This is a genomic window from Acidovorax sp. (genome assembly GCF_046291265.1).
Lineage (GTDB): Bacteria > Pseudomonadota > Gammaproteobacteria > Burkholderiales > Burkholderiaceae_C > Acidovorax.
The window spans coordinates 1-56,828 of the sequence record NZ_JBKBTV010000025.1; the positions used below are offsets into that span (position 1 = coordinate 1).

Sequence of the window (56,828 nt, forward strand, 5' to 3'; positions counted from 1 at the left end):
CACCTGCCCGGCGTCCAGAAAGGTGCTTTCCCACCCGAACTGGTAGCGCACCACCAGCCCGCGCAGCAGCAGCGACAACGCAATGCCCGCCGCCCAGGCCGCGGCGCACAGGTGCAGCACGCGCGCCGCGTGGTGCTGGATGTGTGCTGCGGTGTGGGCCAGCCAGCGGGTGTGAAAGTCCGCTGCGATGCGCGCTGCCAGGCCGCGCCGCCCCGCACGCCCGCTGTGCGCAGGGCGCATCCATGCCTCCAGCGTCCGCAACATGGCGTTGGGTCCGCGCGGCGGCCGCACGGCGCGCCAGGCCAGCAGTGCGTACACCACCAGGTTCCAGCCCAACACGGCGAGCAGCGGCGGCGACAACAAGTCCACGCGGTGGGCGTTGGCAATGCGGTCCAGCGCCAGCCCCAGCAGCAGGGCCACCCAGGGCAAGCCCATGGCCAGCCAGCGCAGGCGCGCACTCGGCTGCCGCAGCGCAGCCACGGTGGGGTCGCGTCCGCTGGCGCGCTGGGCGATGGTTTCGGCCCGGGCCAGCACCACGTCGCCCGCGCCCACGCGGGGCACGCCGCGCTGCCGGGCAGCGTCCACGGCCGTGCGCGTGGCCTCGTCGATCTCGGTCTGGCTGACCAACGTGCGCTCAGTGTCCACGTGCTCGATGGCCTGTGCCAGCAGCACGGTGCGCAGTTGGGCCACGGTGACGCGCATGAATAGTCCTGTTTTGATAGCTGTTAGCGCTTATGCATCAAGCGCTAGAGGCCAATTTGATGCTTATTTTGGCCACAGCGCCCACAAACGCAGGCCTTGTTTCAGGCGGCCTGCAATGTCGCCCGCCTCTTGCCCCCAGCCGGTGAAAAAGTCCGCGCGCACGGCGCCCAAAATGGCGCTGCCTGTGTCTTGCGCCAGCACCATGCGGCTCAGTTGCACCTGCGGCCCCGTGGAGGCCAGCCACACCGGGGTGCCGTACGGAATGCTCTGCCGGTCAACCGCAATGGACCGGCCGGGCGTGAGCGGCACGCCCTGTGCGCCCTTGGGGCCGAACTCGGCGTCCAGCCCGCTCAACGGCTCTTCGCGGAAAAACACGTAGCGCGGGTTGCTCCACAGCAGTTCATTGGTGCGGTGCGGGTTGGCAGTCAGCCAAGCGCGGATGCCGGGCCAAGTGGCGTCGCGCGTCAGGTTCTGGTCCAGCAGCCAGCGGCCCACGCTTTGGTAAGGCTGGTCGTTGGTGCCTGCATACGCCACACGCACGCTTGATATGGAGCCATCGGCCTCGGTGATGCGCAACCGGCCCGAGCCCTGGATGTGCAGCACCATCGATTCCACCGGGTCGCGCAGCCATGCGATGGCGCGGCCCTGCAGGGCGGCCTGGGCTTCGGGCAGGGTGTCGATCTGCTGGCGCGTGTACCAGGGCTTGCGGCTGCCCAGCGTGGCGGGGGTGCGGTACACCGGCACGGTGAAGCCGTTGCCAGGCTGGCGGGCAGCGTCGATCATGGGTTCGTAGTACGCCGTGAGCAGGCCGTCGGCATTGCCGTCATGGGCCTCGATGCGGTAGGGCTGCAGCCGGGTCATGAGCCAGGCGCGTTGCTCATCGGCCGTGGCAATGCTCAGCTGGCGCACCTCGCTGCACAGCGCGGTGAAAGGCGGCTGGGTCCGCTCGCAGCTTTTGATCCAGGCGTTCCAGGCTTCGTGCAACGCGTCCTGGGTAAAACCGGGCAGCTCGGCCCAGCGCACCGGGATCCAGCGGCTCTTGGCTTGCGCCAGCGGTGGCGGCAGCGGACCGGTGTCGCCGGGCAGCATCACCGGGCCGGTGGGGGGAGGCACGGGGATGGCCGTGGGGCGGGAGGGGCTTGGCGCCGGGGGCGTAGAGCAGGCGGCCAGCGTTCCTACAATCAGCGCCGTCCATACAAAGCGCAGGAGTGTCAATTTCATGGGGCTGATTTTGCTTGAAGCGCTGCTGGCGCTGGTGCTGCTGGTGGCCATTGTGTGGTGGACCATGTTCTCCGGCCGCAAGGGGGGCGAGTTGAAGGCGCCGCCCCAGGACGACGAAACGCCGCCGCCACCGGCTCCCTGATCGTCTGGATTTCGCCGTTCTTTCGCCTTTCTGCGCTGTTAGGCGCCCCGGGCGGTCGGCGGCCCAGTCCTACAGGCGGTGGGTGGGCACGCCGATGGCGCACCAGTGACCATGCCCTCACGATGGCGATACAGCTGGGCTCCGCGCCTGAGCGGATGAGGCAGCCCTCCCCGGGCAAGCAAACGCCTTCAACGCCCGGCTCTTCACCTTCAAGGAGCACACACATGCGCAAACACATTCTTCTCGGCGCCACTGCCGTCATCGTCCTGGCCACGGGCTGCGCCAGCATGGACGATACCCAGCGCCGCACCGCCACCGGCGCGGGCGTAGGTGCCTTGGCCGGGGCTGTCATTGGCTCCGCTACGGGTGGCAGCGCCGGTACGGGCGCCGTGGTGGGTGCGGGCGTGGGCGCCCTCGGCACCTACATCTGGTCGCAGAACATGGAGCGCCAAAAGCGCGAGATGGAGCAGGCCACCCAGGGCACGGGCATTGCGGTGACGCAGACGGCCGACAACCAGCTCATGCTCAATATCCCCAGCGACGTCTCGTTTGCGGTGGGCCGATCAGACATTCAGCCCAACTTTGGACCGGTGCTGGACCAGTTTGCCGCTGGCCTGCGCAACAACCCGAACACCGATGTGCGCATCGTGGGCCACACCGACGCCACGGGCAGCGAGGCTGTCAACAACCCGTTGTCGATGGACCGCGCCGCAAGCACGCGCAGCTACCTGGCATCGCGGGGCGTGGATGGTCGCCGCATCGCCATCGACGGCATGGGCGAACGTTATCCCATTGCCACGAACGACACCGCAGATGGCCGCTCGCGCAATCGCCGTGTAGAGATTTTTGTGGGCGAACGCCCCCGCGGCTAATGCATCTGCAAGGGGTGTGATTGCTGCGGCAGTAAGGGGGAGTACGCTGCAGCAGCGCACTTGACCGGTCAATGTCCCGTGCGAAGCAGGTTGGCCAGCTCCACGGCCGACTTGACCTGCATCTTGTCGAACACGCGGGAGCGGTGCACTTCCACCGTGCGCACGCTGATGTCCAGCTGGTCGGCAATCAGCTTGTTGGGCAGGCCTGCCACCACAAGGTCCATCACATCGCGTTCGCGGTCGGTCAAATCGCGCAGGCGCACTTGCAAGTCGCTGCGCTCGCGCACTTCGGCCAAGCGTTCGGCAGACTGTGCCAGCGCCTGCTCGATGCGGTCCACCAGCGCGTTGTCAGAAAACGGCTTTTCGCAAAAGTCAAAGGCCCCGCGCTTGACGGTGTCGACCGCCGTCGGCACGTCGGCATGGCCGGTCAGAAAAATCACCGGCATCGTGGCCAGGTCGCCACGCACAGCCAACAAATCAAACAATGCCAGCCCGCTCATGCCGGGCATGCGCACGTCCAGCAGCAGGCAGCAGGGCTGGCGTTGCGCCGGGCGGCTGGTGAGCATGGCGTCAAACGCTTCGGCGCTGTCAAACGATTCGCTGGGCAGCCTGCGTGACCGCAGCAGCCACGCCAAAGCTTCGCGCACGCTGGCGTCGTCGTCCACGATGTACACGGTGGCGTTGGTGATGGGTTCCATCAGGGTTCGGACGAAGAAGGTTGAATGAGCGGCAACGTGAAGGTGAATACCGTACCACGCGGCTCGTGGGGCGCAAATCCGAGAAAACCGCCGTGCTGCTCGATCACGGTGCGGCACATGCTGAGGCCCAGGCCCATGCCTTCGGGGCGGGTGGTGAAAAAGGGCGTGAACAGTTTTTCAGCAACCTCAGGGGCAATGCCGGTGCCGATGTCGGTCACCGCAAACTCAACCCAGCCGCTGTGCTGGTTGGAGGCGGTGCGGCGCACGCGGATGTCCAGCACGCGGGTGGGGATGCTGGGGTCGTCCATGGCCTGCATGGCGTTGCGCGCCAGGTTCAGCAGCACCTGTTCGACCATGGTGCGGTCGCACAGCGTGGGTGGCAACCCCGGCTCCACGGTGGTGTGCACGCGCACACCCAGCTTGCGGGCCTGCAGAATCACCAGCGGCAGGATGGCGTCCAGCAACTGCTGCGCGTGCACGGCTTCGCGGGCCTGGTCGCGGCGGCGCACAAAGTCGTGCACGCTCTTGATCACCTTGCCCGCCCGCTCGGCCTGCCGGGCGATCTGCTGCATGGCCATGCGAACGTCCTGCAGCTGTTCGGCACCGGGTGCCGCATCCGGTGCCGATGGTTCCAGCAGGTTGATGGACCCCGTGGCGTAGCTGGAGATGGCGGCCAATGGCTGGTTGAGTTCGTGGCTGAGCAGGGACGCCATTTCGCCCACGGTGGCCAGACGGGCGGTGGCCTGCAGGCGCTCTTGCGACGCGCGGGACAGCTCCTCCACCCGCCGTTGCTCGCTGATGTCGAGGAACGCGCTCATCCATCCCGTGTGCTGGCCCTGGGCGTTGATCAGCGGCGCCTCGATGATCAGCACCGGGAACCGGGTGCCGTCCTTGCGCATGAAAACCGACTCGAAACCCTCACGCGGCGGAACATGCTGGCCCGCCAGGCGAATCTCTTGCCGCTGGCGGTATTCATCCACCAGTTCGGGGGGCCAGTACGGCGCCGAAACGCTCTGGCCCAGCAACTCTTGGGCGCCAAAGCCCACCATGGCGCAGAACGCAGGGTTCACGTAGGTGATGCGGCCTTCCAGGTCGCGGGCGCGCAGGCCGGTGACCAGCGAGTCTTCCATGGCTTTGCGAAACGCCAGCGCGTCGGCCAGGTCACGTTCAGCGCGCAAGCGGCGGCGGTTGTCGCGCACCAGCACCCCCATCACGGTGACCAGCGCAATCGACATCGTCGTGACCAGGGCCGTCAGCACGTTGGGGAACACGCTGGGCGCTGCATGCCAGGTGTCCATGCGCAGCACCAGGGTGCTGCCGGGCAGGTCGAGAAGATGTTGCGCCGTGAACATGCGCGAGCCGCGGCGCGCGGCGCCCAGCACGGCCAGGCGCGTTCCATCGGGTTCGGTGAACGAGGCTTCCTGGCTGCGCGTGAGGTTGTGCGCCACCAGATTGATGAGCACGTCCTGCAGTGAATAGGTCACCACCAGAAAACCCGTGTTGCGCCCGCCCGCGGTCAGTGGCAAGCACAGCTCCATCATTTCGGAGCCCAGGCCGTCGCCATGGGGCTGGAAATAGCTGCTGGAATAAGACGGGCTGCTCAACCGGCGGGCATTGGCGCAGGCGATGGCCGAGTCCGACTGGCTGCTTTCGCGCAGGCGCGCATCCCATGCCACGGGCCGGTAGGGTGACTGCGCGTGGGTGCGCAGGCGCATGTTGGGTTCACGCCATTCGATGCGGACCAGTTCGCGGTTTTTACGCAGCAGCTCGGACGCCTCGATGTCCCAGGCCAGCTGGCCCGGGTCGCCCGCGTGCAGGGCCTGCAGGCTTTGCAGGTTGCGGTTGAGCGCCACGCGAATGTCTGACACCGCATCGGCCGTGTCGCGCTCCAGCCGTGTCTGCACCTGGCTGGCCTCGTAGCGTCCGGCCAGCCACACCATGGTGGCCAGCATGGACACCACCAGCAGCACCAGCGCCGTCCACAGCGACCAGCGGCGCCAGGCGCGCCGCCAGCGCAGCAACACAGTGAACCGGGATGCGGTCACAACACGCGGTGGGTCAGGGCGGGCAGCTGCTGGCGCACAGCGTGCAGGCGCTCGGAGTCGAGCACGCCCACCACCACAGCCTCGCCCTGCGCTTGTTGGTCCAGCACAGTGCCCCAGGGGTCTACCAGCATGCTCTGGCCCCAGGTGTGGCGGCCGTTTTCGTGGACTCCGCCCTGCGCGGGCGCGAGCACATAGGCCAGGTTTTCGACAGCGCGGGCACGCAGCAGCACCTCCCAGTGGGCCTGGCCCGTGGTGTGGGTGAAGGCGCTGGGCACCAGCATCAGGTCTGCGCCTGCACGGGCATGTGCGCGATACAGCTCCGGAAACCGGAGGTCGTAGCACACCGAAAGCCCGACGCGCCAGCGGTGACCGTCGCGTGCGTGCAGATCAAACTGCACGGGCGTGGCGCCCGCTTCGATGACACGGCTTTCGTAATACTGCTCGCGGCCGTTGTCAAACTGAAAGAGGTGGATCTTGTCGTAGCGCGCCACACACTCGCCCGCCGGATTGAACACCAGGGTGGTGTTGTGCACACGGTTCTCCGATGTGGTCTGCAGCGGCAGGGTGCCGCCCACAACCCACATCTGCAGCGTGCGTGCCGCAGTGGCCAGAAACTGCTGAATCACGCCCTCACCGTGGGCCTCGCGGAGGGCCAGCTTGTCGGTGTCTTTGTGGCCCATGGCGCAGAAGTATTCGGGCAGCACCGCCAGCTCGGCGCCCTGGCTGGCCGCCTGATCCAGCAGCACGCGGGCGGCATGCAGGTTGGCCTCCCGTTGCGTGCCCGACACCATCTGGATCGCGGCGACTTTCATGAGGGTTCTCCAGTTTTGGGGGGGGTGCTGCGGGGTGCGGTTTCGGTGGTCGCGCCGGGAACCGGGACCTGGGGTGAGGCTGCGTCGCGGCCGCGGCGGGCGATGCGCACGATGCGCGGGTCTGTCCAGGTGCCGTCGATGCGAAACTCTTGGGTGGCGGCCTCGATCAGCGGACCGCGCAGAAACACCTGGGCCAGGAAACTGCCCAGCCCGATCACCGGATTGATGGCCGTCGCGACCAACGAGGCGGTCAGCGCATTGATCTCCGGCACCACCACCACGCGCAGGTTTTGCGTTTCGTTGTCGATGCTGGCACTGCCTTCCATCAACACCGCTGCGTTCACGCCCTTCATCTGCAGGTTGTTGGTGGTGGCCACACCCTGCTCGATGCGCACGTCGCCGCGCACAAAGTCAAACGCAAAACCCTCGCTGAACACGTCGCGGAAATCGAGCGCCAGGCGCCGTGGCAGCGACTGCAGGCTCAGCACCCCCAGCAGCTTGGCCAGCCCGGGGTCGGCCTTGAGGAACTGGCCGGATTCGATGTTCAGATTGATCTGCCCGGTCATGCTGCGGTAGTCGGGGCTGAAGGGCGCGCCGATCCATGCCACCTGGCCCTCCATGCGGCCCTTGCCCCGCTTGACCACATCGGCCATGCCCATGCGTGCGAGCAAATCGCCCGAATCGCGAATGTCGAGCTTGAAGTTGAGCACCGTGCGCCGCTCAGGGGCCTGTGGGCCCAGCCCGGCGGCGTTGAGCACCGCCCAGTTGCCATTGGCGGTAAAGCCGGCTTCGGGCGAGAGGATGTTGAATTTGCTCAGGCGCCACTCGCGCTGCGCGCCCTCGCTGCCGCGGTTCTGTGCCTCTATCTCCACCCTGCCCAGGCGCTTGCCGCGCAGCTCGAAATCCTCCACGACGATGTCCAGCGCGGGCAGCGTGCCGGGTTGTTCATCCAGCAGCGCCTCGACCTGTGTCACGTCACTTTGAGGCATGTTCACGCGCGACAGGCGCGCAAACACCCGGCCATTGGCGTGGTCGACCGAGCCGGGTTGGCGGTATTCGAGGTAGCCGTTCAGCTCGGTAGCGTCCAGGTTGGCCCGCCAGATGGTGCCTTCGCGCAGGGCGCCTGCGACCACGTTGTGCAGGGTGCGGCCTTGCAGCGTGAGTTCGCGCGCGCGCACGGCCAGGGTCGTGGGCATGTAGTTCTGCGCGATGCCTTGCCCGGGTGGAGTCGCCGGGTTCGCCGCAGTGCGCGGCCCCGCTGCTGGCCCAGCGGCCTGGGACAGTACGTCGTCCCAAGCGTCCACGTCGATCTTGGATTGGTTGATGTTGGCGGCCACACCCTGCGCGGGCATAGGCGCGGATTCACCCGGGGCCAGGCCCACGCCAATGGTGCCGCGGAGCACCCTTGCCTGGGCGCCACTGACGTCGCGCAGGTACGTGGCGGACCCGAGCGCGCCGAGGTCCAGCGTGATCTGGTCGATCAGCGGCGGGCCTCCAGCCCCCCCGTTGTTGCCCGCGCTGCTGGCCAGGCCCACCAGTGACTCACGCGCCACCTGGCTTTCAAAACGCAGGGGCAGGCTGCTGTCGGCGGTCTTGCCCAGGGGCGCAGGAAGCTCCAGCGCCATGCCTTGCAGGCTGGTCGATACCTGAAGTTCTGGCACACCACGGCGAAACGCCAGGGCCAGGGTGTAGGGCGTGCTGCCGGTGGCCCGGCGGGCCAGCTGCGCCAGCATGCCCAGTTGCGGGGTTTGTTGCAGCCCTTCGGCCGTAGCGGTGCCTTGAGCGCGCAGCTGCACCGCCGATTCAGTGGCCGGTGCGTTGGCGGCCAGCGCGCGCATGCCGCCTTCCAGGCGCACGTTGCTTCCCAGGGCCTGGGCCTGCACGTTGTTCAGTGAGAAGCCTGTTTCACTGAACTGCACGGCGCCGCGCACGCGGGTCAGCGCAGGGGTGTCTGGCGTGATGCGCAGTTCGTTGCCCGCCAGCGTGACGCTGCCCTGTACTTTGGATTTTTCGAGCTCGCTGATAGGCAAACTCAGGCGCAACTGAAAGTCGGCGTTGCCGGTGCCGCTGGCTTGAGCCAGCGCATTGCCCGTCATGCCACCCAGGGGAGATGTGCTCATCAGGGTCAACAGCTCACCCAGCGGCCCGCGCGCATCGGCGCTCACCCCCACCACCGTGTGCGACAGGTCGGGGATTTTGGCTTCCACCTTCGACAACCGCAGCCCCTGTTGTCCCGCAAAGCTGCCGCTGGCACCACGCACCTGCATCGAAGACCGCTCGAAGATCAACTCTCCCCCCAGCTCCGTCAGTGCCGGCCACGGCAGCACGTTGGCAGGCTGCAGCTGCGGCGGGACATAGGCGTAGGTCACGTCTTTGACCCGCGCCGCAATCCGGAACTCGCCCGTTTTGGGGTCATTGAACGGCAGATCGTGCAGGTCGCCTTTGACGCGGAACTGCACACTGCTGGCGCTGCCGGCCACTACGGCATCGCGCACATAGTGGCGCGCATCCGCGGGGATGGACAGCGGCAAATAGCGATGCACCCGGGTGCCATCCGCGCGGTTGAGTGCGCCACTGAGGTCCAGCACCCCCGGAAAGCGCGAACGGTGGGGTGCCTTGCTCGCATCGCTGGTGTGCCAGGTGGCCCGCGCCTCACCCTGCGCGTCAGCGTTGGCAAACTGCACGTCGTTGGCCTGGACTGCAATGCGGTTTCCGTCGAATTGCCAGCGCACATCGGCACTAAGGCGGTCCAGTGGCACGACGGGGTCTTCGAACACCCCTGGCAGTACCAGTGCGCCCGAAGCCATGGTCAATCCGGCCTTGCCGCCCGCCTGCGTCATGTCGATGTCCACCGTGGCGCCCCGCAGGCCCAGGTGGGTAGGGGCCACCCCGGCCCCCTGGGCCGTGTCGCCTGCCAGCGCGAGGCCTTGAATGCGGCCTCGCACCTGGTATTGCTGCAAGCGGTCGAGCGGGCCTTTCCAGGTGGCCTGTATTTCGTCCACCAACCCCTTGGGCGTGTAGGTCCGCACTGCGTCGTGTGCGGTCGCACCCAGCGGCAACCGGCTGGCGATTTGTGCCAATGCGGCCAGGTCCAGCCGGTCGGCGCGCAGCTCGCCCTGCTCGGGGGTCTTGCCAGACGCCGAGGTGTGCACCAACCGCAGATTGCCGCCGGGCCAGACCAGACCGTCGTCCGTCTTGAACTGCAGCGCCTGGGTGGAGAACTCGAACCCACCATTGAGGCGCCTCCCTCCTAGTCGTCCCTGGACGTTGGGCAGGACCAAGGCTTCCAACCCGGGCGAGAGCGTGGTGTTCACATCGGCCAGCGCCAGGTCGGCTGTGCCGCCCACAATCTGGCCGCGCTGCACATCGGCCCAGGCGCGCAGCGCACCGCGGCCCTGGGCCACTTCAATGCCCACGTCCGCATGGTGGCGCAGGCGTGACACATCGACCCGTGCAAAGTCGGCAAATACCTGCCCACTCCAGTGTTTCCAGTTGCCGTCCCGCGCGCGCAGCAGCGGTGCCCTGAAAAGCCCCACCACCGAGAAGCGGTCGCCCCATTCTGGCGGGGGCGTGGCGTCCAGGCGCATGTGGTGGTGCCAATTGCCGTTGCGCAAAAGCAGATCCACCTTCTCCAGGGCCAACTCGGGCGCGTTGCGCTGCTCGTCGGTCCATCGCACCGTGCCGCCCTTGATAAACACCTCGCCTTGCGAAAACAACCAGTCGGCCGCGGCATTGTTGTCGCCTTGGGTTTCGGCGAACGTGAGACCTGCTATATAGATACGGCCGTCCGGTGCGCGGCGCATGTCGAGTTCGGGGCCTTCGATGTACAACTGCTCGAAGCCCGCGTTCAGCAGCGAACGCGGCGACAGCGCCACCACCACCCGCGGCAGCCGCAGGGCAGACCGCCCTGAGGCATCCAGGAGCGCCACGTCTGACAACTCGATGGACGGGATCAGGCCTTCGGTATGGGCCGAGATCGCGCCGATCTTGACGGGAACCCCTAGGGCCCGTGCGGCATGCGCTTCGATCTGTGGGCGAAAATCACCGATTCGCGGCACAATCCAGCCATGAAGGGCCCCCCACGCGATGGTCAGCAGCAGCCAGAAAGCCAGCAGCAAACCCAACGACCACCGCGCAAGACCTGCCACTATTTTCAGCAGGCGTGTGGGGTGTGGGATGGGATCGATCATGGTGGGAATGAATGTGGCAGGAATTATGACCCGCAGGCTTAGCCCGGGTTCACTACAAACCGGTGTTCATATGTACGCATTGAGTTGCGGCCGCCATGCAGACCCCCGGTTCTGAACCCCATTGCAACCCCGAGGCTGCCTTTGTGCTGGGGGCCGGGCATTCGCGCTTCTACCAGCGCCTGCACCGGCGTTATGAGAACGATCTCCCCTTGCTGCCCGCTGGCACGCCCACGCGTGCCACGATGGAGCAGGCCTATGGCGTGCTGCGAGCGCGGGGCTGTGACACCGGCACGGCCTTGCGGGTGCTGCGCCAGCTGGTCATGGAGCGACTCATCCAGCTCGATTGCGAAGCCCAGGCGCCTTTGGCCGACATCACCACGGCGGTCACCGAGCTGGCTGAACTGGCGCTGGACCGCGCCTGCGTCCAGGCACGGCAAGAGCTGGACGAGCGCCATGGCGCGCCGTCCGGGCCGGAAGGCCAACCGGTCCAGTTGTGGATCATCGGCATGGGCAAGCTGGGTGCCCGCGAGCTCAATGTCTCCAGCGACATCGACCTGATCTACGTGTACGAACACGATGGCGAAACCGCCGGTGCGGTCGATGGCCGGGGGCGCATCTCCAACCACGAATACTTTGCGCGCGCTGTCAAATCCATCTACAGCTTGGTGGGCGACACCACTGAACATGGTTTTGTGTTCCGGGTGGATCTGGCCTTGCGGCCCAACGGCAATTCGGGGCCGTCGTCGGTGTCGCTGTCGGCACTGGAGGAATATCTGCAGGTGCAGGGCCGTGAATGGGAGCGTTTTGCCTGGCTCAAAAGCCGCGTGGTCGCCCCGCGCGACTGTATTGCCAGCCCCGAAGTACAGGCTTTGCGGGGCGTGGTGCTGCCCTTTGTGTTTAGGCGCTACCTGGACTACAGCGTGTTTGATGCGCTGCGGATATTGCACCGCCAGATTCGCGACCACGCGGCCAAGCGCAGCGCCGGTCACCCCGAGCGCGCGAACGACGTCAAGCTGTCGCGCGGCGGGATCCGTGAGATTGAGTTCACCGTGCAGTTGTTGCAGGTGGTGCGCGGCGGGCAGTTTCCGGAGTTGCGCCGTCGCCCCACGCTGGATGCCCTGCAGCGCCTGGCCCAGGCGGGCCTGATGCCGCAGGAAACCGCCGACGCCCTGGCACGCGCCTATGTCTTTTTGCGCCGGGTGGAGCACCGCATCCAGTACCTGGACGACCAGCAGACCCACGTGCTGCCCACGCGCGACGACGATCTGGCCTGGATTGCCCATACGCTGGGCTACAGCAACTGCTGCGCCTTTTTGCACGAGCTGGACGCCCACCGCGAGCTGGTGGCACAAGAATTTGACACGCTGCTCGGCGGCGCGGGCAAAAAGCAGTGCAATGGTGGCGGATGTGGTGGCCCCCGCGCAGCGGCGCCCCCGCCGCCCGAGCTGGAAGGGCTGCTGGAGCAATTGCCCCCCGGGTTCCGGGAGCGCGTGGCCGAATGGCGCAATCACCCGCGTGTAGAAGGACTGCGTGACGAAGCGCGCGCGCGCCTTTTTCGCCTGGTGCAACGCACCGCGCAGTGGCTCAATGAAGGGCGTGTCACCCCAGAGGCCGCACTGCGCCTGGTCAACTGGCTGGAGCCGCTGCTGCGGCGCGAGAGCTACCTGGCGCTGCTGCTGGAGCGCCCCTCGGTACACGAGCAACTGCTGCACCTGCTGGGCGCCGCCAAGTGGCCTGCCCGCTACCTGCTGCAACACCCGGGCGTGATTGACGAGCTGGTGGGCGACGCGCTGCTCGCCGAGCGGTTTGTGGTGGCAGACTTCGAACGCGAACTCGCTCTACGCCTGACATCGCTGCAGTCCACCGGCGAAGACGACGACGAAACGCTGCTCAACCTGCTGCGCCGTGCCCAGCACGCCGAAACCTTCCGCACCCTGGCGCGGGATGTGGAGCGCCGCCTCACGGTGGAACAGGTCGCCGACGATCTGTCGGCGCTGGCAGACAGTGTTTTGCGGGTCACCGCGCAGTGGTGCTGGAGCCGCCTCAAGACCCGTCACCGCGAAAGCCCGCAGTTCGGCATCATTGGCTACGGCAAGCTGGGCGGCAAAGAACTGGGTTACGGCAGCGACCTCGACATTGTTTTTGTGTTCGACGACGACGACGAGCGCGCCCCAGAGGTCTACGCCGCGTTTGTGCGCAAGCTCATCAACTGGCTCACCGTGAAGACCGGCGAAGGCGACCTGTACGAGATCGACACCGCGCTGCGGCCCAACGGCAATTCGGGCTTGCTGGTAACGCGCTTTGAGGCCTATGCCAATTACCAGGAGCGCCGGGGCAGCAACACGGCCTGGACCTGGGAGCACCAGGCCATGACGCGCGCCCGGTTTGTACTGGGCAGTGATGCCCTGCGCGCGCGTTTTGACGCCGTGCGCGAAGCCGTCATCACGTCCGAGCGCGACACCGCAGCACTGCGCGACGAGATCACCACGATGCGCGAGCGGGTGCGCAGCGCCCACCCGGTGCGTGATGGGCAGTTCGACGTCAAACACAGCCCGGGCGGGATGGTGGATGTCGAGTTTGCCTTGCAGTACCTGGTGTTGTCCCACTCGGCGACCCACCCAGAGTTGCGGGAAAACAGGGGAAACATCACGTTGCTGAAACTCGCTGAGCAGGTGGGCTTGCTGCCGCCGGGCGTAGGCCACGCCGCTGCCGATGCGTACCGCGAATTGCGGCGCGTGCAGCACCAGGCGCGGCTGGACGAAGCACCTACGCAGGTCACGCCCCCCGCGTTGCAGGCCGAGCGTGACGCCGTGCTTGCGTTGTGGACCGCGGTATTTCTGCCCGCAAAATCTTTGTGAAATTTTTGTTACTTCAAACAATCGTTTGAATTTGGGTGGTTTAATCCGGGGCCATGAGTTCCGGCCCCTCCCCCATTCCCGCAGCCCAACGCACTGCCCGCAGCGACGGCGAAGACACGCGTGCCCGCTTGCTGGCGGCGGCGCTGCAGTTGTTCTCAGAACGCGGGTTTGCGCAGACGTCCGTGCGTGCCATCGCCGAAGCCGCGGGCACCAACGTAGCGGCCATCGCCTACCACTTTGGCGACAAGGCGCGGCTTTACACCGCCACGTTCTATGAGCCCTTTGGCAGTGGCAGCGACCTCATCCCGGTTTTTGCTGACCCCTCGCTGAGCCTGGCCCAGGCGCTGGGCTGCTACTTTGCGGGTTTTCTGGAGCCGCTTAAACACGAAGGGCTGGTGACCCAGTCACTGCGCCTTCATGTGCGGGAGCTGCTCGACCCCACCCACGTGTGGCCTGAACTGATCGAGCGCGAATGCCGCGCGCCGCACCAGGCGCTGGTGCAGCTGCTGTGCCGCCACATGGGCGTGCCGCAGGCGGACGACGACATGCACCGGCTGGCGTTCTCTCTGGCGGGGCTGGTCATGCAAATGTGGACGCAGCGCGACCCCTTGATCGCCGTGGCGCCGCAGCTGGCGGGCTCGGGGGCGGTCGATGCGTGGGCCGAACGGCTCACCGGCTACGCGCTCAGCATGGTGCAGGGTGAGATGGCGCGCCGCCAGACGTCCCCGGCACCCGCCAAGCGCCACATACCTCGAACATCGAACAAGGAAACCAATCCATGAAGCTGTCGCACCGACTCCTTTTAGCGGCCTGTGTGCCCCTGGCGCTCGGGGCCTGCGCTACAGCATCGCCTCCCGCCACCGTGTCGGCGCCCGCTCCCGCGGGGTGGCAGGCACCGCTGCCGCACCAGGGCTCGGTGGCTGGCCTGTCGCAGTGGTGGGCGCAGCTGGACGATCCGCTCCTTGTCGAGCTGATCGATACCGCGCAGACCATCAGCCCCGGGGTAGCTCAGGCGCGGTCGCGCATTGCGCAGGCCCGCGCCACCCAGGTGGCCAGCCGCGCTGCGCTGGGCCCCGCGCTGGACGGGCAAGCCAGTGCCAGCCGGGGGTTCAACGAGCAACTGGCAGGCATTGCCACCACCGCCCAGGCCGGGCTGCAGGCCAGCTGGGAGATCGATCTGTTTGGCGCCAACGCGGCCACCAAAACCGCGGCCGATCAGCGTCTGGCGGGCGCACAGGCGCTGTGGCACGAAGCCCGCGTCAGTGTGGCCGCCGAAGTGGCGTTGCAGACCAGCAGCCTGCGCACCTGCCTGGAACAGTTGAATGTGGCACAGCGCGATGCCCAGTCGCGTGGCGAAACCTCGCGCCTCTCGGCCTTGAGCGAGCAGGCAGGTTTTACCGCGCTGGCCACCGCCGCTCTGGCGCGTGCCAGTGCCGCTGAGGCGGCTGCGCGGGCATCGCAGCAGCGCATGCAGTGTGATGTGGAGCTGAAAACACTGGTGGCGTTGACGGGCTGGGAGGAACCCGCCCTGCGTGCGCGCTTGGCCGCGGCACCGGGCCGCCCTGCGCCGGACGCGCTGTTTGCCATTGCCGCCTTGCCCGCGCAGGTGTTGGCCCAGCGGCCTGATGTGTACAACGCCGAGCGCGAGGTCGCCGCGGCAAGTGCCGAGGTCGGCAACGCACAGGCCCAGAGGTATCCCCGCCTGTCGCTCAGCGGATCGGTGGGTGCCGGATGGGTGCGCACCGGGGGGGTCACGACCGACCTGAGCACCTGGACGATCGGGCCGCTGGCGCTCAGTGTTCCGCTGTTTGATGGCGGCCGCCGCGCTGCGCAGGTGGATGCCGCACAGGCGCGCTATGACGAAGCCGCCGCGTTGTACCGCGCGCGGGTGCGGCAAGCAGTGAGCGAGGTGGAGCAGGCGCTGGTGCGGCTGCAGAGCACGGCGGAGCGCAATGCCAGCGCACGCACTGCGGCCGAGGGCTACCGGGTGTCGTTCGACGCCACCGAGGCCCGGTGGCGTGGCGGCCTGGCCAGCCTGGTGGAGCTGGAAGACGCGCGGCGCACCTCGCTGGCTGCCGAGAACGCCCTCATTGCGCTGCAGCACGAACGTCAGGCGGCCTGGGTGGCGCTGTACCGCGCAGCCGGTGGTGGCTGGGACGGCACCCGCAGCGATGCAATAGCCCAGACCGCAGGCGCAGCCACGGCGCGCTGACGCGGGTGACCGCGCACCACTCCTTTCCCTATTTCTTGCTGAAACCGTTTTGTTTCTTGTTTGTTGAGATGAATGGACCTGAAAAATGCCCCATCTGCACCCTGTGACTCCCCCTCTGCTCTCCCGTTTCAAGCTCTCGCCCGCCGCGCTCGCGCTGGCCGCCGTCTGCATCTTTGCCGCTGCGGGGGCGCTGGTGTACTCCGGCGCATCACGCGCGGCAGATGAGCCCAAGGCCAACCAGCCCCGCCCCGCGTTGACGGTCACCACCGCCCAACCCCAGCGAACCGCCGTGCCGCTGCGCCTCTCGGCCAATGGCAACGTCGCTGCGTGGCAGGAGGCCATCATCGGCGCCGAAAGCAATGGCCTGCGCCTGACCGACGTGCGTGCGAACGTGGGCGACGTGGTGAAGGCGGGCCAGGTGTTGGCGACCTTCTCGGCCGACACGGTGCAGGCCGATGTAGCCCAGGTGCGTGCCAGCCTGCTCGAAGCGCAGGCCAACGCGGCCGAAGCAGCGGCCAATGCGGACCGGGCCCGGTCTTTGCAGGCCACGGGTGCGCTCAGCCAGCAGCAGATCCAGCAGTTCACCACGGCCGAAAAAACCGCCCAGGCCCGTGTGCAAGCAGCCCAGGCCACGCTCAATGCCCAGCAACTTCGCCTCAAGTACACCCAGGTGGTGGCGCCTGACAGCGGCGTGATCTCGGCCCGCACGGCGACGGTGGGCGCGGTGGTGGGCGCGGGTGCCGAGCTGTTTCGCATGGTGCGCAAGGGCCGCCTGGAATGGCGCGCCGAAGTCACCTCAACCGAGCTGCGCCGCATCACCCCCGGCGCCAAGGTCAGCGTGACGGCGGCCAGCGGTTCTGTGGCCGAGGGCACGGTGCGCATGATCGCCCCCACGGTTGACCCGCAAACGCGCAATGCCCTGGTGTATGTGGATTTGCCGCTGAACGCGGATTTTCGGGCTGGAATGTTTGCGCGGGGCGAGTTTGCGCTGGGCGCCAGCGATGCGCTCACAGTGCCGCAAGAAGCGCTGGTCGTGCGCGACGGCTTCTCCTACGTGTTCGTGGTGGGTGCCGAGCAGCGCGTGCAGATGCGCAAGGTGCAGACCGGTCGCCGCGTGGCCGACCGGGTCGAAGTGCTGTCGGGTGTGGACGCCAATGCCTCCATCGCCGTACGCGGCGCGGGCTTTTTGAACGATGGCGATCTGGTGCGGGTGGTGACGTCGGCAGCGCCCGCCAGCCCGTCTTCCTCGCTGGATTTCAAGCAAAAAGTGCCTCTAGCGCTTATGTATCAAGCGCTAGTAGCTATTAATTGAGGAGCGTTCTTCATGAATGTATCCACCTGGTCGATCAAGAACCCCATTCCGGCGTTGATGCTGTTTGTGCTGCTGACGTTCGGCGGCCTGCTGTCGTTCAACGCCATGAAGGTGCAGAACTTTCCGGACATTGACCTGCCCACCATTTCCGTGACGGTGGCGCTGCCTGGCGCCTCGCCCGCGCAGCTTGAAAACGATGTGGCCCGCAAGATCGAAAACAGCATCGCCACGCTGCAGGACCTGAAACACATCTACACCAAGGTGCAGGACGGCGGCGCCACCATCACGGCCGAGTTCCGCCTGGAAAAGCCCACGCAGGAGGCGCTGGACGATGTGCGCTCGGCCGTGGCCCGCGTGCGCGGCGACCTGCCCGGCGATGTGCGCGACCCCATCGTGACCAAGATGGACCTGGCCGCGCAGCCCGTGCTGGCGTTCACCATCGCGTCGGCCCGCATGGACGACGAGGCGCTGTCCTGGTTTGTGGACGATGCCGTGGCCAAAAAGCTGTTGTCGGTGCGCGGCGTTGGCGCCGTGACCCGCGTGGGCGGCGTGGACCGGCAGGTGCATGTGGCGCTGGACCCGGTCAAGCTGCAGGCGCTGTCGGCCACGGCGGCCGATGTGTCGCGCCAGCTGCGCCTGGTGCAGACCGAAAGCGCGGGTGGCCGCACCGACCTGGGTGGCAGCGAGCAACCGGTGCGCACGCTGGCCACGGTGCAGTCGGCCCAAGAATTGGCAGGCCTCACGCTGGCGTTGTCGGATGGCCGGCACATCCGGCTCGACCAAGTAGCGACGGTCACCGACACGGTGGCCGAGCCGCGTGCGATGGCCTTGCTCAATGGCAAGCCCGTGGTGGGTTTTGAGGTGGCGCGCAGCAAGGGCGCCAGCGAGGTCGAAGTGGGCGGCGCCGTGTTGGCAGCCCTGAAAGAACTGCGCGAGCAGCACCCCGACCTGGAGGTCACCGAGGCTTTCAACTTTGTGAAGCCGGTGCAGGAGGAGTACGACGGCTCCATGCACTTGTTGTACGAAGGCGCGCTGCTGGCGGTGCTGGTGGTGTGGCTCTTTTTGCGCGACTGGCGTGCCACCTTTGTCTCGGCGGTGGCGCTGCCGTTGTCGATCATTCCGGCGTTCATCGGCATGCACCTGCTGGGTTTCTCCATCAACGTGATCACGCTGCTGGCGATGTCGCTGGTGGTGGGCATCCTGGTGGACGACGCCATCGTGGAGGTGGAGAACATCGTGCGCCACTTGCGCATGGGCAAGTCGCCGTACCAGGCCGCGATGGAAGCGGCCGACGAAATTGGTCTGGCCGTGGTGGCCACCACGTTCACGCTGATCGCGGTGTTTTTGCCCACCGCATTCATGAGCGGCATTGCGGGCAAGTTCTTCAAGCAGTTCGGCTGGACAGCGTCGCTGGCCGTGTTTGCCAGCTTGGTGGTGGCGCGCGTGCTGACACCCATGATGGCGGCGTACATGCTCAAACCCATCGTCGACGAGCACAAGGACCCGCGCTGGATGACGGTGTACCTGCGCTGGGCGGCCTGGTGCATCAAACACCGCTGGATCACGTTTGTGGCCACGGCGGCGTTTTTCATCGGCTCGCTGGCGCTGATTCCGCTGCTGCCCACGGGTTTTATCCCGCCGGACGACAACTCGCAAACCCAGGTCTACCTGGAGCTGCCGCCTGGCGCCACGCTGAGCCAGACGCGTGCCGCAGCAGAAGATGCCCGCCAGCGCATCGCCAAGGTAGACCACGTGCAGAGCGTGTACACCACCATTGGCGGCGGCACGGCAGGCGGCGACCCGTTTGCAGGCATGGGCAATGCCGAGACCCGCAAGGCCACGCTCACCATCCTGCTGGCCGAACGCGGCGACAGGCCGCGCAAGCAGGGCATCGAGAACCAGATCCGGGCGTCGCTGGAGACGCTGCCGGGCGTGCGCAGCAAGGTGGGCCTGGGCGGGTCAGGCGAAAAGTACGTGCTGGTGCTCACGGGTGACGATCCGCAGGCGCTCACGTCGGCCGCTCTGGCGGTCGAAAAGGACCTGCGGACCATTCCGGGTCTGGGCAGCATCTCATCCACCGCCAGCCTGGTGCGCTCCGAAATCGCGGTGCGCCCGGACTTTGCGCGCGCCGCCGACCTGGGCGTGACCAGCAGCGCCATCGCCGAAACGCTGCGCATTGCGACCGTGGGCGACTACGACGTGTCGCTGCCCAAGCTCAACCTGGCCTCGCGCCAGGTGCCGATTGTGGTCAAGCTGCAGGACGATGCGCGCAAAGACCTGTCGCTGCTGGAGCGCCTGTCGGTGCCGGGCAGCAAGGGCCCGGTGATGCTGGGGCAGGTGGCCACGCTGGAGTTCAGCGGCGGCCCGGCCGTGGTGGACCGGTATGACCGCGCGCGCAACGTCAACTTCGAGATCGAGCTGTCGGGCCAGCCGCTGGGGGATGTGACCAAGGCCGTCGAGGCGCTGCCGTCCATCCAGAAGCTTCCACCCGGTGTGCGCCAGATCACGATTGGCGATGCCGAAATGATGGGCGAGCTGTTTGCCAGCTTCGGCCTGGCCATGCTGACCGGCGTGTTGTGCATCTACATCGTGCTGGTGCTGTTGTTCAAGGACTTTCTGCACCCCGTCACCATCTTGGCGGCATTGCCGCTGTCGCTGGGCGGCGCCTTTGTGGGCCTGCTGATTGCGCAAAAGAGCTTCTCGATGCCGTCGCTCATCGGGCTCATCATGCTGATGGGCATTGCGACCAAGAACTCCATCCTGCTGGTCGAGTACGCCATCTTGGCGCGCCGTGAACACGGCCTCACGCGGTTTGAAGCGCTGATCGACGCGTGCCACAAGCGCGCGCGCCCCATCATCATGACCACGCTGGCCATGGGTGCGGGGATGTTGCCGATTGCGATTGGTTTTGGCGCGGCGGATGCGAGCTTCCGCTCCCCGATGGCGGTGGCGGTGATTGGCGGGCTGATCACGTCCACGCTGCTGAGCCTGCTGGTCATTCCGGCGGTGTTCACCGGGGTGGACGATGTGGGCGCAGGTTTTGGTCGGCTGCTGCGTCGGTTGCGCGGTGCCCCCCATGGCGAACATCCCGCGGCGCCCGCCCAACCGGTGCCGCCACAGCCCCTGCCGTGAGGTCGCAGCGGGTGATGGCGATGTGGAGGTGGCGCACATGCGCCAACTTCTTCCAAAAAGCGGGGCAATCCCCTGGGTTGCCCCGGCTTTGGAAGGGTGATGTGCGTTGGATAATGGCGCGAGCACTATGAACCTCGTCAGCCTCAACATCGAATCCATCCAGGTCGGCCACCCGCTGCCGTTTGTGCTGCGGGGTGCCGACGGCGCGCTGTTGGCCCAAAAGGGCTACGTCATCCGCACACGGGAGGAACTGGCCACCATGGTGGCGCGGGGCCGCGAGTTGTGTGTGGACACCGATGAGTCGGGTGGCAGCCACCGGGCCTACCTGGCACAGCTTCAGCGCATGTTGATCGCCGACACCAATCTGGGCGAAATTGCCTCGATGAAGATGACGGCCGCCGATGGCGCGGGTGGGCGGGGCCGGGGCGGCAAGACGCTGCCCGATTGGCCCGAGCTGCAGTTGCGCGCCACACAGATCCTGCGGGCGCCTTCGGCCAGCGACTTTGGCGGACGGTTTCAGGCCCTGCACGACGAGCTGAACCGACTTTGCGAGCACACGCCCGACGCCACGCTGCTTGCGCTCATTTACCTCTCGGCCCAGGAAACGCGCATGTACAGCGCCACGCATTCGATGCTGGTCAGCTGCGTGTGCATGGTGGTTGCGCGCGAGATGTTGCGTTGGCCCGAGGCGCGCGTTCAGCAAGTAGGGCATGCCGGGCTGAGCATGAACATCGCGATGACCGAGCTGCAAGACCAGCTTGCCCAGCAAACCCAACCCTTGACTGCCGCCCAGATTGCGGGCGTGGAAGACCACGCGGCCCGCTCCGAGGCGCTGCTGCGCCAGCTGGGCGTGGCTGACCCGTTGTGGCTGGAGGCCGTGCGCTGCCACCACCACCGCAACCCCGGCCCGCTGGACAAGAAATCCGAAGCCCAGCAGATGGCCCGCCTGGTGCAGCGCGCCGACATCTTTGGGGCCCGCCTCGCGCCCCGTGTAGCCCGTTCGCCCATGCCCGTCACGGCGGCCATGCAGGCGAGCTACTACGACGAAGACCACAAGGTCGACGAGATGGGGGCGGCGCTGGTCAAAACCTTGGGCGTATACCCCCCCGGCGCTTTTGTGCGGCTGGCCAGCCAGGAGGTGGGTGTGGTGATCCGCCGTGGCGCCACGGCCACCACCCCGCGGGTGGCCGTGGTCACCAACCGCGACGGTATGCCCACCGGCGAGCCGATTCCGCGCGAATCGGGCATGCCGCCATGGAAGGTCACTGGCGTGGTGGCCTTCAAGGACGTGCGGGTCACGCTCCCGCTGGACCGGCTGCTCAGCCTGGTCTGAAAGGGTGGTGAGTCCCTTGCGGCTCATCACCGGCTCGCTGCGTCGACGGCGCAGCGCCTGAATCCCCTTCGTTTCAAGGTCACAACACGCGTTGTGGCCTGAATTTCTGCGCGCCACAGCAAGTGGCGGCGCTGCAGACGCGCGAAACATCCCTACGCCCCGTCAGGAAACTGAATCCAAACGGTGTCCGAACACGTATACCGTTCAGTACAAATAAAAACTCATATGGACAAAAAATGATGAAATGGTTAAATTGGACCCACCACGCGCCCAAAGTCCTATGAACCTCCTCTCACGACTCCTCTCGGCAAGCAGCCTGTGCGCCGCCGCCCTGCTGACGGCTCCGGTTGCGCAGGCTGCCGACTCGCCCGCCTGTCCCGCCACGCTGCAGCACACCGTCCCCCGGTTGCAGGACGAAAAGCCGCAGTCGCTGTGCCAGTACAGCGGCAAAGTCGTGCTGGTGGTCAACACAGCCAGTTTTTGCGGGTTTACCGGCCAGTACAAGGGACTGGAAGAGCTATACACCCGCTACAAAGACAAAGGTTTGGTGGTGCTGGGCTTCCCGTCCAATGACTTTTCGCAAGAGTCGGGCAGTAACCAGCAGATTGCGGAGTTCTGCGAAAACACGTTTGGCGTGAAATTCCCGATGTTTGCCAAAAGCAGCGTGAAAGGGGCCGATGCCTCGCCGCTCTTTCGCCAGCTCACCGAGTTGTCGGGCACCGCCCCACGCTGGAACTTCCACAAATACCTGCTGGGCCGCGACGGCAAGCTGGTGGACAACTATTCCAGCCTGACCGGGCCGGACAACAAGGGGCTGGTGCGAGCGATCGAGCAGCAACTGGCAGCGGCTGCGCCCCGGTGATCGTGATGTTTTCTTTACGTTTCTTTAAAAAAAACCACCGCGAGCTCTGGAACTTCGCGGCGCAGGCCTCACTCTATTCCTTGCGCAACACGATTGCGCGTCGTACAGTTTTAACGTTGCGAAGCCTTTCGGGCCCCCGGGTTCCGACTGACCTCCTGGAGCGCTTCTCCTCCCTCCCTCTCTTATTCGTTTCGGGACGCTTCGCAACCTTTTTATTCCGTGCACCGGCCAGAGGGAGCCGGTCATGAAAATCGCCATCATCGGCTCCGGCATTTCAGGCCTTTCCGTCGCGCACCAGTTGCGTGGCCAGGCGGATCTGACGCTCTATGAAGCGGGCGACTACTTTGGTGGCCACACCCACACGGTCGATGTCACGCTGCCAGATGCCTCCGGCGCCCCCGTCACCCACGGCGTGGACACCGGCTTTCTAGTGTTCAACGAGCGCACCTACCCGAACCTGATCCGCTTGCTGGCCGAGCTGGGGGTAGAGACGGCCCAATCGGACATGTCGTTCTCGGTGCAAGTGCCAGGCGCTGTGGGCTCCCGCGCTCTGGAGTGGAGCGGCACCAGCCTGAGCACCGTATTTGCCCAGCGGTCCAACCTGCTCAATCCCCGCTTTCTGGGCATGTTGCGCGACCTGCTGCGGTTCAACAAGCTGTGCACCCGCATTGCTGAGGCCAAGGCCGATACGGCGTTGATGCAACCCTTGGGCGACTTTTTGCGCGAGCACCGGTTTGGTGATGCTTTCCGCGACTGGTACTTTTTGCCCATGCTCGGTTGCATCTGGAGCTGCCCCACCGACCAGATGCTCAAGTTCCCGGTGGCCACCATGATCCGGTTCTGCCACAACCACGGCCTGATCCAGGTCAGCAACCGCCCCAAGTGGTGGACGGTGGCGGGTGGCGCGCGGAACTACGTCGACAAGATCGTCGCGGGCATTGCCGACAAGCGCTTGTCCACGCCCGTGCGACGCATCGAGCGCGATGCGGCGGGCGTGCGCGTGGTGACGGATGGCTTGGTCGAGCACTTCGACCAGGTGGTGCTGGCCACACATTCCGACCAGTCGCTCGCGCTGCTGGCCCAGCCCACAACACAAGAGCGGGCGGTGCTTGGGTCGATTCGTTACCAGGCCAACCGTGCCGTGCTGCACACCGACACTTCGGTGCTGCCCGAGCGCCGCGCTGCGTGGGCTGCGTGGAACTACGAACGTGCCCAGCAACGCAGCCGCGAATCAGCCCGCGTGTGCCTGCACTACCTCATCAACCAGCTGCAGCCGGTGCCGTTTGCCCAGCCCGTGGTGGTGTCGCTCAACCCCGTGCGCGACATCGCGCCCGAACATGTCATTGGCAGTTATGAGTACGCCCACCCGGTGTTCGACATGGCCGCGATTCGCGCGCAGCAGCAGCTTGGCAAGATCCAGGGGCGTGAGCACACCTGGTTCTGCGGTGCGTGGACAGGTTATGGCTTTCATGAAGACGGCCTCAAATCGGGTCTGGCGGTGGCAGAGCAATTGCTGGCCGCCATGCCGGCTCCTTTGGCGGAGGCTGCGTGAGCCATTCCGCCGCGCCCGTGGTGCCGCTCATCGGCTTCGGCCAGGTGCGCCACACGCGGTTGCGGCCCAAAAAGCATGCATTTGCTTACCGCACGTTTTTCCTCATGCTGCCGATGCGCAGTTTGGCGGGCGTACAGACCGAGTTGGCGGTGAACCGCCGCGGTGCCATCAGCTTTCATGATGTGGACCATGGTGACGGCCGTAGCGCCTCTCAGGGCGGGGCTCTGGCGTGGCTGGATTCTTTGCTGCGCACGGAAGGCATTGACGATGCGACAGGCGAGGTCTGGCTGCACTGCTATCCCAGGGTGTTGGGCTACACCTTCAAGCCCGTGAGTTTTTGGTACTGCCACCGCACGGACGGCAGCCTGCGCGCCATCGTGGTCGAGGTGAACAACACCTTTGGCGAGCGCCATTGCTATCTGTTGGATGCACCGCAGTACGGCATGGAACAACAGGCACGCAAGGTGTTTCATGTGTCGCCTTTTTGTGAAGTGAGCGGTGGCTACCGTTTCCGCTTCATGCGCACCGAGGCCCATATACAGCCCACGCAGCATACGCAAGACGCAGGCCGTACCGTGGCGCGCATCGATTACGACGACGCCAGCGGCCCGCTGATCCAGACCAGCGTGAGCGGCACGCTGCAGCCCGCCAACGCCCGCACCTTGCGCCAGGCGCTGTGGGGCTACCCGGCCATGACGCTGGCCATCGTGGCCCGCATCCATTGGCACGCGCTGCAACTGTGGCTCAAACGCGTGCGTTTCCATCGAAAGCCCGAGGCACCCGCCTCCATCGTGACCCGTTGAAGTGACCTGCTGAGCCCATGCACGAGAAGACCGCCATGAACACCTCCACGACCACCGCACAACGCGCAGCGCTCGAGCTGCCCCAGGGCACGCCTGCCGCAGCGCGCACGGCCTTGAAGCTCCTACAACGGTTGCAGCACGGCCACCTCACGGTGCAGCTGCCCGACGGCACCTTGCAGCACTTTGGGCATGGCAATGGGCCGTCGGCCGCCATCACGCTCAAAAACTGGAACGTGTGCAGCGCCGCGCTCCGGTCGGGCGACATCGGTTTTGCCGAGAGCTACATCGCGGGCGACTGGACCACGCCCCACCTCACCGACCTGCTCAAGCTCTTTGTCGCCAACCGCCAGCAAGTCGAAGGTGTGATCTATGGCACTTGGGCGGGGCGGCTGCTGTACCGCATCAAGCACCTGCTCAACCGCAACACGCGCAGCAACAGCCAGAAGAACATCCACGCCCACTACGACCTGGGCAACGCGTTTTACGAGCTGTGGCTGGACGACACGATGAACTATTCGTCCGCCTGGTTCGAAGGCGACGCGGGTGGCGACATGCGCACGGCCCAGCACGCCAAGGTGCGCCGCGCCTTGCGCATGGCGGGTGTGCAGGCCGGTGACCGCGTACTGGAGATCGGCTGCGGCTGGGGCGCGTTGGCTGAAATGGCGACCACCGAGTTCGGCGCATCGCTGACGGGCGTGACCCTGTCCACCGAGCAATTGGCGTTTGCACAAAAACGCATGGCCGCCCATGGCGTGCAAGGCAAGGCCGATCTGCGGCTGCAGGACTACCGCGACATCCAGGACGGCCCGTACGACGCGATCTGCTCCATCGAGATGGTGGAAGCCGTGGGCCGCGAATACTGGCCCACTTACTTCCAGTCGGTCCACCGCCTGCTCAAACCGGGCGGCAAGGCCTGCATCCAGAGCATCGTCATCGACGACAGCCTGTTTGACCGCTACATCAGCTCCACCGATTTCATCCAGCAGTACATCTTCCCGGGCGGCTGCCTGCCCTGCCCGCGCGAGTTCCGCCGCGAGGCCGAGGCCGCGGGCCTGCGCGTGGTGGATGAATTCGCCTTTGGCCAGGACTACGCCGAGACCCTCAAACGCTGGAGAGAACGTTTTCTGGCACAGCGCACGCAGATTCTGCAGCTGGGCTTTGACCAGCGCTTCATGCACATCTGGGAGTTCTACCTGGCGTATTGCGAAGCGGCGTTTGCGATGAGCAACATCGACCTGGTGCAGTACACGCTGGTCAAAGACTGACGGCGGAAAGGTGTTTACTATGAAAAGTATAGCTACTACCGCTTTACTGATAAGCGCTACAGCCGTTTTTCATTCAAATTTGGCAGGGGCGCAGGTAGCGCAGGCCAACACGCCCGCTGCAGCCACAGCAGGGCCTGCGACCACGCCCCTGGCAGGCGCGCGCATGGCGGGCCAGGGCACGCTGCGGTTTCTGGGTTTTGACATCTACCGTGCGCGCTTGTGGGTGCAGCCGGGGTTTGACGCAGACAACTACGGCGCCCATCCGCTGGCGCTGGAGTTGACCTACCAACGCAACTTCACGGCCGAGGCCATTGCCAAGCGGTCGATTGAAGAGATGCGCCGCGTGGGCAGTTTCAGCGCCCAGCAAGCCACACGGTGGCAACAGTTGCTGCAGGAGGCCCTGCCGGACGTGAAACCGGGAGACCGGCTGCTGGGTGTGTACCAGCCGGGCGGTGGTGCGGTGTTTCAAATGGGAGGCCGTGTGGTGGGCGAGGTGCCCGACGCCGAGTTCGCGCGCCTGTTCTTTGGCATCTGGCTGTCGCCGCAGACCTCTGAGCCGGGTCTGCGTGCCGAGCTGATCGCCGCCCCCCGCACTGCGGGTCAACCATGACCCCAGCCCAGCCGCTGCGCGCCAGCGAAGGGCTGGCCTATGGGCTGCTGGGCTTGCCCTTGGCGTTTGTGGCGCTGCCGCTGTACGTGCTGCTGCCCAACCACTACGCGCGTGAGTTCGGCATGCCGCTGGCCACGCTGGGCGCTGTGCTGCTGGCGGCCCGGTTGTTCGACGCCGTTTCTGACCCGCTGCTGGGGCGCCTGTCAGACTACCTGTTTGGCCGATCGGTGCGCGCGGTGCTGGCGGTGGGGGCGGTGTCGGCCACGGTGCTGGCGCTGGGGCTGACCAGCCTGTTTTTTCCGGCGGTACGCGCGCCCGATGCGCTGATAGCCTGGGCGCTGGTGGCTTTGCTCATCACTTACACGGCCTACAGCCAGCTCAGCATTGCGCACCAGTCGTGGGGCGCGCGCCTGGGCGGCGACGAGCTGCAGCGCGGCCGCGTCGTGGCCTGGCGTGAGGGGGCTGCACTGGTCGGCGTGGTGCTGGCCTCGGTGCTGCCCGCGCTGTTGGGGCTGCCGGTCATGCTCAGTGTGTTTGCCATCACCTTGCTGATGGGTTGGTGGGCCTGGACGCGGGCGCCACGCCCTGCCGCCCACACGGGTGCGGTGGCAGGGGTCTACCGCCCACCGCAGCGCGCCAGCCTGTGGCGGCCCTGGGGGCGCCCGGCCTTCCGCCGCCTGCTGGCGGTGTTCATGCTCAACGGCATCGCCAGCGCCATCCCGGCCACGCTGGTGCTGTTCTTTATTCAGGACCGCTTGCAGGCGCCGCCCGCGCAGGAGCCGATGTTTCTGGCGGCGTATTTCGTTTTTGCTGCGCTGTCGATCCCGCTGTGGCTGCGCGCCGTAGCGCGGTTTGGCCTGGCGCGCACCTGGCTGGTGGGCATGCTGCTGGCGATTGCGGTGTTTGTCTGGACCGCATTTTTGGGCGCGGGCGATGTGGTGCCGTTCCTGGTGGTCTGCGCGCTCTCGGGCGTGGCACTGGGCACCGACCTGGCCCTGCCCAGCGCGCTGCTGGCGGGCGTGATTGCGGCCGAGGGCGACAGCGGCCAGCACGAAGGTGCGTACTTTGGCTGGTGGAACTTTGCCACCAAGCTCAATCTGGCGCTGGCCGCAGGCCTGGCGCTGCCCCTGCTGGGCTGGGTGGGCTACACCCCCGGAACCCGCAGCGAAGACGGTTTGCAAACCCTGGGCCTGGCCTACGCGGTGCTGCCCTGCGTGCTCAAGCTGCTCGCGGCGGCCGCGCTGTATGCCCTCATCCTGCGGCGCCCCCCGCTGCGCCGATTTCCTGAACACGACCTCTGAACCGAAGGCCCTCACCATGATGCAAAGACGTCTCCTCCTCTCCGCCGCTGTGGCGGCGCCCGTGGTGCTGTCCGGCTGCGCCAGCCAGAACATCGATGGCTACGCCAGCGAAAAACCGGTGCTGGACCTGGCCCAGTATTTCACCGGCACGATCGACGCCTACGGCATCTTCCAGGACCGCAGCGGCCAGATCGTCAAACGTTTCACCGTGGTCATGGTCTGCGAGTGGAAGGGCAACGAGGGTGTTCTGGACGAGGCGTTCACCTATTCGGACGGCACCACGCAGCGCCGCATCTGGCGCCTGAGCAAACATGCCGATGGCCGCTACACCGGCACCGCCGATGACGTGGTGGGCACGGCCAACGGGCAAACGCGCGGCAACGCCTTCCGCTGGAACTACACGCTAGCCCTGCCGGTGGATGGCAAGGTCTACAACGTGGACCTGGACGACTGGATGTACCTCATCGACGACCGTGTGATGCTCAACCGCGCCACCATGAGCAAGTTCGGCTTTCGGCTGGGCGAAATCACGCTGTCCTTCACCAAACGCGCACCATGAGCCTCAACCCTCCCCTGCGCGACTGGCATGGCCGACGGGCCTGGCTCATCGGGGCCAGCAGCGGCATCGGCCGGGCGACGGCGGCGGCGCTGCATGCGCGCGGCGCCCAGGTCATCGTGTCGGCGCGCAGTGGCGATGCGCTGGACGCCTTCGTGGCCCAGTACCCTGGCAGCATGGCCTTGGCCTTTGACACGGCAGAGCCCGAGCAGGTGCAAGCCGCCGCAGCGCAGGTGCTGGCGGGCGGGGCGCCCGACATGGTGTGCTACTGCGCAGGCTATTACCGCGACATGCGCGCCACCGACTTTGACCTGGCCGTGGTGCTGCGCCACGAGCAGATCAACTACAACGGTGTGCTGCATGTGCTGGCCGCCGTGTTGCCCGCCATGCTGGCAGCGGCGCAGGCCGGGCGCCCGGGGCATGTGAGCGTCATCAGCAGCGTGGCAGGCTTCAGGGGCCTGCCCAAGAGCCTGGCTTACGGGCCCACCAAGGCGGCGCTCATCAACCTGGCCGAGGCGCTGTATCTGGATCTGCACGACCTGGGCATGGGCGTGAGTGTGATCAACCCCGGCTTTGTGGCCACGCCGCTCACGGCTGGCAATGATTTCACAATGCCCGCGCTGATATCGCCCGAGGCTGCGGCGGCGGCCATCGTGCAAGGTTGGGACCGGGGGCATTTCGACATCCACTTCCCCAAGCGCTTTACGCGGGTGATGAAACTGCTGCGTGTGCTGCCGTACCGGTGGTACTTTCCGGCGGTCCGCAAGTTCACAGGCCTTTGAATTACCCATGCTGCCGCCCTACACCGCTCCTGCTACCGAAGAGGCCGTCACGCGCGTCATCGCGTTCTTTGAAAACCTCTCACCGGCCGACCTGGCCACCATCGGCCAGCTCTATGCGCCGCAGGCGCGGTTCAAGGACCCGTTCAATGAGGTGTTGGGCGTGCCCGCCATCCAGGCCATCTTTGCCCACATGTTCGAGTCGCTGGAGCAGCCGCGTTTTGTGGTCACCGGCCGCGTGGTGCAGGGGCAGCAGTGTTTTCTGACCTGGGATTTTCTGTTTGCCTTCAAGGGCTTTGAAAAAGGCGTGACGCAGACGGTGCGGGGCGCTTCGCACCTGGTGCTGGACGCGCAGGGCCTGGTGACCTTGCACCGCGACTATTGGGATGCCGCCGAAGAGTTGTACGAGAAGCTGCCCCTGGTGGGCACGCTGATGCGCTGGCTCAAGAAGCGCGCCAACAGTTGACCGTGGGTGTGTTGGTCACGCCTGCGTTTTGATGCGCGGGTGCCCCGGCAGCGGCACCGCGCGCTGCAGCACACCTTCTGCCAGCCACAGCGCACTGTTCCACGCACGCTGCGCCACATAAGGCAACGGTAGCTGTTGGTAGTCGTCGTTGAAGACTTCAAAGCTGTAGTCGCCCTGGTAACCCATGCCATCGAGCGTGCGCACCAGCTCGGCCAGCGCCTGGCTGTGCACGCCTTCGCCAGGGAACACGCGAAAGTGCCGTGCCGTGTCGATGCGATCCTGCACCGTGGGGGTCTCCTGCCACATGAAGTCCGAGAGCTGCACCAGATAGATCTTCTCGGGATCCACATCCGTGAGCGCCGCCAGCGGTGTGCTGGTGGCGAACTGGTGGTACGAATCCACGGCCAGGCCGAGGTTGGGGCAATCGGCTTGTTCGACCGCTGCCCAGGCCTGGTGGACCTCGTTGATGTGCCGCCCCCACGAGAGCCCTTCAAACGCCACGCGGATGCCGTGCGGCAGCGCCAGCAGGGCCAGCTTGCGCAGGTCGCGGGCAATGGCCTCGGCATCCGCTGTAGCGTGCGACGACGTGGAACTGCAGGCCAGCAGCACGGGCGCTCCCAGGTCGCGCGCCATCAGGATCATCTGCTTGGCAATGTCCACCTTGTAGCTGTGCAAGTGGCCCGACAGCCCTTCAAAGTCGCGCAGCACCTGGAACCCCGTCACGCGCAGGCCGCTGTTGCGCACGGCGTGCACGGCCGCTTCGATGCCTTGCGGATGGCCCACGATGTCGCGCGCGGCCAGCATGATCTGGCCAAAGCCAGCGGCCTTGACGGCGGCGAGTTTGGCTTCGAGCGGACCGGCCAGGCTGATGGTGTCCATGCCGAAGTCGGCGACGTTGCGTTGCATGGTGGATGTGCGCATGGGGCTCTCCAGGCTTAGCGTGCGTCCAGCACCAACTCGAAACTGGGCGAGCCAGCATCGGCGCGCGTGAGGGCCCCGCGCGTGCCGGTGTGCACCCCGGTGGGCGACTCGACAAAGTCCACGCCCCGCGCGCGCAGCGCGTTCACGGTGGCCAGCACATCGGGCGTGCCAAAGGCCACGCGCTGCAGCAGCTCCTCGGGGTCGGCGTCGATGGCATCCACGAGGGGTTCAATCAGCTGCCAGTGCAGCGTGCCGCAGGGGCTGGCCAGAATGCGGCCATGCGTGAGTACGCCAAACGATTGTTCCGGCGAAAGCTCGGCAAAGCCAAACAACTCTGCGTAGAAATGAATCCAGTCCTGCGCGCGGCCCAGGCCGATGTACTGCACCACGCCGAAAAGATGCAACCCGGCCAGCACTGCGGGTGGAGGCGCCACGGTAGGGATCGACACAAAGTCCACGTCGTAGATCGAGAACTCCTTGAACCGGTCCACAAAATAGATGCGGCTGGATCCCACGCCGTGGATGGCGGGGATGTTCAGCTCCATCACCTCGACCTCGGTGTGCACCGCCCAGGCGCCCAGTTCCAGCACACGGCGGTAGGCGGCAGCGGCATTGCCCACGCGAAACGCAATGGCGGTCAGCACCGGGGCTTCCGTCAGCGCTGGTGGCGCGTGTACGCCGGTGCGTTCGTTGTCCTGGTGGGCGTTGACGATGATGTTCATGTCGCCCTGTCGGTACAGCAGCACTTCGCGCGAGCGGTGCCGCGCCACCGGCTGAAAGCCCATCCGCTCCAGCGCTTGGCCCAGTGCCTGCGGTCGGCTGGTGGCGTATTCGATGAACTCGACGCCCTGCAGGCCCAGAGGATTGGGCAGTTCGCCCAGCGCTTCGCGGGTGGCCATCAGTGGGGTGCTCATGGGTTCGACTCCTTGGCGGGTGTGTGATTGCGTGCGGTGGTGATCGGTCAGCGTGCGCTGACCAAGCGGCGGAAATGGGCGTCCATGCGGGCGGCGTCAGGGGCTTCGCCGGTGAACAGCTCGAAGGCGCCTACGGCCTGGCCCACGGCCATGCCACCGCCGTCCGACACCCTGCAGCCCAGCGCCCGCGCTGCTTGCACCAGCGCGGTGTCGAGCGGGAAATACACCACCTCGGACACCCACATGGCAGGCCGCAGCAACGCCACATCGAGCGGCAGCCCGGGCAGCTTGTCCATGCCCGTGGGCGTGGCGTGGATCAGGCCGGTGGCCTGCGCCATGGCCGAGCGGATCTCAGCGGCCTCGGCGCGCGCGCCATAAAGCGCGTTCACATCGGCAGCCAGCTGCGCGGCCCGTTCGGGTTGGGCATCGACGATGCTCAGGTGTTGTGCCCCCAATCGCAGCACGGCATGCGCAATGGCGGCGCCCGCGCCCCCCGCGCCCAGCAGCACCACGCGGCGGAGGTCGGCCCCGGGCAGCGCACGGGTAAAACCCCAGGCCCAGCCCGATCCATCGGTGTTGTGCCCCACCAACTGGCCGTCTTGCACTACCACGGTGTTGACGGCGCCCATGGCCTGCGCTTCTTCAGACAGGCGGTCGAGGCAGGGGATCACCGCCTGTTTGCACGGGTAGGTGACGTTGCACCCGGCGTAGCCCATGATGCGTGCGGCCGACAGCAACATCGGCAGCTGTTCGGCCGATGAGGCCGAGCGGTCCAGGTCAATCAGCTGGTAGTGCAGGCGCATGCCGTGGTGCCGTGCCTCTTCTTCGTGCAGAGCGGGCGACAGCGACTTCTGGATGCCGGCGCCGATCAGCCCGATCAGCACCTTGCGGGGGCTTGTGGAAGACATGGCGGGCGTGGTGGTGGGGTTGACCGGAGGATCAGGGAGCGGGGTGCTCATGGGAAGAGAGGACTGCTGTGGAAGTGCGCTGCCGGGGCGGTGTTGCCGTAAGGCAGCGCACGGGCTGCTGCGTCCAGATTACTTGCCGCCGCGCAGTTTGGCCAACGTGGCATAGACCTCTTGAACGGTCTCCGCACCGACCTTTTCACTGTGTTTTTCCACCACGGGCTTCACCTTGGCGCGCAGCTTGTCGACCTCTGCGGGAGAAAATTCGGTGACCTGCATGCCCGCCTTCTTGAGTTCTTCCAGCGCCACGTCAGCCTGCGAGCGCGAGACGCTGCGCTGGAAGGTGGTGGCCTCGGCCATGGCTTCGGTCACCGCCTTCTGGTCGGCGGGGTTCAGGCTGTCCCAGAACTTCTTGCTCAGGATGACGGCCTGGGGGTTGTACATGTGGCGCGTGATGGTCAGGTGCTTTTGCACCTCGGCGAATTTGGACGACAGGATCGTGGAGAACGGGTTCTCCTGACCGTCCACGGCTTTTTGCTCCATGGCGGTGTACAGCTCAGGGAAGGGCATGGGCACGGCGTTGGCGCCCAGTGCGTTGAACATGTCGATGTAGATCGGCGACTGAATCACGCGGATCTTCAGGCCCGCAATGTCTTCGGCCTTGGTGATGGGCTTCTTGCTGTTGGTGAGGTTGCGGAAACCCAGCTCCCAGTAGCCCAGGCCCACCAGGTTTTTGGATGCAAGCTTGTCGAGCAGCTTCTTGCCGAAGGGGCCGTCGGTCACTGCATCTGCTTCTTGCGGGGATGCGAACAGGAAGGGGAAGTCGTAGATGCCGAATTCCTTGGCCTGGGCCGAGAGGATGCCCGCGTTGAGCACGGTCATCTCCACCGTGCCGCCTTGCAGTGCCGACACAGTCTGCAGGTCACCCCCCAGTGTGCCGCCCGGGAAGAGCTTGACGGCGATGCGACCATTGGTCTTGGCGGCAACCAGGTCGGCGAACTTCTGCGCGCCCTGGGCTTGGGGGTGTTCCTTTTGGTTCTGGAACGCGAACTTGATGGTGCGCTCCTGCGCGTGGGCGGCAGGCAGCAGCGATGCGGCGACCAGGGCCGTGGCGAGCAGGGTTTTCATGAGTTTCATGGATGTCTCCTATGGTTGTTGGCGGGCAGAAAAAGGGGCAGCTGATACGGCTGAAGGGCGTCACCCTCCAAGCCAGCGCAGAGGCACGGTGACGAGCGAAGGGAACATCACCAGCAGGAACATCACCACAAACTGCGCCAGCATGAAAGGCAGGACGCCGCGCGTCACCTGCCCCATGGAGATCCGCCCAACCCCGGCCACCACATTGAGCACGGTGCCCACGGGTGGGGTGATGAGGCCGATGGAGTTGTTGATGATGAATAGCACGCCGAAGTAGACCGGGTCGATACCTGCGGCCTTGACCACCGGCATCAGCACCGGCGTCATGATGAGGATGGTGGGCGTCATGTCCATGGCTGTGCCGATCACCATGACCAGCACCATGATGGCCACGAGCAGCAGGGTGGGGTTGCCCATGAGGGGCTCCAGTAGGCTGATGACCTTGGAGGGCAGGTCGGCCACCGTGATGAGCCAGGCCGACACCATGGCCGCGGCCACCAGGAACATGATCACGGCGCTGGTGCGCGCGGCCACCTGAAAGATGCCAGCGAGTTGGCGCCACGAGAGTTCGCGGTACACCACCATCGAGACGACCAACGCGTACACCGCAGCCACCACCGCCGCCTCGGTGGGTGTGAAGACGCCCATGCGCAGGCCCACCAGGATGATGATGGGCAGGCCCAGCGCCCAGCCCGCTTCGCGTGCGGCAAAGGCCAGCTCGGCGCGCGTGGCACGCGGGGGCGGGGTGACGTTTTCGCGGCGGCCGAGCCACCACCAGGTGAGCGCCAGCGACAGGGCCAGCAGCATCCCGGGAAAGATGCCCGCGAGGAACAGCTTGCTGATGGACACATTGGCCGCCACGCCAAAGATCACAAAGCCGATGGACGGCGGAATGATGGGCCCAATGACCCCGGCCGAGGCGATGAGGCCCGCCGAGCGCTCCTTGTTGTGGCCCGCGACCACCATCATGGGCAGCAGCAGCGACGTCAGTGCCGCGGCATCGGCCACCGCCGAACCCGACACGGCCGACAGAATGACCGCCGCCATGATGACCACGTAGCCCAGGCCGCCGGGAATGTGGCCCACCAGGGCGAGGGCGAGTTTCACGATGCGGCGCGACAAGCCGCCCACATTCATGATCTCGCCCGCCAGCATGAAGAACGGCACCGCCAGCAGCGGAAAACTGTCGGCTCCATTGATCACGTTCTGCGCGAGGATCTGCGCATCAAACAGATCCAGGTGCCACATCAACGCCACGCCGCTGAGCAGCAGCGCATAGGCGATAGGGATGCCAATGGCCATGGCCACCAGCAGGGAGCCGAGGAAAATCGCGACGGTCATGGAGTGTTCCGGGCTGGTTGTCGTCAGGGCTTGTTCGCGCCGGGGGGGGTGTCGGACGCCGCTTTCACATCCCGCTGGATCTGCTCCAGCGCAGCGGCCTCTTCGCTCTCCTGCACCATGATCAGTTCGTGATCGGCCAGCGGGACAAACAGCGTGCGCAGCAGGTCGCGCAGCAAAATCACGATGGCCGAGGCGCCCATGAGCACACCGCTACCGTAGAAGATGCCGACCGAAGCGCCCGTCACGGGAGCCTCGGTTTCCCAGTTAATGACTGCCTGCGACCAACTGCCCGAAAGCAGCAGCCAGGACACGTACAGCATGGCGACCTGCGCGATCACAAGGCAGATCTTTTTGCCCAGTGTGGGCAGGCGGGAGACCAGAGCATCCACCCCCAGATGGCCATGTTCGCGCAGGGCGACCACGGCGCCCATGAAGGTCAGCCATACAAACAGCCAGCGAGAGAGTTCCTCGGAGACGGTGATGCCGGAATTGAACGCGTAGCGCAGCACCACATTGCCAAAGACCAGCACCACCATGATGGCGAGGCACAGGCCTGCCAAGACATCCAGCGCGCGGGTGTATGCCCGCAGCACGCGGTCGGCCAGTGCAAACATGGTGTCTCCGTTCTAGTGATTGATGCGCCGGAAATAATTTTGTACGAACTGGTTAGTATTTGATCTAGGTGCAAACCCTGAAGGGCGGTCAAGCGCGGAGGTTGGGAATGTGCACGTCTGCATCGCCGTAGCGGAACGCAGAGCAGTCGCCCGGGTTCGTGGCCCCCAAGCGGGTGTCCACGCCGTGTCGCGGGGCCCTGTTCAGGGCCGCAGAAAGCGCACGATCATCTCGATGATCGATTCCCGGCGCTGCGCGGTGGCGGCGGGGCTGTCGAGCGAGCGCTTGAAGATCGCGCCAAAGGTATGGCGGTTGGACACGTTGAAGAAACACAGTGCCGAGATCGACATGTGCAGATCCACCGGGTCTACATCCGGGCGAAACACGCCAGAGGCCACACCGCGCTCGTACACATTGCGGACCGCGTGAATGACGGGGATGTTGAGTTCCTGGATGGTGGTGGATTGGCTGATGAACTCGCCCCGGTGCATGTTTTCATTCATCACCAAGCGGATGAAGTCGGGGTTGGCAAGTTGGTAGTCCACCGTAAAACCCACCAGCGTACGCAACGCTTGCTCAGGCGCCAAGTCCTCCAGATGCAGTTCGGATTCAATGCGCCGGATGCGCCGGTAGGCATCCTCCAGCACCGCCACATACAGACCTTCCTTGCTACCAAAGTAGTAGTAGATCATGCGCTTGCTGGTGCTGGTCAGCGCTGCGATCTCGTCAATGCGGGCGCCCGCCAGGCCCTTGTCTGCAAACTCAGCCGTGGCCACCTGCAGGATGTTCGCCATGGTGCGGTCGGGGTCGTTCACCCGCACGCGGTCGGCACCGGGTGTGGCCGCTGCATCCCGGGCTGCGCGTTGTCGTGTGGCGCGCACACTGGCTGCCTTCGAAGGGTTTTGAACCATTTCGTTCATAAGCTCCGTAGCATACGGCAGGTCAAGGGGGCATCATCACCAGACTTTGCGGCAGCACCGGCCGCTTCTCACCCGCGGGGCGCAGGTCAGTACGGCTTGGTGTCTGCGAAACTTGCGCGCAGCGCCAGTTTGTCGAGCAGCTTGCCCAGGTTGGGGTACTCGTTGCGCCAGGCGATTTCGGGAAAACGAAACTCCAGCCAGCCCAGCGCGCAGCCCACAGCGATGTCGGACAGGCTCAGGTGGATGCCGCTGCAAAACGGCTTGTCGCCCAGGCCCTGGCTCATGGACTTGAGGCCGTCGTTCACCTTGATCAGCTGGCGGTCAATCCAGGCCTGGCTGCGCTCGCTGTCTTTGCGGTGGGCCCAGGTGGCTTCCAGCCGGGCCAAAATTCCAGCGTCCATCACGCCATCGGCCAGCGCTTCCCACGTCTTCACTTCGGCGCGTTCACGGCCTTGGCTCGGAATCAGCTTGCCAACTGGCGACAGCGTGTCCAGGTACTCCACGATCACGCGCGAGTCAAAAACGGCCTCGCCACCTTCCATCACCAGGCACGGCACCTTGCCCAGCGGGTTGGACGTGGCAATGGCGGTGTCGTCTGCCCAGACGTTTTCCTGTACGAACTGGTAGTCGAGCTTTTTTTCGGCCATCACGATCCGCACCTTGCGGACGTAAGGGCTGGTGATGGCTCCGATCAATTTCATGGTTTGTCTTCCAGTGCGCGGGGGTAGCTGAACAATTGACTTTGATTCTATCGGGAGCCGCCCAACCGAAGCTGACGCAGAAGGGGCACCTACACGCCACGCCTACAATGGCGCGCCATGAGCCTGTCCACCATTACCGCCCTGTCGCCGCTTGACGGCCGTTACGCCAGCAAACTTGCCGCCCTGCGCCCGATCATGAGCGAACACGGCTACATGCACCGCCGTGTGCAGGTCGAAGTGGCGTGGTTCATCGCGCTGTCCGACGCCGGTTTTGCCGAGTTCAAGCCTCTGACCACCGGTGCCCGCGCCTACCTGCTGGGCCTGATCAAGAACTTCTCCGAGTCCGACTCGGCGGCCATCAAAGAGATCGAAAAAACAACAAACCACGACGTGAAAGCCGTGGAGTACTGGATCAAGAGCAAGTTCGAAGCACGCCCCGAGCTGGAAAAAGCCTCCGAATTTGTGCACTTTGCCTGCACCAGCGAAGACATCAACAACACCAGCCACGCGCTGCAATTGCGCTCCGGCCGCGACCAGGTGGTGCTGCCTGGCCTCGACCGCATCGTGCTCAAACTGCGCGAAATGGCGCACGCCTACGCCGACGTGCCCATGCTCAGCCGCACCCACGGCCAGACGGCCAGCCCCACCACCGTGGGTAAGGAGATGGCCAACGTGGTCATGCGCCTGCAGACGGCCTGCGAACGCATCGCCGCCGTCAAGATCATGGGCAAGATGAACGGCGCCGTGGGCAACTACAACGCCCACCTGTCCGCCTGGCCCGATTTCGATTGGGAAGCCTTCAGCCAAAAGGTCATCGAAACGCCCGAACCCCTGGGCCTGGGCCTGACCTTCCAGCCCTATTCCATCCAGATCGAGCCACACGACTACATGGCCGAGCTGTTCGATGCTGTGGCGCGCGCCAACACCATCCTCATCGACCTGTCGCGCGACATCTGGGGCTATGTGAGCCTGGGGTACTTCAAGCAGCGCCTGAAGGCGGGTGAAATTGGCTCCAGCACCATGCCGCACAAAGTCAACCCGATCGACTTTGAAAACGCCGAAGGCAATCTGGGTCTGGCCAACGCGCTGCTCAAGCACCTGTCCGAAAAGCTGCCCATCAGCCGCTGGCAGCGTGACCTGACAGACAGCACCGTGCTGCGCAACATGGGCGTGGCGCTGGGCTATGCCGCGCTGTCTTATGCGTCGCTGCTGGCGGGCCTGAACAAGCTGGAGCTGAACGAAGAAGCGCTGGCCGAAGACCTGGACGCATCTTGGGAAGTGCTGGCCGAGCCCATCCAGACGGTGATGCGCCGCTTTGGTGTGCAAGGCGCGTACGAAAAGCTCAAGGAAGTCACCCGCGGCAAGACCGTGACGGCCGAGGCGCTGCACGGGCTGATCCGATCGCTGGAAATCCCGCAGGCCGAAAAAGACCGGCTGCTGGCGATGACACCGGGAAGCTACGTCGGCAAGGCCGCAGAACTGGCGCGCCGGGTTTAGTGGTGTCCGCAGTCGTGGAGACAGGCGTCACGATGCGAAGGTGCTCATGAAAATGCCCATTTTGCAAGTGCGCTGGTGGAGAGAATCCTCTTTTACTGTAGTTGTTGCTGTTGTCATCGCTGCGGTTGCTTCAGTGTTGTATTGGCCCTATCTCGAGAATCCGTTTGTTTTTGATGACGGCAATCTCTTTTTCTCATCGCGACTCACAACGGCTGCCATAGCGCCTTGGGAGTTGGTGACCCGATCCTTGCCGTATTTCACCCTTGGGTGGGTTCAAACACAGTTCGGAAACATGGAGGCGCATCGGCTAATTAGCCTGGTGCTCCATGCGTTGGTTGCTTGGCAGCTCTACCGGTTGCTGAAGCAAATGCTGGTGGTGGATTCAAATCCGTCACTGCCAGCGGAGATGGCCGAGAAACAGGCATCTGCTGTTGCCGCGCTGCTGGCCGTTCTGTTTGTGGCGCATCCGGTGGCTGTGTATGCGGCTGGTTACCTGATTCAGCGCACCACGGTGATGGCAACCCTGTGCTCGCTCGTCAGCTTGCGCTATTTACTCATGGCCTTGCAGGAAGGTAGTTTGGTGCGCGCATTGCGCGCTGCGTTGATGTCATCTTTGGCAATGTTGTGCAAAGAGCATTCAGTGACGGTCCCCTTTGCCGCGTTGTCGCTTGTTTTGCTTTTGGGCCGTATCGACGGACGGACGGTGTCCGTCTGTGCGACGTTTCTCTGTGCTAATTTGCCTGCAATCGCGCTGGTATTCAGCGTCGGAATGGGGTTCGTGGGGCAGCCCTACGAGCCTAGGCTGAGTGATCTTGCAGGGGAAATCTATGGCCTTCCTGCATTCAGCGGTGCGGGTGAGCAGTGGCTGTTTTCGGCCTACACGCAGGCCCAACTCTATTTTCACTATTGGTTTCAGTGGCTCCTGCCCTCAACTGCCCGCATGTCCGCAGATTTGCGAGTCGATTTCTTGGAGCCTTGGACCCATGTGCGTGCCTGGCTGCAACTGGCTTTTTTCGCAGTTGTTCCACTTGTGGCCGCAATACTGGCACTTTGGAAGGGTAAATACCGCTTGGTTGCATTTAGCCTCGTATTCAGTGCCTTATTGTTTCTGGTTGAGTTTAGTCTTGTACGCTTTCAGGAGCCCTATGTGCTGTATCGAAGCTATATCTGGGCAATTGGGTATGCTGCGTTGCTCGCTGCTCTTGTGAAGCATTTTTCGTGGCAATGGCTTATTGCCATTTTTATTCTGATGACTCCCTTTCTGTTTATACAGTCTCGAGATCGTCTTGAGAGTTTTTCCTCACGGGCGGCACTTTGGGAAGACGCTGCCGCGAAGTTGCCTAAACCTGAAGTTGCTGGAGCAAGTCGCATATTTTTTAACCGTGGCAATGAGCGGTTCCAGCAAGGCAATGCTGATGGGGCGTTGGCAGATATCAGCAAAGCGATTGAATTAAACCCCAAGAACTCTAGTTATTACATCGCACGGGCTACTACATTGACTCGCACAGGTCGTCCTGCGGAGGCGCTTTCTGATCTGGATATCGCTGAGCGAATGTTGCTCCAAGATGAGCCGCGAATTTGGTTCGAGCGATTCCGCGCACTTTACGTGTTGAAAAATCCTGCTGCCGAAGATGCATTGCAAACCGCAGCACGTCTGGGCAGTTTCTCTGCACGATATGTCATTGAAAAACGTCGAAGTAAGACGGCAGATGTAGAAGTATTACTCGAAGGAACCCGCTGAGAATGGCGATCAAATCAACAATATTCAAAGCGAACCTCCAGATCGCCGACATTGACCACGGCTACTACGCTGACCACGCGCTCACGCTGGCCCGCCACCCGAGCGAGACCGACGAACGCATGATGATCCGGCTGACCGCGCTGGCCATTGCCGCGCACCAGCTCAACGATCTGTGCAATGGCGACGCCACGCTGGCGTTTGGCGCAGGCCTGTCGGACCCGGACGATCCGGATGCGTCACTCACCGACTTCACCGGTCGCCGACGCGTGTGGATCGAAGTGGGCCAGCCTGAAGACAAACCGCTCACCAAAGCCTGCAGCAAGGCCGATTCGGTGCTGGTCTATTGCTTTAACCACGCGGCCGAGATCTGGTGGAAGGGCATCGAGACCAAGCTGTCGCGGCTGGAGAAGCTGCAGGTGTGGCGCATTCCGACCGAGGCCTCCCAAGCGCTGGCGCAACTGGCAGAACGCAGCATGCAGCTGCAGGCCACGGTGCAAGAAGGCGCCATCACGCTGAGCAGCACCCAGGGCAGCGTGCATGTGGAGCCCGTGCGTTGGAAGTGACTGAAAATATTGGTAAAAACAGGCTCTAACGCTTTACTGGTAATCGCTACCAGCTATCAAAACAATAGTTTCAGGTTCAATCGCGTGGCATGAGCGTGCCACATTGCCAACACTGCTCAAAACCACCTTCTACGGTTTCGCCGCACTGGCACACCCAGTGGCGCTGTGGCAGGTCTTGCAGGTCCTGCAGCAAGGCCCGGGCGCGGGTGGCGTGTTCGTCATGGTCCAGCCAGATCTCGGGCAGGCATTGGTCCGGTGGCAGGTGTCCGGCAGCGGCCCCCAGGTACTGGCGCTGCACCGAGGCCGTCATGCCCGCCTCACACAACAGATCCGCCCACAGCGTGGCAATCGCGATGTTGGGGGCTTGGGTCAGGCGCAGCATGGACTTCACCATAGCGGTTTGAGGCTGGCGCGTACAGGCCTATCAACCCTGCGGCACGGCAAACCTCTGTCGTTCCATCGTGTGGACGGCTGCAGGCTCAGGGTGAGGTCGTATCCGAAGCCGGTCCGGCGGAGGGGCCCTCTGCTGCGCGCTCCGCGTAGCGGTTGAAGCGCCAGGCGGAATGCTCCAGCGTGATGCGGCGCCACACGGAGCGCTTTTCTGCCGGAGACATTCCAGGCCAGAACTGAACTTCGTCAAAGGTGCGGCCACACCCCTTGCACAGATCGTCGCCCTGGCTGGTGGAGCAGATGGCGATACACGGCGTATCGGGCGTGGAGTCGTACCACACGCGCCAGGCGGCCAGGGCTTCGGGCGGAAAGCTGCGTTCATCCGCCTCATCCTCGTGCCAATAGACCATCAACGCATAGACCTCGGCGAGCGCGCGCAACGCGGGCGCCAGGGTGATGCCATCGGGCGACGGAGCGCGGCTGCGCCAGTGGTTGATGGCAGCTTCGATGTCGGTGATGTGGATGGCGGCCATGGGACGGGATTGCGCGAGGGGGCTGGATCATAGCCGCCAGCCGGGGGCACGCCAGCGGTGTTGTTATCGGCGCGGCGTGCGTTGGCAATGGCAGCTTTGATCCTGTCCCAGCCCAGGGATTGGCTGCCGTCGATCAATCTGCAGGGTGGCGTACGCACTTTCCACAATCGCCCCGCACTTGCGCGCCCGCGCTGGCAATGTTCCAATCGCTGCTTCGAAGGGGAGTAGCTCCCGACGTGCTTCTCTTCCATGCAAGCCATGGCAAATGGGCGGCACGGCATCGGCACCGTCGTCAATACGAAGCACAGCTTCCGGCGGTCCGGGTTCAGCGCACACAGCGGCGCTGGGCCGAGCAAGACCTTTGATGGGCCCGTTGTGGGCTGATCAAGGCCGTCCTTCACTTGTCTCAGCCCTTGTGCGGCACGCCCTTGATCTGCTTACTGCAAAACCCTATCCCTGGGACGGACTCGGCGCTACAGTGGCGGCCAACCCGTCCCTTTGCCCATTGATACTGAGGAATTTATGGACTTTTTGTCTTCGCCTGCGTTCTGGCTTGCACTCGGCCAGATCATCATCATCGACATCCTGCTGGGTGGCGACAACGCGGTGGTCATTGCACTGGCCTGCCGCAAATTGCCTCCCGCCCAGCGCGCCAAGGGCATTATTTGGGGCACCGCGGGTGCCATCATCCTGCGCGTGATCCTGATCGCCTTTGCGATGACGTTGTTGGCACTGCCGTTCCTCAAGTTTGTCGGCGCCATCCTGCTGGTGTGGATTGGTGTGAAGCTGCTGGCACCGGACGATGAGGGCCACGGCGAAATGGAAACCAGCGACAAGCTGTTTGCTGCCATCAAGACCATCATCGTGGCCGACCTGGTAATGAGCGTGGACAACGTGATCGCCATCGCGGGCGCCGCGCAGAACGCCGGTGACCACCAGATGCTGCTGGTGGTGCTGGGCCTGTTGATCTCGATCCCGATCATCGTGTGGGGTAGCCAGCTGGTCATCAAGCTGATGGACCGGTTTCCGTTCATCATCATCCTGGGCGGCATGCTGCTGGGCTGGATTGCTGGCGGCATGCTGGTCACCGACCCCGTGTTCGCTAACCCCGACAAGTGGCAGTGGATGTTCAAGATTGCGCAGACCGACGTGATCCGCTACGGTGCCAGCGCCGCAGGTGCGCTGCTGGTGTTTGTGATTGGCAAGGCCATCCTGGCCCGCCGCGCCGCTGCGGCCCCTGCGCAGGGCTGATCGAGCACCTGAAATCGCCAGCAACTGGCGAACTGGCTGACGAACGGGCTGATACAAAGGGGGCATGTTGCCCCCTTTGTTGCTGGCCCCTCATCTGGAGGTGGTATGGACAGAGTCATTGTGTATGTGGACGACGCAGCCTATGCGCAGCAGATACTCGCCCCCTTGCTGGCCCGCGAGGCCGCGGCCGACACGCGCTGGGTTTTGGTGGCGTGCGCGCCGCGCATGACGCACCGCATCAGCAAATGGGTGAGCCACAGCGCCCGTGAGAACTGGCGCGCCAAGTGGGCCGACAAGCTGTTTGCCCAGATCGTCCCGATGCTGCCCCTGTCTGGCTCCCGCGTCACCACTTTGGTGGCGAAAGGCCCCTTGACTGAGTTGACCGACCAATTGCAGGCGGAAGAAGCGGTCGCCGCGCAGGTGCTGGACGCGCGCCGTCCCAAGATGGATGTCCTGCAAGAACCTGCCGTGGCCAAGCCTCGGTGGTCGTCGTTGCCCGGCACGCTGGGCAGCTTGTTGACAGGCTGTGGCGCGTTGTGGATGTTGGCGATCGAGTAGTCCGCAGGTAGCGGTTCAAGATCGCTCAAAGGGGCAACTTGCCGCGCAAGCCGCGGCCGTCATGGTCCAGGCTCAGCCCGGTGCTATTCTCCCGCCATGAAAATTCTTATCAAATGGTTGCTCAGCGCCGCAGCGCTGCTGTTTGTGGCTTATGTCTACAGCGGCGTCGAAGTGCAGAGTTTCACTTCGGCGTTGATCGCGGCTTTTGTCATCGGCCTGTTCAACGTGGTGCTGCGGCCGGTGCTGGTGTTGCTGACACTTCCCGTCACCATCGTCACCCTGGGTCTGTTCCTGTTTGTGATCAATGCCCTGATGTTCTGGGCTGCGGCCACAGTGCTGAGCGGGTTCCAGGTCAGCGGTTTTATCGCGGCGCTGGTGGGCTCGCTGATTTACACCGTGCTGGGTGTGCTGATCGAATCAGCGCTCGGCGGTCTGTTCTCGAAGAAGTAGCTCCACGGCACGCAGCCGCGTGTCGATGATGGACGCCTCAATGTGGTCTGCCGCCGCGCCTCCGCGGCGCGCCACGTCCTGGCCCGCCTTGAATCGGTCTACTGCCGCGGCATAGTCGTACCGGGCCGCGTGGGCCTCGGCCTCCGCACGTATCGCTCGCAGCGGCTGGTTCTGCGCTTGCCAGGCAGTCGCCAGCCATTGCCAGGCGGCAGCATCCCGGGCGTGCGTGGCCACCCAGGTTTGTAGTGCGCCGGTTCCTTGAGCCACACGCCCAGTGCGCAGCAAGGCCTGCGTCCGCAATCCCAGCTCGGGCCTGCGTGTCGTAGCGTTCCCAGCGGGCAAGGCGCTCAGCGCGGCATCCGCATCCCCCGCCGCCAGCTCAATCTCTGCGTGCAGCAGCTGCGCCAATCTGTGCGCTGCCGCATCCTGCAACACCAATTCATCCAGTTTCTTGGCTGCGATGCGAGCGCCTGGCGCATCTCGCAACTGGCTGCTTCCCAACGCGGCTGCGTACAGCGCCGCCGCGCGACGGGCAACCGGTTGACCCGCAAAGCCCGTGCTTTGGGGCTCGGCAACCCACTGGCGAAGCGCATCGACCCCTGGGTTGGACAACACACGTGCCCGTGCCGCGACCATGGCATGCTCCAGCATGGCGCTGGTCGCCGACGTGGCGGCGGGCGTGCCGGGAGCAATACGCGATTGCATGTCCGCCATCCGCTCAGTCGTCAGCGGATGGCTGCGCAGATACGGCCATGAGCCGTTGTCGTTCAGGCGGTTGGCCCGCTGCAGCTTGTCGAACATGGATACAAAACCCTGCGTCGCAAACCCCGCAGGCGCCATAAGCCCATAGCCGATGCGGTCTGCCTCCCGCTCCATCTCGCGGGAGAAATTGAGCTGGTTCTGCATGGCCAAAGCCTGCCCGCCCACAACGAGCGCCTGAGTCGCTCCCGGGTTCTTGCTGGCCGCCAGCGCGCCCAGAATCATGGCGCCCAGCAAGAGAGGAGTCTGCTTGCTCTGCTGGGTGATGAGGCGTGAAATGTGGCGCTGTGTAACGTGGCTCAGCTCATGAGCCAGCACCGACGCGAGTTCGTCCCTTGTGGTGACTACCCCGATAAGACCCAGGTGCACACCCAGGTACCCGCCTGGCAGGGCAAACGCATTGACGGTTCTGTCGCGACCCAGCAGGATCTCCCACGCAAACCGTTCGTCCAGCTCTGGCGACAACTCTCCCCGATTCCGCGCTGCAGACATTAGCGGTTGCCAGATGCTCTGTACGTACTCTGACAGCACTGGATCATCAATATAGTCGGGATCGCGGTAGAGTTCGCGAATGATGCGGTCGCCAAGGCGACGTTCGGCGCTGGTGGTGAGATCACTTCCATCTCCCAAGGTAGGGAGTGTGGTTTGCGCATTGGCTGATGCACCGCAGGTCAGCAAATTAGCTCCCAAAATGAGAGCTAGTAGTGCTCTTGATATGGGCGCTAGGCCTCTGTAGAGCATGAAAATTTGTACTAAAAAGAGTCGATAGGAAGGAACCCCAAGGGTGCTGCCGTGGTCGCATCCAGCAACACGGTCCACGCGTTGTCACGCCCTACCAAAGGTAGGTAGCGTAGCTGGGTAACCGGCTTGCCTGTCCCTTCAATCGCGCGATCAATCAATGCGGTCTGGTTAGCAAACCGCATATGCAGGTCAGAAGCTGGCTTGGATTCCTTGAGGATGTCCTCCGTACTGCTGGCATAGGGCTGCCAGAGGTCGCTTCGGGCAGAGAGCGAATGGCCACCAATTGCTGCCATCGTTGCGTCAAATTGCTCTGCAGGGTTCTTAAAAGGCCTTAGCGCAATAATTGTGGGACCAGCAACAGGGAGCTTTTGCAGCGATGCTGGGGCTTTAGTCAGCAGCCCTGCGTCAATATCGATGGCGTGGACTACGCTCATACGGCTGTACTCAAAAACCAGATGTACTGGGCGGGCAACGAATACGGTCCACAAGCCGTAGCTGAGAGCGGCCACCTGCAGCAAGCCCACGACAGTAAAGTCCATCACCAGCTCTCGCCGGGGTTTGGCCCTGTTGAAGATGATCAACGTGATCAGGGGTCCCATGATGACGTCCACACCCGCCACCAACATAAAAAGCGTTCGTCCACCCGATATTTCTCGGTAGGGGTATGGATACCATAATCCAAAAACAAGAGCCGCAGCCAGAGCCGCAATGCAAAGGCTGATACCCAGGTGAATGCCACTGGCGCGTAAGCGCCTTTTCCAGTTCTGCATGGTCTTATGATGCCTTCGTCTGATGAATGTTCAATGAGCGATTGCCGCCAACCGTGTTTTTACCGCATGTCCGCACTTACCCACTTTGATGCCCAAGGCCAGGCCCACATGGTCGATGTGGCTGCAAAACCCTCGACTCACCGTATCGCCATTGCCTGTGGGCGCATCGAGATGCAAGCACAGACGCTGGCATTGATTGAAGCAGGAAATGCTAAAAAGGGCGATGTATTGGGCATCGCACGCATAGCTGGTATTCAGGCAGCCAAAAAGACCAGTGATCTAATTCCGCTGTGTCACCCCCTCGCATTGACCCGCGTTGCTATCGAATTTGAAGCTGCTAGCGCTCGCCAATCAAGCGCTATCGGTATATTTTGTACCGCAATCGTAGAAACGGTGGCCCCTACCGGCGTCGAGATGGAGGCCCTCACCGCTGTGCAGATCGCTCTCCTCACCATTTACGACATGTGTAAGGCCGTGGATCGGGGGATGGTTATCCACGACGTTCGTGTGGTGGAAAAGCATGGGGGCAAGTCAGGGAGCTTTGTCGGGCTTTAAGGAGAATCTACCGCAAAGCTAATTTTTACTAAAAAATTCAGGGCTACTCGTTCTAGTAGAAAAGCGCAGCGACTTACACCTGCCCTTTCTTGAGACCAAGACGCGACATTCACGGTCAAAGTTCTCTGGTAGCGAGCTTCGTAAAGTTTGTAGTTATGCACGGGATGCGCTTCAATGTTTGGTGATTTTTTTAATACCTCTCACGTCCATACCTTTGCAGTTCTCGTGGTGCGAGAGTTGGTAAAAGGACTGCCTGCGCAGCAATTAGACGCGCAGTCCAAGCAAGCAGAGAAGGCTCGTACCCGCATCGATGACAAGATCCGGAACCATGCGCGGCAGCTTGTCGATAGCCACCGGTTGAACATTTATCAAAAGGCCAAGTTGGGGAGTCGACTGCAGGATGGTCTTCTGGAGGCTGGTTACCCCGAAAGCTTCAGTAAGTCGTTTGCATATGACGTTGTCAGGCTCGTAGCACTCGCGTCGGCGCAGACGCACCCAAAATGATGCTCGCGTGGCTCAAGAAAAAATGGGCTTCTCCCCATAGTGCAGATTCATCAGCCGCAGCTGAGGCGAGAATCGCCTCCGAGCGCGTACCGGTGCCGGTGGGGCCTTTGGCCTTGTACTTGGCAGGGCAGGTCGCCGCTGCTGAGGAAGCGACATTAGCGCAACTGGCCATTGAACCGGACCATGCCGATGGCCTTTTGGTGCAAGGCCTGATCGCCCTGGACCGGGGGCACAAGGCTGATAGCTTGCGTGTTTTGGAGCGAGCGGCATCCTTGCACCCTTCTAACGCGGAGATACAGGTCGCTTTCGGGCAGGCGCTGCTCATTGCAGGTCGTGGCAAGGCATCTGCCGCAGCCTTTCACCGGGCTCTTGCAGTGGTTCCAGGTCACGCGATGGCCAATTTGAATCTCGCCAAACTATCGCTTGCCAGTGGGCAAGAGGACGATGGCATGAAACTACTGCAGTCGGCGGTGACCCGCGATCCTTCTTTAGCGGAAGCGCAGTTTCACCTAGGCAACTTGCTGCGTGTTCGCGGCGATCTGGATCCGGCAGAAAAGCATTATCGCAACGCTGTTTCGTTGCGTCCTGACTATGTAGATGCTCTGGTCAATCTGGGTAGCCTCATGAAAGACCGGGGCCGCAATGAGGAGGCTGTCAGGCATCTGGAACACGCCCTGCGGCTGAAACCGGATATCGCCGAGGCCGCGTTCAATCTGGCAATGATTCGTGTGAACCAGAGGATGTGGGGAGAGGCCAGCCACTGGCTTCAAAACACGCTTGCCACAGACCCCAAGCAGGCAGATGCGCAGTATTGGTTGGGCAATGCATCAATGGGGCTTGGCGACGCAGTTACAGCACGAAAAGCCTACCAGGCAGCCCTTCGGATCAATGGCAACTACGTGCAGGCCCGATGGGGCCATGCCATGGCTCAGTTACCTGCCGTTCCGCAGTCTGAGGACGAGCAAAACAATGCCGCAGGGGCGTTTGGGAAAGAGCTGGACAAGTTAAAGACCTGGTTTCGGGTTCATCGCCCTTCGGATGCTTACAAGGCGGTTGGTGCACAGCAACCCTATTATCTGGCTTATATTTCGCAGGACCATCGTGCCGTATTGTCCCAGTATGGTGAGTTGTGCACTTCTCTTATGGGAACATGGGCGCGTAAGGTGGGAGTGCCGACACCCATCCGAAATATGGGGTCCAAATGCAAAATCGGTATTGTGTCGGCGCATATTCATGAGCATTCTGTCTGGCGTGCCATTGTGCGAGGGTGGGTGGAGCACCTCGATCCCACTGAGTTTGAGATTCATATTTTTCATACAGGCACTGGACGAGATGCTCAGACCGAAATGGCGGCGCGAAGGGCGACCCGTTTTTATTATGCTGAAGGAGATTGGGTCGCATGGGCCAAGGTGATTTCAGACGCTCGCCTGGATGTCTTGGCGTATCCAGAGATTGGCATGGACTCAACGACTGTGCGGTTGGCCTCTTTGCGATTGGCGCCAGTACAGCTTGCCAGCTGGGGGCATCCCATTACCACCGGTTTGCCGACTATGGATGTATTCGTGAGCGCCAAGGCTTTGGAGCCTGAGGGTGCTGACGCAAACTACACAGAGGAACTTGTTGAGTTGCCGGGCATTGGATGCTGCTATCACCCATTCGCACTGACACCTGCCCCCATTGATCTCACGCAATGGGGTATTGGCAACACTGATCGGATTTTATTGTGCGCCGGCACGCCTTTTAAATATCCACCGCAAAATGATGCATTGTGGGTCGATATTGCAAAATGCTGCCAACCTTGCAAACTGGTTTTCTTTCGCGCAACACCTGAGACTCTGAGCGCGTTACTCGAAGCGCGTCTCCGTGAAAAATTTGTGGAGGCCGGCCTCGATTTCGATGCGCATGTGCGGTTTATTCCTTGGCTACCGCAGGCAAACTTTTTTGCCTTGTTGGACCGAGCTGATGTTTATCTTGATAGTGTCGGATTTTCCGGATTTAACACCGCAATGCAAGCGATCGAGCGGTGTACGCCCATCGTGGCATGGGATGGGCAGTTTATGCGTGGCAGATTTGCAAGCGGTATCCTGCGGCAACTGGGACTTGATGAGTGGATTGCCAGTTCAATGGATGATTACGCAGCACTGGTTGAAAGGCTATGTTCAAGCAGTGCACGCCGAGACAGCGTGAGACAACAAATCATTACGCGCCGATCTCGTCTTTTTAGCGATCCCCAAGCGGTCGCTGCCTTTGCACAAAAGGTGACTTCACTGGGGAGAGGGATATAAATCCTCAATCAACGGCTTGTGCTGTAGCTTGGGAAAGGTAGGTTTGCTAATTCTGGGTGCTCACTATTTCCAAGCTCCTCCCAATGAGATTTGGCACTGATGCACACGTGCTCAGTTTGCATCGAACACATCTTTTGCAGCGTTATCAGGGCATTTTCAGGCTGATGGTTGAGAGCTTGAGCCAGCGCATACTTGAACATAGGGGCTGCATACGCAAATCGCTCTGATACGCGGCGCATAGTGTCTAGCTCATCGACTGACATGCCCGGTTGAGCCTGGCTGCGAGAGAAGCGTAAAAATTGTTGAAGCCCAGTAAGAACTAGTGCCGGAGGCTGGTTGTCCTCGACTTCAAGATTCCCGATGCGAGCTTCTTGAAACCGCAACAGACTCCAATCTTCTTCGATCGGAAAGTACTCGACGACCACTAAAACCGTCGCCGCAGACATCAAGCCACCGATGGCCAATAGTCCAACTCTTGTCGCGCTGGGGCTTACCGTGCATTTTGTTAGTCGCGTTGGAGGATTATTTGAAGTGGACAGCGCACCTATGAAAAACCCAACGGGCAATAAAAAGTAAGCGTAGTTCAAGGGGTACTCCACCATGGCATGGTTAAAGACCATTGCCACTCCAATAAGCGTGGCCCATCTCATCGCATTGTTGCAATGACGCGCTTGGTCCCAGAACCAAGCCCCGATTCCTACCAAAACCAATAGCGCTATTGGCAGTCCATTCCAAAGCGCAAGGTCTATAAACAGGTTGTGAGCACTTTCGAACAAAGCGTAAGTGGCTGTGTGGTCGAGTGTGACCGCCACTTGGGCAATGCTGACTTGCCCCCAACCGTAGCCAAGCCACGGTGCTCGGCCGATGGCATCCAGCATGGAGAGCCAGAATATCTTACGAATTCCGATGGAGCCCATTCTCTCTAAAGCCGTATTGTTGGCTGAATTGAGGAGCAGCCAATCGCTCAGCAATGGCCATAGCCATGTCATCAAAAAGTAAAACCCAACACCCGCCGCTATCGCCGCTGGTGTTGTTCGTAGTTTGCATCGGCGACGCATCAACGCATATGCTGGCAGCAGCCAAAGCAGAGCCATAAGGACCGTCCTCGATCCAGTCATCACCAAGGCCCACAAAAGTAGGAACGCGGCCGCCATTGCGAAATGTGAGCGCAGTCGGCGGGACTCCCACAAAAACAAAAGGCCCGAGATACCGAGTAGCAGCAAGGTGGCCAACTGATTCGGTTGGGCCAGATTGGCAAAGGGGCGGCTTTGTGGCGGTATTTCAGCCATGTAGATGCCTTGGTAGCTCGGGATGAGCCATTGGTGAAAAGCCAACCCTGCCGAGCACAACGCTGCTGTTAGTAGTGCAAGCCACAGCATCTCATTGGCACTCAGATCGCGCGCTGCATGGCTGTTTCCTGATTGACTTGGAGCACCGTCGAGCGCGTGGGGCCGAGAACACAAAGCACCTGAATAAATAGTCAGTCCAAACCCCAGCAGATAGAGGCTGGACATCCATCCATCAGTGGCGAAATAGATTTGCCCACCTGCTAGCTGCAAGAGGGGAACCAGAGCTAATACAGCTGCTCCCATCGCCATTCTGGGAATTGGGGCAACTCGGGTACATGCCCAAGCCAGCAATGGCGCGAAGGCTAATGCTGCCGCCAATTCTTGGTGAAAACTGAGCCAAGGTGAATAGTGGTTGGGTATCAGATAACTTAGACACAATACCGCTGCAACCCACATTAGCAATTTTTCTTTCACCAGATCCCTCATTCTCAAAAAGTGACATTCAAAAAAAAACGGTGCGCCATGAAGCGCACCGTTTTAATAGAGCCTTCTGCCAGTTAAGCAGAGGCTAAATATTAGCCGCGGCAAGAACCTGGCAGGTACTTCGCAGGCATGCCAGTAGTGGCTGCGGGACCGCATTTCCACTTGAAAACAACTTTGTTGATGTCGGTGTTAGCGATTGGGGTGGTGTCGTTGGCATAAGGCGTCATGACGATCTTTGTGCTCGCAGCTTCCTTCAGGCTAGCGTCAGCAGTCGTAGTGATGGTGACAGCGCCAGCATTGGTCGTGACGATAGACAGCACGTACTTGGTTGGAGCGCTGGCTGCAGTTTCGGCCGTGTTTTGTTCGCAGCCCCAAGTATTGACGGCGGGAAGTACCGAGCTGGAAATGGTTTGAATGGTTTCTGTGATGCTGGTGCGGCAAGCGGAGCCAGCCAAAATAGCTTCCGACACTTTGGCACGGATGGTGTAGTCCTGGTAAGCAGGCAGAGCCACGGCGGCCAAAATGCCAATGATCGCCACAACGATCATCAATTCGATCAGGGTAAAACCCTTTTGCAGAGTGCGCTTCATGAAAAACTCCTAGGAAAATTGCAAATGCAGTGTAGATGAGCAAAAGGTGTGCCAAGACGGGGGGCGCTTGTGTGGTCATTCATGTGCCCCACCGGCATGCCAAATGAGACGTGGCTGGGTCTGTTGTGCGAGCCGTTCAAAAAATGTAAATGTAGAACTTACATTTCTGTCGCCCAGCAATGTCACTGTTGAGCTTGCTCACACCTCCATCACTTGCCCAGCGCACAGCCATTGGATGCGATGCGAATGGCCAATCCCCCCGGGCGTCAGGTGAGCAAATTCGCAGATCTCGTCCATGATTAAGCCCGTTTCTGATGGTTTGGTGTGGGTAATGTAAATGGGGTATTGGCTAGAGGGCGCAATATGCGCCAACTCGTGGGCTAACGTGCTTGGTGAAAGATGGAGGCTACGGCGAGCCAATTCGCTTTCGCGATTGCTGAAAGCTGTTTCGATGACGAGGTAGGCCACGGACATTGAGTTTATGCGCTGCCAAAAGTGCGGATTGCACTCAGTGTCGCCAGTAAATACCCACCAGCCAGTGCACCCGCGTGCGGCAAAGCCAACGGCGGGTACGGTGTGATGCGCAGGGAGGACTTCGATCTCGACGCCTTTTATCGTTCGCGATTCCCCGATGAAAAAGGGCTGGTACTGCAAAAATGGCGCAGCAACTGACGGGATCACACTAAAATCAGGCCAAATAACGTTGTTGAAAATATGCGTTTGTAGCGCCGTGATGGTAGAGGCCAGTGCGTGAACCTGCAGCGGCGTTTGCCGAAGTGAAGACACTGCATCCAGCATAAGCGGCAATGCCGCAATGTGATCTAAATGCGAATGCGTCAAAAACACATGGTCAACTTGGCGCATCTCATCTAGCGTCAAATCCCCCACACCAGTGCCCGCATCAATCAGGATGTTGTCGTCAATCAAGAACGAAGTTGTGCGACAGTCCTTTGCGATGGCGCCTGAGCATCCGAGCACGCGAACCTTCATGTTTTACCTTCTGTTCTTGTATTGACAGGCAAATTACTTGCTATCGAAATTGGTGGCGCCGTCCCAGTCCGTGGTGAATGCCTGCTGGCGCAACAGCGCTACACGGGAGGCATACAGGTCATAGAGCGTGCTGCCCTGGCGAGCAGTGTTGAGGCGGGAGAGCCAATCATCGCATTGTGCCCAGTCTTGCGCCCTGTAGGCAGTGAGGAGTTGCCCCCATTCTTCCAGTTCGCGTGCTTCAGCGGTGCTCACCGCATCCAACTTTGACAGAGGCCAAAAAATGGCAACCGCTTGGGCTTTGCCCTTCACCCGGACGAGATCGAGTTGCTGCCAGGCAAACTGCGGTGCGAGCAGCTTGGTGCTCTCGCTTACGACAATCGACGTACCGTAGTATTTGGACAAGCCCTCCAGGCGAGAGCCGAGGTTGACCGCATCGCCGATGACCGTGTAACTGCGACGTATGTCCGAACCCATGTCACCCACACACATGGTTCCAGTATTGAGGCCGATGCCCACGCCAATTTCTGGCAGACCGCGTTGGCGGTGGCTCTCGTTGATCTCTGCGATGGCATTCGCCATGTCAATGGCGGCGGCCACAGCCAGTTGGGCATGGTCGGGAGTGGAGACCGGGGCGCCCCAAAACGCCATGACACAGTCACCCATGTATTTGTCGATGGTGCCCCGGTGTCCGCGGATGATGTGGGTGAGTTTGCTGAACACGTCGTTCAGCAGGGCCTGTAGTTGCAACGGTTCCATGCGTTCGGACATGGCAGTGAACCCTCGCATGTCGCAGAACATGACCGTCAGCTCTCGGCTGGTGGCCTCCATGCTGTAGTTCTCGGGCTCCTTGACCATTTCGTCCACCAGCTCTGGCGGCACATAGGTTCCGAAGAGTGCGGCCAGCTCACGTTTTGACTTGCTTTCCACAAAGTAGCCGTAGACCATGTTGAGTGCGAAAGCGAACACTGACATCAGCACAGCGGTCGCCAGCGGCAGTGCAAGGCCATGCGCTATGTAGAGCCACAGGTTGATGCCCGTTAGCACAACAACCACACTGCCGCTCAGTGCAACCGCGGGCCCCGCTGCCAGCAAGGGAAGCGTGACGGCGAGCAGGATGCCTGCGCACAGTAGCTGCAACGCGTCAAACCCAATCGCGTAGTCGGGGCGCACGATGTTTTTTCCGTCGAGCAATGCGGATAGAACGTTGGCGTGTGTTTCAACGCCTGGGTAGGTCCGCCCCACAGGGGTGACCCGCAAATCGAGCAGGCCGGGGGCTGTGGAGCCGACGAGCACCACCTTGTCTCGCAAGCTGGACAGAGGGAGGGTGCCTTCGAGGGCATCTGACGCTGAGATGTACCGAAATGACCCACCCGATACGTCACCCGGACCGCGAAAGGGGATGAGGGTGGCGAGGCGGTCGTCCACAGGGAGCGGCAGTGACCGGCCATCTTGGCGCAGGATGATGCTTTGCAGTGTGTCGTGGTCACCCTGTGCATTGCGATTGGCATAGCCTGGGATGACTTCTGGCATGCCCATGACCGTGCGATACACAGCCAGGGCCAGCGATTCGTAATACTGTCCCCCGTGCTCTGCCAGCATAGGCAAGGACCGAACGACGCCGTCCTCGTCGGTAATCGAATTGAAAAATCCTGCAACTGGCACGGCCTGCGCCAACACGTCAATATTGGCACCGTACCCGTTCCACGATGTCGCGCGCAGCGGGAGTCCGCGCAGTTGATCAGCGTTGAGCGCCGGGGTGGGCAAGGTGCCGCGGGTGCGGCCATCGCGATCACTGGTGAGGTAAAAGCCCAGCACCGCTGCGCGACCCGTGAGTGATTGCGCGAAAAGTCCGTCGTAGTCCAGGGATGGGGCGAGTTTGGCCAGCAGTTCCGAGAACCCCGCCTGACCTTTAAAAGGCCCTGCGGCCAGACGTTGCAGATTACTCAGGCCCGAGCTGCCATCCGCTTCGGCAAAGATCACATCAAAGCCGACGGCTGCCACTTGCTGGCGCTCGAACAACTCTTGCGAAAGCGCTGCCATCTTGTCGCGCCCCCAGGGCCATTGACCCACCCGAGCAAGGCTCTTTTCATCAATGTCAATGATGACGATGCGCTCGTCGAGCGTGCGCGGCATCGTGGCGCGCAGCCGGGTGTCGTAGATGATGTTGTCCAGACGCTCCAGCACCTGAAGGTGCAGCACGTTGGACACATGCAGCAGAGCAAACAACAGGGGCAGCAGCGTAATGCCAATGCGGCGCCACCGGTGTCGAAACAGGTACGAGAGCTGTTGCCGCATGGTTCAGACTCCAGGGGCCAATCTAACGGTCGAGACTGGCTGAACGACCTGCTTTAAGACCGGGCGGGTCAGCTCTGTTCGAACTGCATTTCTGTTCCGGCGAGTTCCAGCATGTCGCCGTGTTTTAGGGGCACCGGCGATGCACCGATGGCCGCACCGTTCAACATGGGCATGTCGGGGCCTTCCACATGCGCCAGCACAAACCCATGGTGGCGTTTGGTGATAGACGCCACGGCAACGCCCGGTTTGCCGATGGTGGTGACGACCTTCTGCAGTGACACCTCGCGCCCGGCGGCGGCGCCCGACATGACGCGTATCACCGCCGAAATGGGCGCTGGCGCAGGCGTCGGCGCCAACGACGCTGGCCGGGATGCGGACCCGATGGGTGGAACCATGCCCGGCTTGAAAATCATGGTCTTTTCGAAATTCTGGCCTTCCGCTTCATGGAAGAAGCGGATTTTGTACTTGCCGACCTCGACCGTGTCACCGTTGCGCAGTTCTTGGCGCTTGACCGCCTTGGCGTTGACATAGGTGCCATTGGTGCTGCCCAGGTCTTCGATCTCCACCTCGTGGCCGGCCATGTGGATCACGGCGTGTTCGCCGCTCACGGCGAGGTTGTCAATCACGATGTCGTTGTAAGGCCGCCGACCGAGTGTGGTCCGCTCCTTGGTCAACTGCACTTCCTTGATGACGACCCCGTCGATTGAAACGATCATTCTGGGCATGATCCACTCCTGATGTGATGAATTGTTGTAGTTCGGGCCACTCAAGCGGCACCTAGCAAACGGGACATAAGGCCGCGCTTCTTGCCTCCAGCGGCGGCCTGCACCAGCAGCACACTGACGTTATCACGACCGCCGTTCGCATTGGCGGTGTCAATGAGCAGTGTGGCTTTTTCCTCCAACGGGAGCTGCGCACGCACCATTTCTGCCAGATCCGCATCCGTGACCATGTCCGTGAGGCCATCGGAGCACATCAGAAACAGATCGTTGGGCGCCACCTGGAACTCGTTGACTTCCATCATGACGTTGGGCTCTACGCCAAGCGCACGGGTGACGAGGTTGCGGTTGGACGAAAGCGCTGCTTGTTGCGATGTGAGGAGGCCAGCATCCACTTGCTCCTGCAACCACGAATGATCGCGGGTGATCTGCTGCATGGCGCCATCCCGCAGGCGGTAGCAGCGGGAGTCGCCGATATGTCCCAGGATGAGCCGACTGCCATGGAACACGCCCACCACCAGGGTGGTTCCCATGCCTGCATATTGGGGGTTGGACAGCGACGCACCCAAAATGGCGTGGTTTGCGTTTTCAACGCAAATCTCGAGTGCACGTCGCACGTCGGTGGATTGGGGCGTGTTGCCCGCCTGGGCCAACCAGCGCCCCATCTCTGTTCGTATGAAGGTGGTGGCCA

General features: G+C 63.0%; 49 protein-coding genes and 1 pseudogene (1 of these 50 running past the window's edge). 26 read left to right on the plus strand and 24 right to left on the minus strand.

Annotated features, from left to right (window positions below; genetic code table 11):
* Both ACK41V_RS11575 and ACK41V_RS11580 read right to left on the minus strand, forming a co-directional pair.
* Window positions 1-702, minus strand: a pseudogene (locus ACK41V_RS11575) (hypothetical protein); the annotation flags it as partial.
* A 63-nt stretch (window positions 703-765) separates the two neighbouring features.
* On the minus strand, window positions 766-1,989 hold the full coding sequence (locus ACK41V_RS11580) for a murein transglycosylase A (protein ID WP_409782270.1): 1,224 nt from the start codon (window positions 1,987-1,989) through the stop codon (window positions 766-768).
* On the opposite strand from ACK41V_RS11580, the gene ACK41V_RS11585 reads away from it, so the two are divergent.
* Together ACK41V_RS11585 and ACK41V_RS11590 are read left to right on the plus strand one after the other, a co-directional pair.
* Window positions 1,922-2,065, plus strand: coding sequence for a hypothetical protein (locus ACK41V_RS11585; RefSeq protein WP_409782273.1), 144 nt, complete (start codon window positions 1,922-1,924; stop codon window positions 2,063-2,065). The genes ACK41V_RS11580 and ACK41V_RS11585 overlap by 68 nt on opposite strands.
* A 224-nt stretch (window positions 2,066-2,289) precedes the next feature.
* Window positions 2,290-2,937: an OmpA family protein gene (locus tag ACK41V_RS11590; RefSeq protein ID WP_409782276.1), complete on the plus strand. Its 648-nt coding sequence runs from the start codon at window positions 2,290-2,292 to the stop codon at window positions 2,935-2,937.
* Between the two features lie 68 nt (window positions 2,938-3,005).
* Here ACK41V_RS11590 and ACK41V_RS11595 read toward each other — a convergent pair whose 3' ends face one another.
* The 4 genes from ACK41V_RS11595 to ACK41V_RS11610 are packed head-to-tail and all read right to left on the minus strand — an operon-like array spanning window position 3,006 to window position 10,682.
* Entirely contained in the window at window positions 3,006-3,635 is a 630-nt protein-coding gene (locus ACK41V_RS11595; RefSeq protein ID WP_409782279.1) for a response regulator transcription factor, read from the minus strand.
* Entirely contained in the window at window positions 3,635-5,680 is a 2,046-nt protein-coding gene (locus tag ACK41V_RS11600) for a two-component system sensor histidine kinase NtrB (protein ID WP_409782282.1), read from the minus strand. Before ACK41V_RS11600 ends, ACK41V_RS11595 begins: the two co-directional genes overlap by 1 nt.
* Window positions 5,677-6,492 (minus strand): carbon-nitrogen hydrolase family protein, encoded by an 816-nt coding sequence (locus tag ACK41V_RS11605; protein WP_409782285.1) that lies wholly within the window; start codon window positions 6,490-6,492, stop codon window positions 5,677-5,679. Before ACK41V_RS11605 ends, ACK41V_RS11600 begins: the two co-directional genes overlap by 4 nt.
* Complete coding sequence (locus ACK41V_RS11610; protein ID WP_409782288.1) at window positions 6,489-10,682, minus strand: YhdP family protein; 4,194 nt, start codon at window positions 10,680-10,682, stop codon at window positions 6,489-6,491. The genes ACK41V_RS11605 and ACK41V_RS11610 overlap by 4 nt, the downstream gene beginning before the upstream one ends.
* Before the next feature lie 95 nt (window positions 10,683-10,777).
* On the opposite strand from ACK41V_RS11610, the gene glnE reads away from it, so the two are divergent.
* The 15 genes from glnE to ACK41V_RS11685 all read left to right on the plus strand — a co-directional run bounded on the left by glnE (window position 10,778) and on the right by ACK41V_RS11685 (window position 29,723).
* On the plus strand, window positions 10,778-13,540 hold the full coding sequence (gene glnE, locus ACK41V_RS11615; RefSeq protein WP_409782291.1) for a bifunctional [glutamate--ammonia ligase]-adenylyl-L-tyrosine phosphorylase/[glutamate--ammonia-ligase] adenylyltransferase: 2,763 nt from the start codon (window positions 10,778-10,780) through the stop codon (window positions 13,538-13,540).
* A gap of 53 nt (window positions 13,541-13,593) precedes the next feature.
* Complete coding sequence (locus ACK41V_RS11620) at window positions 13,594-14,322, plus strand: TetR/AcrR family transcriptional regulator (protein WP_409782294.1); 729 nt, start codon at window positions 13,594-13,596, stop codon at window positions 14,320-14,322.
* On the plus strand, window positions 14,319-15,752 hold the full coding sequence (locus ACK41V_RS11625) for an efflux transporter outer membrane subunit (protein ID WP_409782296.1): 1,434 nt from the start codon (window positions 14,319-14,321) through the stop codon (window positions 15,750-15,752). The genes ACK41V_RS11620 and ACK41V_RS11625 overlap by 4 nt, the downstream gene beginning before the upstream one ends.
* Window positions 15,753-15,837: 85 nt before the next feature.
* Window positions 15,838-17,064 carry an efflux RND transporter periplasmic adaptor subunit gene (locus ACK41V_RS11630; protein ID WP_409782299.1) on the plus strand — a complete coding sequence of 409 codons (1,227 nt, stop codon included), beginning with the start codon at window positions 15,838-15,840 and terminating at the stop codon, window positions 17,062-17,064.
* A gap of 12 nt (window positions 17,065-17,076) precedes the next feature.
* On the plus strand, window positions 17,077-20,196 hold the full coding sequence (locus tag ACK41V_RS11635) for an efflux RND transporter permease subunit (protein WP_409782302.1): 3,120 nt from the start codon (window positions 17,077-17,079) through the stop codon (window positions 20,194-20,196).
* A 127-nt stretch (window positions 20,197-20,323) separates the two neighbouring features.
* Complete coding sequence (locus ACK41V_RS11640) at window positions 20,324-21,529, plus strand: HD-GYP domain-containing protein (protein ID WP_409782305.1); 1,206 nt, start codon at window positions 20,324-20,326, stop codon at window positions 21,527-21,529.
* Between the two features lie 280 nt (window positions 21,530-21,809).
* A complete protein-coding gene (locus ACK41V_RS11645) occupies window positions 21,810-22,391 on the plus strand; it encodes a glutathione peroxidase (protein ID WP_409782308.1) in 582 nt (193 codons plus the stop codon).
* 244 nt (window positions 22,392-22,635) lie between these two features.
* Complete coding sequence (locus tag ACK41V_RS11650; protein ID WP_409782311.1) at window positions 22,636-23,943, plus strand: NAD(P)/FAD-dependent oxidoreductase; 1,308 nt, start codon at window positions 22,636-22,638, stop codon at window positions 23,941-23,943.
* Window positions 23,940-24,746, plus strand: a complete 807-nt coding sequence (locus tag ACK41V_RS11655) for a DUF1365 domain-containing protein (protein WP_409782314.1) — start codon at window positions 23,940-23,942, stop codon at window positions 24,744-24,746. The genes ACK41V_RS11650 and ACK41V_RS11655 overlap by 4 nt, the downstream gene beginning before the upstream one ends.
* A 35-nt stretch (window positions 24,747-24,781) precedes the next feature.
* Entirely contained in the window at window positions 24,782-26,011 is a 1,230-nt protein-coding gene (locus tag ACK41V_RS11660) for a class I SAM-dependent methyltransferase (RefSeq protein ID WP_409782316.1), read from the plus strand.
* Between the two features lie 79 nt (window positions 26,012-26,090).
* Window positions 26,091-26,621, plus strand: a complete 531-nt coding sequence (locus ACK41V_RS11665) for a chalcone isomerase family protein (RefSeq protein ID WP_409782319.1) — start codon at window positions 26,091-26,093, stop codon at window positions 26,619-26,621.
* Window positions 26,618-27,922: an MFS transporter gene (locus ACK41V_RS11670; RefSeq protein WP_409782322.1), complete on the plus strand. Its 1,305-nt coding sequence runs from the start codon at window positions 26,618-26,620 to the stop codon at window positions 27,920-27,922. The genes ACK41V_RS11665 and ACK41V_RS11670 overlap by 4 nt, the downstream gene beginning before the upstream one ends.
* Window positions 27,923-27,938: 16 nt before the next feature.
* A complete protein-coding gene (locus ACK41V_RS11675) occupies window positions 27,939-28,481 on the plus strand; it encodes a DUF3833 domain-containing protein (RefSeq protein WP_409782325.1) in 543 nt (180 codons plus the stop codon).
* A complete protein-coding gene (locus ACK41V_RS11680; protein WP_409782328.1) occupies window positions 28,478-29,260 on the plus strand; it encodes an SDR family NAD(P)-dependent oxidoreductase in 783 nt (260 codons plus the stop codon). The genes ACK41V_RS11675 and ACK41V_RS11680 overlap by 4 nt, the downstream gene beginning before the upstream one ends.
* 7 nt (window positions 29,261-29,267) lie before the next feature.
* Window positions 29,268-29,723: a nuclear transport factor 2 family protein gene (locus ACK41V_RS11685; RefSeq protein ID WP_409782330.1), complete on the plus strand. Its 456-nt coding sequence runs from the start codon at window positions 29,268-29,270 to the stop codon at window positions 29,721-29,723.
* Between the two features lie 15 nt (window positions 29,724-29,738).
* On the opposite strand, the gene ACK41V_RS11690 is transcribed toward ACK41V_RS11685, so the two are convergent.
* From ACK41V_RS11690 to ACK41V_RS11725, 8 genes are all read right to left on the minus strand, one after another.
* On the minus strand, window positions 29,739-30,644 hold the full coding sequence (locus tag ACK41V_RS11690; RefSeq protein ID WP_409782333.1) for a sugar phosphate isomerase/epimerase family protein: 906 nt from the start codon (window positions 30,642-30,644) through the stop codon (window positions 29,739-29,741).
* Window positions 30,645-30,658: 14 nt separating this feature from the next.
* Window positions 30,659-31,558: a VOC family protein gene (locus tag ACK41V_RS11695; protein WP_409782336.1), complete on the minus strand. Its 900-nt coding sequence runs from the start codon at window positions 31,556-31,558 to the stop codon at window positions 30,659-30,661.
* A 47-nt stretch (window positions 31,559-31,605) separates the two neighbouring features.
* Window positions 31,606-32,517 (minus strand): shikimate dehydrogenase, encoded by a 912-nt coding sequence (locus ACK41V_RS11700; protein WP_409782339.1) that lies wholly within the window; start codon window positions 32,515-32,517, stop codon window positions 31,606-31,608.
* Window positions 32,518-32,595: 78 nt separating this feature from the next.
* Complete coding sequence (locus ACK41V_RS11705; RefSeq protein ID WP_409782342.1) at window positions 32,596-33,600, minus strand: TRAP transporter substrate-binding protein; 1,005 nt, start codon at window positions 33,598-33,600, stop codon at window positions 32,596-32,598.
* A gap of 60 nt (window positions 33,601-33,660) precedes the next feature.
* A complete protein-coding gene (locus ACK41V_RS11710; protein WP_409782345.1) occupies window positions 33,661-34,941 on the minus strand; it encodes a TRAP transporter large permease in 1,281 nt (426 codons plus the stop codon).
* A gap of 23 nt (window positions 34,942-34,964) precedes the next feature.
* On the minus strand, window positions 34,965-35,555 hold the full coding sequence (locus ACK41V_RS11715) for a TRAP transporter small permease (RefSeq protein WP_409782348.1): 591 nt from the start codon (window positions 35,553-35,555) through the stop codon (window positions 34,965-34,967).
* A gap of 201 nt (window positions 35,556-35,756) precedes the next feature.
* Window positions 35,757-36,473 (minus strand): TetR/AcrR family transcriptional regulator, encoded by a 717-nt coding sequence (locus tag ACK41V_RS11720; RefSeq protein WP_409782351.1) that lies wholly within the window; start codon window positions 36,471-36,473, stop codon window positions 35,757-35,759.
* Window positions 36,474-36,559: 86 nt separating this feature from the next.
* Complete coding sequence (locus ACK41V_RS11725) at window positions 36,560-37,174, minus strand: glutathione S-transferase N-terminal domain-containing protein (protein WP_409782354.1); 615 nt, start codon at window positions 37,172-37,174, stop codon at window positions 36,560-36,562.
* Window positions 37,175-37,291: 117 nt separating this feature from the next.
* Between ACK41V_RS11725 and purB the strand changes: the two genes are divergently transcribed.
* Genes purB through ACK41V_RS11740 form a run of 3 tightly spaced genes read left to right on the plus strand, consistent with a single transcriptional unit; the run spans window position 37,292 to window position 40,975 of the window.
* Window positions 37,292-38,671, plus strand: a complete 1,380-nt coding sequence (purB, locus tag ACK41V_RS11730) for an adenylosuccinate lyase (RefSeq protein ID WP_409782357.1) — start codon at window positions 37,292-37,294, stop codon at window positions 38,669-38,671.
* A gap of 46 nt (window positions 38,672-38,717) precedes the next feature.
* On the plus strand, window positions 38,718-40,412 hold the full coding sequence (locus tag ACK41V_RS11735) for a tetratricopeptide repeat protein (protein WP_409782360.1): 1,695 nt from the start codon (window positions 38,718-38,720) through the stop codon (window positions 40,410-40,412).
* Between the two features lie 2 nt (window positions 40,413-40,414).
* The gene (locus ACK41V_RS11740; protein WP_409782363.1) at window positions 40,415-40,975 is read left to right on the plus strand and encodes a YaeQ family protein; all 561 of its coding nucleotides are present in this window, start codon (window positions 40,415-40,417) and stop codon (window positions 40,973-40,975) included.
* A 76-nt stretch (window positions 40,976-41,051) separates the two neighbouring features.
* Here ACK41V_RS11740 and ACK41V_RS11745 read toward each other — a convergent pair whose 3' ends face one another.
* On the minus strand, window positions 41,052-41,357 hold the full coding sequence (locus tag ACK41V_RS11745) for a putative signal transducing protein (protein WP_409782422.1): 306 nt from the start codon (window positions 41,355-41,357) through the stop codon (window positions 41,052-41,054).
* Between the two features lie 97 nt (window positions 41,358-41,454).
* Complete coding sequence (locus ACK41V_RS11750; RefSeq protein WP_409782366.1) at window positions 41,455-41,898, minus strand: DUF3717 domain-containing protein; 444 nt, start codon at window positions 41,896-41,898, stop codon at window positions 41,455-41,457.
* A 522-nt stretch (window positions 41,899-42,420) separates the two neighbouring features.
* On the opposite strand from ACK41V_RS11750, the gene ACK41V_RS11755 reads away from it, so the two are divergent.
* The 3 genes from ACK41V_RS11755 to ACK41V_RS11765 all read left to right on the plus strand — a co-directional run bounded on the left by ACK41V_RS11755 (window position 42,421) and on the right by ACK41V_RS11765 (window position 44,157).
* Window positions 42,421-43,149: a TerC family protein gene (locus tag ACK41V_RS11755; RefSeq protein ID WP_409782369.1), complete on the plus strand. Its 729-nt coding sequence runs from the start codon at window positions 42,421-42,423 to the stop codon at window positions 43,147-43,149.
* 105 nt (window positions 43,150-43,254) lie between these two features.
* Window positions 43,255-43,707: a hypothetical protein gene (locus tag ACK41V_RS11760; RefSeq protein WP_409782372.1), complete on the plus strand. Its 453-nt coding sequence runs from the start codon at window positions 43,255-43,257 to the stop codon at window positions 43,705-43,707.
* Window positions 43,708-43,803: 96 nt separating this feature from the next.
* Complete coding sequence (locus ACK41V_RS11765) at window positions 43,804-44,157, plus strand: phage holin family protein (RefSeq protein WP_409782375.1); 354 nt, start codon at window positions 43,804-43,806, stop codon at window positions 44,155-44,157.
* Here ACK41V_RS11765 and ACK41V_RS11770 read toward each other — a convergent pair.
* Both ACK41V_RS11770 and tfpZ read right to left on the minus strand, forming a co-directional pair.
* Window positions 44,125-45,657: a M48 family metalloprotease gene (locus ACK41V_RS11770; RefSeq protein WP_409782378.1), complete on the minus strand. Its 1,533-nt coding sequence runs from the start codon at window positions 45,655-45,657 to the stop codon at window positions 44,125-44,127. The genes ACK41V_RS11765 and ACK41V_RS11770 overlap by 33 nt on opposite strands.
* Before the next feature lie 11 nt (window positions 45,658-45,668).
* Window positions 45,669-46,427 (minus strand): TfpX/TfpZ family type IV pilin accessory protein, encoded by a 759-nt coding sequence (gene tfpZ, locus ACK41V_RS11775; RefSeq protein ID WP_409782381.1) that lies wholly within the window; start codon window positions 46,425-46,427, stop codon window positions 45,669-45,671.
* A 66-nt stretch (window positions 46,428-46,493) separates the two neighbouring features.
* Here tfpZ and moaC point away from each other — a divergent pair, with 66 nt between their 5' ends.
* The 3 genes from moaC to ACK41V_RS11790 all read left to right on the plus strand — a co-directional run bounded on the left by moaC (window position 46,494) and on the right by ACK41V_RS11790 (window position 49,771).
* Window positions 46,494-46,982, plus strand: a complete 489-nt coding sequence (gene moaC, locus ACK41V_RS11780) for a cyclic pyranopterin monophosphate synthase MoaC (protein ID WP_409782384.1) — start codon at window positions 46,494-46,496, stop codon at window positions 46,980-46,982.
* A gap of 174 nt (window positions 46,983-47,156) precedes the next feature.
* The gene (locus ACK41V_RS11785) at window positions 47,157-47,486 is read left to right on the plus strand and encodes a hypothetical protein (protein WP_409782387.1); all 330 of its coding nucleotides are present in this window, start codon (window positions 47,157-47,159) and stop codon (window positions 47,484-47,486) included.
* Window positions 47,483-49,771: a tetratricopeptide repeat protein gene (locus ACK41V_RS11790; RefSeq protein WP_409782390.1), complete on the plus strand. Its 2,289-nt coding sequence runs from the start codon at window positions 47,483-47,485 to the stop codon at window positions 49,769-49,771. Before ACK41V_RS11785 ends, ACK41V_RS11790 begins: the two co-directional genes overlap by 4 nt.
* An 8-nt stretch (window positions 49,772-49,779) precedes the next feature.
* Here the strand turns inward: ACK41V_RS11790 and ACK41V_RS11795 are convergent, their stop codons facing one another.
* From ACK41V_RS11795 to ACK41V_RS11820, 6 genes are all read right to left on the minus strand, one after another.
* A complete protein-coding gene (locus ACK41V_RS11795) occupies window positions 49,780-51,534 on the minus strand; it encodes a Wzy polymerase domain-containing protein (protein WP_409782393.1) in 1,755 nt (584 codons plus the stop codon).
* A 101-nt stretch (window positions 51,535-51,635) separates the two neighbouring features.
* A complete protein-coding gene (locus ACK41V_RS11800; protein WP_409782396.1) occupies window positions 51,636-52,133 on the minus strand; it encodes a pilin in 498 nt (165 codons plus the stop codon).
* Window positions 52,134-52,331: 198 nt separating this feature from the next.
* On the minus strand, window positions 52,332-53,123 hold the full coding sequence (locus ACK41V_RS11805) for a 3',5'-cyclic-nucleotide phosphodiesterase (protein WP_409782399.1): 792 nt from the start codon (window positions 53,121-53,123) through the stop codon (window positions 52,332-52,334).
* Between the two features lie 33 nt (window positions 53,124-53,156).
* Complete coding sequence (locus ACK41V_RS11810; RefSeq protein WP_409782402.1) at window positions 53,157-55,418, minus strand: CHASE2 domain-containing protein; 2,262 nt, start codon at window positions 55,416-55,418, stop codon at window positions 53,157-53,159.
* A 68-nt stretch (window positions 55,419-55,486) separates the two neighbouring features.
* Window positions 55,487-56,143 (minus strand): FHA domain-containing protein, encoded by a 657-nt coding sequence (locus ACK41V_RS11815; protein WP_409782405.1) that lies wholly within the window; start codon window positions 56,141-56,143, stop codon window positions 55,487-55,489.
* 41 nt (window positions 56,144-56,184) lie between these two features.
* On the minus strand, window positions 56,185-56,828 hold the 3' portion of the coding sequence (locus tag ACK41V_RS11820) for a Stp1/IreP family PP2C-type Ser/Thr phosphatase (RefSeq protein ID WP_409782407.1). 145 nt of this gene lie beyond the right edge of the window; the window shows 644 of its 789 coding nt (coding positions 146-789); the start codon falls outside the window, past its right edge; it ends in the stop codon at window positions 56,185-56,187.

What these genes read in the sequence shown, in the direction of transcription:
- ACK41V_RS11740 (WP_409782363.1), top strand. Translation starts at nt 40,415, where the DNA reads ATGGCGATCAAATCAACAATATTCAAAGCGAACCTCCAGATCGCCGAC.
- ACK41V_RS11710 (WP_409782345.1), bottom strand. Translation starts at nt 34,941, where the DNA reads ATGACCGTCGCGATTTTCCTCGGCTCCCTGCTGGTGGCCATGGCCATT.
- ACK41V_RS11645 (WP_409782308.1), top strand. Translation starts at nt 21,810, where the DNA reads ATGAACCTCCTCTCACGACTCCTCTCGGCAAGCAGCCTGTGCGCCGCC.
- ACK41V_RS11680 (WP_409782328.1), top strand. Translation starts at nt 28,478, where the DNA reads ATGAGCCTCAACCCTCCCCTGCGCGACTGGCATGGCCGACGGGCCTGG.
- ACK41V_RS11605 (WP_409782285.1), bottom strand. Translation starts at nt 6,492, where the DNA reads ATGAAAGTCGCCGCGATCCAGATGGTGTCGGGCACGCAACGGGAGGCC.
- ACK41V_RS11690 (WP_409782333.1), bottom strand. Translation starts at nt 30,644, where the DNA reads ATGCGCACATCCACCATGCAACGCAACGTCGCCGACTTCGGCATGGAC.
- ACK41V_RS11810 (WP_409782402.1), bottom strand. Translation starts at nt 55,418, where the DNA reads ATGCGGCAACAGCTCTCGTACCTGTTTCGACACCGGTGGCGCCGCATT.
- ACK41V_RS11625 (WP_409782296.1), top strand. Translation starts at nt 14,319, where the DNA reads ATGAAGCTGTCGCACCGACTCCTTTTAGCGGCCTGTGTGCCCCTGGCG.
- tfpZ (WP_409782381.1), bottom strand. Translation starts at nt 46,427, where the DNA reads ATGCAGAACTGGAAAAGGCGCTTACGCGCCAGTGGCATTCACCTGGGT.
- ACK41V_RS11610 (WP_409782288.1), bottom strand. Translation starts at nt 10,682, where the DNA reads ATGATCGATCCCATCCCACACCCCACACGCCTGCTGAAAATAGTGGCA.
- ACK41V_RS11785 (WP_409782387.1), top strand. Translation starts at nt 47,157, where the DNA reads ATGTTTGGTGATTTTTTTAATACCTCTCACGTCCATACCTTTGCAGTT.
- ACK41V_RS11805 (WP_409782399.1), bottom strand. Translation starts at nt 53,123, where the DNA reads ATGAAGGTTCGCGTGCTCGGATGCTCAGGCGCCATCGCAAAGGACTGT.
- ACK41V_RS11720 (WP_409782351.1), bottom strand. Translation starts at nt 36,473, where the DNA reads ATGAACGAAATGGTTCAAAACCCTTCGAAGGCAGCCAGTGTGCGCGCC.
- ACK41V_RS11715 (WP_409782348.1), bottom strand. Translation starts at nt 35,555, where the DNA reads ATGTTTGCACTGGCCGACCGCGTGCTGCGGGCATACACCCGCGCGCTG.
- ACK41V_RS11695 (WP_409782336.1), bottom strand. Translation starts at nt 31,558, where the DNA reads ATGAGCACCCCACTGATGGCCACCCGCGAAGCGCTGGGCGAACTGCCC.
- ACK41V_RS11700 (WP_409782339.1), bottom strand. Translation starts at nt 32,517, where the DNA reads ATGAGCACCCCGCTCCCTGATCCTCCGGTCAACCCCACCACCACGCCC.
- ACK41V_RS11725 (WP_409782354.1), bottom strand. Translation starts at nt 37,174, where the DNA reads ATGAAATTGATCGGAGCCATCACCAGCCCTTACGTCCGCAAGGTGCGG.
- moaC (WP_409782384.1), top strand. Translation starts at nt 46,494, where the DNA reads ATGTCCGCACTTACCCACTTTGATGCCCAAGGCCAGGCCCACATGGTC.
- ACK41V_RS11800 (WP_409782396.1), bottom strand. Translation starts at nt 52,133, where the DNA reads ATGAAGCGCACTCTGCAAAAGGGTTTTACCCTGATCGAATTGATGATC.
- ACK41V_RS11670 (WP_409782322.1), top strand. Translation starts at nt 26,618, where the DNA reads ATGACCCCAGCCCAGCCGCTGCGCGCCAGCGAAGGGCTGGCCTATGGG.
- ACK41V_RS11760 (WP_409782372.1), top strand. Translation starts at nt 43,255, where the DNA reads ATGGACAGAGTCATTGTGTATGTGGACGACGCAGCCTATGCGCAGCAG.
- ACK41V_RS11580 (WP_409782270.1), bottom strand. Translation starts at nt 1,989, where the DNA reads ATGGTCCACCACACAATGGCCACCAGCAGCACCAGCGCCAGCAGCGCT.
- ACK41V_RS11755 (WP_409782369.1), top strand. Translation starts at nt 42,421, where the DNA reads ATGGACTTTTTGTCTTCGCCTGCGTTCTGGCTTGCACTCGGCCAGATC.
- ACK41V_RS11815 (WP_409782405.1), bottom strand. Translation starts at nt 56,143, where the DNA reads ATGCCCAGAATGATCGTTTCAATCGACGGGGTCGTCATCAAGGAAGTG.
- ACK41V_RS11770 (WP_409782378.1), bottom strand. Translation starts at nt 45,657, where the DNA reads ATGCTCTACAGAGGCCTAGCGCCCATATCAAGAGCACTACTAGCTCTC.
- purB (WP_409782357.1), top strand. Translation starts at nt 37,292, where the DNA reads ATGAGCCTGTCCACCATTACCGCCCTGTCGCCGCTTGACGGCCGTTAC.
- ACK41V_RS11735 (WP_409782360.1), top strand. Translation starts at nt 38,718, where the DNA reads ATGAAAATGCCCATTTTGCAAGTGCGCTGGTGGAGAGAATCCTCTTTT.
- ACK41V_RS11620 (WP_409782294.1), top strand. Translation starts at nt 13,594, where the DNA reads ATGAGTTCCGGCCCCTCCCCCATTCCCGCAGCCCAACGCACTGCCCGC.
- ACK41V_RS11660 (WP_409782316.1), top strand. Translation starts at nt 24,782, where the DNA reads ATGAACACCTCCACGACCACCGCACAACGCGCAGCGCTCGAGCTGCCC.
- ACK41V_RS11685 (WP_409782330.1), top strand. Translation starts at nt 29,268, where the DNA reads ATGCTGCCGCCCTACACCGCTCCTGCTACCGAAGAGGCCGTCACGCGC.
- ACK41V_RS11590 (WP_409782276.1), top strand. Translation starts at nt 2,290, where the DNA reads ATGCGCAAACACATTCTTCTCGGCGCCACTGCCGTCATCGTCCTGGCC.
- ACK41V_RS11750 (WP_409782366.1), bottom strand. Translation starts at nt 41,898, where the DNA reads ATGGCCGCCATCCACATCACCGACATCGAAGCTGCCATCAACCACTGG.
- ACK41V_RS11650 (WP_409782311.1), top strand. Translation starts at nt 22,636, where the DNA reads ATGAAAATCGCCATCATCGGCTCCGGCATTTCAGGCCTTTCCGTCGCG.
- ACK41V_RS11705 (WP_409782342.1), bottom strand. Translation starts at nt 33,600, where the DNA reads ATGAAACTCATGAAAACCCTGCTCGCCACGGCCCTGGTCGCCGCATCG.
- ACK41V_RS11790 (WP_409782390.1), top strand. Translation starts at nt 47,483, where the DNA reads ATGATGCTCGCGTGGCTCAAGAAAAAATGGGCTTCTCCCCATAGTGCA.
- ACK41V_RS11745 (WP_409782422.1), bottom strand. Translation starts at nt 41,357, where the DNA reads ATGCTGCGCCTGACCCAAGCCCCCAACATCGCGATTGCCACGCTGTGG.
- ACK41V_RS11630 (WP_409782299.1), top strand. Translation starts at nt 15,838, where the DNA reads ATGCCCCATCTGCACCCTGTGACTCCCCCTCTGCTCTCCCGTTTCAAG.
- ACK41V_RS11765 (WP_409782375.1), top strand. Translation starts at nt 43,804, where the DNA reads ATGAAAATTCTTATCAAATGGTTGCTCAGCGCCGCAGCGCTGCTGTTT.
- ACK41V_RS11635 (WP_409782302.1), top strand. Translation starts at nt 17,077, where the DNA reads ATGAATGTATCCACCTGGTCGATCAAGAACCCCATTCCGGCGTTGATG.
- glnE (WP_409782291.1), top strand. Translation starts at nt 10,778, where the DNA reads ATGCAGACCCCCGGTTCTGAACCCCATTGCAACCCCGAGGCTGCCTTT.
- ACK41V_RS11585 (WP_409782273.1), top strand. Translation starts at nt 1,922, where the DNA reads ATGGGGCTGATTTTGCTTGAAGCGCTGCTGGCGCTGGTGCTGCTGGTG.
- ACK41V_RS11595 (WP_409782279.1), bottom strand. Translation starts at nt 3,635, where the DNA reads ATGGAACCCATCACCAACGCCACCGTGTACATCGTGGACGACGACGCC.
- ACK41V_RS11640 (WP_409782305.1), top strand. Translation starts at nt 20,324, where the DNA reads ATGAACCTCGTCAGCCTCAACATCGAATCCATCCAGGTCGGCCACCCG.
- ACK41V_RS11675 (WP_409782325.1), top strand. Translation starts at nt 27,939, where the DNA reads ATGATGCAAAGACGTCTCCTCCTCTCCGCCGCTGTGGCGGCGCCCGTG.